Below are 57,671 nucleotides of genomic sequence, written 5' to 3'. Positions count from 1 at the left end.
ACTATCTCAACCCCGAAGTCCGGGAGGCGGTCATCCGGACCATTCTCGACGTGGCCCGACGCTTTCCCGTCATCCGCTTCGACGCGGCCATGACCCTGGCCAAACGGCATCTCCAGAGGCTCTGGTACCCGGAGCCGGGCGCCGGCGGGGCCATCCCCTCCCGCTCCGAGCACGGCCTGAGCCGGGAGGATTTCGACGCGGCGATCCCGCAGGAATTCTGGCGCGAGGTCGTGGACCGGGTCGCGGCCGAAGCACCCGACACGCTTCTCCTGGCCGAAGCCTTCTGGCTGATGGAGGGCTATTTCGTCCGGACCCTGGGCATGCACCGCGTCTATAACAGCGCCTTTATGCACATGCTGCGGGACGAGGACAACGCCAAGTACCGGCGGGTCATTAAGAACACCCTGGAGTTCGACCCCGAGGTTCTCAAGCGCTACGTCAATTTCATGAACAACCCGGACGAGCGGACGGCCATCGAGCAGTTCGGCGACGGCGACAAGTACTACGGCGTCTGCACCCTGCTGGCGACGCTGCCCGGCCTGCCCATGGTCGGGCACGGCCAGATCGAGGGCTTCGCCGAGAAGTACGGCATGGAATACCGCCGCGCCTATCAGGACGAGACCCCCAAGCCGTGGCTTCGGGAAGGCCATGCCCGCCGCATCTTCCCGCTGTTTCACAAGCGGTATCTGTTCGCCGAGGCGGCGAGCTTCCTGCTCTACGATTTCTACCAGCCCGAGGGCGGCGTGGACGAAAACGTCTTCGCTTACTCCAACCGGGCCGGCGGCGAGCGGGCCCTGGTCGTTTACCACAACAAGTACGCCGAGACGCGGGGTTGGATCCGCTCGGCCGCGGCCTTCGCGGCCAAAGTCGGAGGCAGCGACAGCAAAGTCCTCGTCCACAAGTCGCTTCGGGACGGACTGGACCTCCCCGACGACCCCGCGACCTGGATCGTCTGCAAAGATCAGGTCTCCGGACTCGAGTTTATCCGCAACGGCCGGGAGCTCGGTGAAAAGGGCTTATACCTCGAGCTGCACGCTTATGAATGCCGGGTCTTCCTCGACTTCCGTAAGGTCAGGGACGACGGACGCGGGCTCTATGCCCGGCTGGCGGAAGAGCTGGGAGGCGGCGGTGTGGCGAGCATCGAGCAGGCGCTTCGAGAGCTTCGGATGCGGCCGCTTTGGGACTCCCTCCGCGAGCTTCTGGCTCCCGGGTTTTTGGATTGGCTGGTCGGTAGCCGAAGCGTCGGCGAAGGGGGGCCGCTCTCGGAAGAAGCAGACCGTCAGATCGAAGCCAAAGCCCGATCGTTCGCCCGCGGCGTCAACGAAGAGATCTTTCCCGATTCGATCAGCGAGCCCGCCTTCGCCGAAGCGATCCGGCGCCGTTATGGAGCGGTTTTGCGTTTGATGGATGCCGGGAGGACCGATCTCGACGCCGGCTTCGCGGGGACGGCTCCGGAATCCTCGCCGATCGGAGCCCGGTTGGCCCGGTATTCGATGTTCGCCTGGTCCGTTCTCGCCTCCATCGGCCCGGCTCGCGCGGAGGCCTGGGGGTTGGACGCCGTATTAGCCGATCTTCTGGGCGATGCGGCCGGGGATGAATTCCAAGCCCGGCTGGCCGTCCACGCCATCCGGGCGTTGGCCAAGGCAGACGGCTGGTTCGAACGCCAACGAACGCCGGACGCCAACGCCCGAAGCTTGGCCCGGCTGATCGGGAAGGATCCCGATTTCCGGGCGGCCCTGCTGGTCAACGACTATCAAGGCGTCGAGTACTTCCACAAGGAATCCTTCGAGCGGCTGATGTGGTGGCTCCTGGCAACTTCCCTGGCCGGTGTTTCCGAAGAAGGCGCGCCCCAGACCTCGGGACCGCTTGGAGCGATCGCCCTCCTGCGCGCCGCCGGCGAAATCTCGGGCTTCCGGCTGGATCGGCTCTGACGGCGAAATCCGTCCCGGATGGACGGGTCAGTTCACGAACCAGACGCGGACCAGATCGAACGTCCCGTCGCCGCTTGAAACCGTCCAGTTGTAATAGCGGAGCGGGTCGTTATCCACGGTGTGGATGTACTCGGCGGCGACAGAGCCGGCTGCGTTCGAACGGAAGACGACTTCGATCCGTCCCGCCTCGTCCTCGCGGCTTTCGAACGGGATGTTCGTCAACCGAATGGTCTCCTTCTGGCTTTCGCCCGGATAGGCGTTCGTCCGCACCGTGATCAGGCTGACCAGGGCGCTGCCGTCCTCCGAAATTTCCCCCGTAATCGATACTGTTTCGGTCGCGATCGGGTTGGCCTGGGAAGCCGTGGGCGGCCTCATCTCGCTGATCGAATAGGAGACCGAGAAGCGGCGGCCCTGCCATTTCAAGGGATGCTCGTAGCGCAGCTTCTGGCGGGTGAAGAAGTCGTAGTTGCCGCCGTGGAACTCATTATACGATTGGGCGAGCGGAGTCCCCTGGGCGTTGAATTTTCCGTAGACCGTGGCTTGTACGCCGACGCATTTACCCAAAAGCTCGGCGAGCGGGCTGCCTTTTCCCTCGGATTTCGTATCGGTCGGCGCCTTGGGAGGCGCGGCCGGCGGCAACGGAAGGGCCAGCTCGAACGGCTCGGACTTCACCAGGATGCCGCCCATGTCGATCCCGACGACGGCGCTTACAGCCGGCGGCGCCTCGGCGCGGGCTCGTTCCTTGAGCAAGTCCGCCGTCAGGGACGAGAGATCCAGGCTCAGCCCCGATTCCGTCCCCTGCTCGATCCGGACAAGCGCAGTCCGCCGCGCACCGCCGATGATCAAAATAACGACAGCCTCGGGGCTTGACCAGAGATTGGCCTCCGAACCGGTCGAGGGGATGAGTCCCGACGCGTCGGTTGCAAGGCGCAGGGTCCGGAACGACAATCGGTTCGAATCCGTGTCGAACCCGTCGATCGTCACTCGGAGACGAGGCATGAACAGATCGATCATCTTAACGGCCGACTCGACCGCGGCGGGGATGAGGGCCAGGGCTTGCCCGGTCACGGTCGGCGAACCGACGGTATGGTTGCCCTTCGCGTCCCGGCCGGCGGCGGCGAAGAGGCGATTGGGCGTCTGGTAAAAGCCCCAGCCGCCTTTGGAGGGCTCGAACTCATAGAATTCGAGCTTGGGCGCGGGATAGGCAGGTTGGCCGTTGGCCGGAGCCACGAGGCCGCCGGTCGCCCCGTCGCGGCCGGAAATCGTGTCCTTGGAGAAGAAATGACGGTTGGTGAACAGGGCCAGGGTGTGGATGAGAACGCCGGGGTCCTCGACCCCCTCCAGAGCCGCCCGAACCGCATCGGGCGCCGGCCCCGCGGCGCAGCGCGAGACGACGTCAGCGTCGACGTAATCCTCGTACGGATCGCCGGCCAGCGTCTTCTTGATCCAGGCGCCCGGATGGGCGTCGTTGCGGACGTGGGCAGGGACCGTCATGTCGGCCAGGAGATGCAGCGTTTCGCCCAGGGACCTCCAGACCGCGCCGAACTCCTTGCCCCGATCGGCGTCCGCGAAGTCCATGGCGGCAATGTACTCGAGCCCGTCCCGGCCGCGGAGGAAGGAATAGGGGGAATCGGAGACCGCCCAGGTCTTGGCGTCCATGCGGGGGTTGTGTCCCATCAGGAGAGGCGACATCCAGGCGTCTAGCGCGTCGGTCAGATAAGCCGCTTTCTTGCCGGTTTCAGCATCCGTGCCGCGGGCCAACGGATCGTAGAAATGGCGCATGGCCATATACGACTCCGGCTCGTCGGCCGTGAAGCCGCCCTCCTCGACCCACCAGGCGAAGGGCGAGAGAACGTCGCCTTCTTCGATGAAAGACGCGGTGACACCCGGCCAGAGCGTCTCACCGCGGTGCCAAGACCCCGCTTTTATCACCGTCTTCGACTTGACTTGGAACAGCCGGCTCGACGCAGGCAGCCCGTAGCGTTCGATCGTAGGCCGGAAATCGTAGAGTTTCAGGATCGGGTCTTCGGCGGCCAGGCGGAGGAAGCGGCTCAAGGCCAGGGCGTTGATGCGCCGGTGCGGCCCGCCGCCCGGGCCGTCGTTGGCATAGCCGAGGGCCGGCGCGGGTATAACCGCCAGGAATGCAAGGAGGGCCGCCCAAATCGGGAGCCGCCGCTTTCTCTCGTTCATGGTTGGAATTATTCACCGCCCGGCGGCGATGTCAAGGACGCTTATTGGCTTCACTTCAGAAGGGCGATCGAGATGGCCACCCCGGCCACGACCATGATGTTGCGGAAGAGCGGTTCATATGTCGTCATGGCGGATTTGGTCTCGCCTATTTTTTCCGCGTCCGTCCAGCCAATCAGGACGTTCGTCGGAAAGCAGGGACCGATCTCCCCGCCCTTCCATCTTTGGATGTTATTGAGCTCGAGGATGCAGGTCATGCTTAGGCAGTAGTTGTCCCCGGGATTGCTGTTCAAATCACCGATTCCGTACGCTCCATAGTCGATCAGATAGTCGGCCGGCAGAATGCCGTCCGGATTTTTCCCCACCGCGATCATCCGGATATCGGCCATGCGGGCCCGATAGACGGCCGGGTTGTTCTGGTCGAGGGCGGTCAGGGCCTCGTCCAGCTTAGCCTTGATCACCCGAAGCATTTCCTTGGCCGATACGAGATTGAGATTGCATCCCGCCAGCCGGCCCAAATACTGCAGGCCTCCCGCGGCGGCCGCGGCAGAGGACCCGACGGACCCCAGTTGCTGGGCCCATTCGCGGGCCTTGATCATGGACTCGAACAGGCCGATCGTCTCGCTGAAAATGCTGTTGGCCAAGGTCAGCCCCATGGCCTTCAAGGCCCCGTTCAGCCCCTTGGAGACGTAGATTCCGACCCGTTCTTCGATCGTTCCTTTGAGCTCGGAGTCCCCCGGGCCGCCGAATATGCCCAAGGCCTTGGCCCCATAATCGACCACGATGGACAAGGCGGCGTTCAAGCTGGCCTCAAACGTGTACACGCTGCTCATGAAATGAATGACCGAATCGGCATAGTCGAAGAACGACGTCGTGCCCTTGAGCGGATAGATCAAGGCCGCGCTGAGGGCTTCGCTTTTATAGTCCTTCCAACCGGAGGGGAAGACCCAGACGAACGTCTCCTCGATCGCCTGGTTCGGATGGCTGATCCGAACCGTGAATTTCGTCGGATTCGTGATCTTGGATGCCGGGTACTCGAAACCGAATTCGGTCTTGGGAATGTAGGGCGCGGTCGCAATCCCCTCGCCCCGGCCATATTGGCGCCCCTCGATGCTGCCGTTTCGGTAAATCTCGATCTGATCGGCCTTGTCGAGCGAGGTAAAATAGAAAGAAGCCGCCCCGGGCTCCAAGATGAAGACGTTGGCGCCGGCTTCGATCATTTTCCAGGAGCGCTGAGCCCCGCCGAACAGGACGCCGCGGGGATAATCGCCGGCCGCGGGAGTGAACTTGCCCATCACGGAATTGAGCGGCGCCTTATTCCAGTCCAGCCAGACGTCCGGTTCGAAAAGCCACTCCATTTTATTGGCTTGATTGCGGATCTTGACCGATTTCACACGCCAGTCCGGTCTGTTGCCGGAGTTGTCATGACGGATCGTGATGAACTCGATCTTGTCCAGACTGGATGAATCGGGCAGCCCAGGAGCCGTTCCCTGGTGCGATTTGAAGACGTCGGTCCGGCCGTTTTCGAAAGGATCCGACTTGGTTTCAGAGATGGCGTCATAAAGGGCGAATTCCGTCGTCCCGACCCTTTCGCCGTCGGCATTCAAGGACCCATAGAGGGAGACATAGACCCAAGCGTTCGTCCCGGCCCCCTCTTCGGTCCCCGTCGTCACCTCGATCTCGTAGCCGGCGGTCCTGGCCGATCCCACGGAGACCGGGCCGCTTCGCTTGGCGCCTCCGTAATCGATGGTCTTGGGGACATTGACGATCCGGGTGATCTTTCCCGTCTCCCCTTTGTCGTCCGTAACCGTAAGCATCACCTCGTGCGCGCCTCCCCCCGCAAACTCATGGCTGATGGTCGGCGAGCCGGTTAGGAGAGAGGCTGCCGAACGATCGAAATTCCAGGCATAGGAGACTACGCGGCCGTCGGGGTCGCTGGAACTTCCGGCGTCCAAGAGGACGGGGACGTCCCACAAGGCGTTCTCGGCCCGGGGCGGGACCGTGAATTTGGCCACCGGCGGCTGGTTGACCGGCCGGGCCTGGATCGGGACCTCGAACATCTGCGAGAATCCGCCCAGCGTCAAGGTGAACCAGGTCGTGTCCCGGTGGGAAGGCGACCGCCATTTCAGCCCGTCCAGACGGCCGGTATTCGCGGTGACCGTCGCGCCGGCCGGCGTGTAGGAGATCGCCTCGTCGGCGTCGGTGAAGACAGGTTCCGGCGAGATGCCGAAGGTGGCGTTCAGCCAGCCATTGACCTGATCCCGGGGAATGGGAAGGATGAGCGATCGGTTCTGCGTCAGGTCGGCGCTCATGAACGGCAGGAAAAGATGCGTCTCGTTGGAGACATGCCGGATCCTGTCCCGGGCGAAGCTCATCAGCTTCCAGGTCGAATCGTCGAACGGATAGTACGCCATCAAGCCGGCGGTCTGCGGGTTCAAAGCGGCGACGACGGTCCGCCAGAGCTTGGCCCGAGCCGGGGCTTTCACGCCGGGCGGGTAAATCCGCTCCTGGTCCCAAAAATAAAGCTTCCCGTCGATGAAGCCCGGCGGCGAGTTCACTTGGGCGTTGTAAGCGCTCTCAAGCTCCGTCCGGGCCAGCGAGGGCAGGGCGAAAGACACGATCAGGTCTTCGGACCGCGGCTGATGGCGATTGATGAAGGCCAGCAGCTTTCCGGCCGGGTCCAGCCCCGTCCAGGCGAGACGGTCGGTTTTCGGATCAATGCTCGCCTGGGCCAGCTTGGCCCCGGCCGGATCGAACACCGCGATGACGGTCTTTTCGCCGTCCACGCGACCGAGGTGCCGGGTGTTGATCCCCGCGACCAGGCGGCGGCCGTTGGGCGAGTCCCAGATGTACGAGAAATCGACCGTCGCATAAGGCTTGAGCTCGGACAAATCGAAGAAGGCCCGATCCAGAAAGACCGCCTGGCCGTCCTCTTTGAGCAGCATAAACTTGAAGACCGGGCCGAAGAGGCTTTGGACTTCTTCGGCCAGAAGGGCTGGGAATCCCTGGTAGACATGCTCCGTCGCTCGATAGAATCGATTCTCCAGAAACTCGATCATCTCCGCGGATAGCGCTCGACCGGCCCAGAGGTCTGTTTTCGAGATCGGATCATAGAGGATGGGCCGGCGATCGTTCCAATTCGGCGCCTGCGAAACCATGAGCAGAAACTTATCACCGATCGTAGCCAAGAAACGGGCCTGCCGGACGTTCGAGACAGGACCGAAGACGACGGAACCATCGGCCATGTCCAGAATGGAATCCCCCGAAATCGCCAGGAAGCGGCCGGCGTGACCGAGGATCATACTCCGGTTGTAGGAGATCCTCTGCCCGCTCCGGAGATCGTAAATATGTAGGCCGACCGAATTCGCGGTAGGCTCGGTCTCGGCGGCCGAAAAGGCGACTCGGAATCCGTCGATGACGATCGGTTCCCCTACCGATACGAACGTCTTCTCCCAATGAACGATAAGCTGGCCTTCCTCCCAGCTTTCGACAACCTCCCGGCCTTGGCCCACGACCCGATGAAGGACCAAGAAACTTCTGCTCGCGGTCATGTTCTGCAGTCGTCCCTCCAGGGGACGGCCGTCGTACTGCGAGAACGGATCCGAGACCGTCTGGGAGAAAACGGGGACGGCAAGGCCGGGGAAGAGGGCCAGGCAGGCCAGCCAAAGACAGGGCTTCCGCTTCCTCTCATCCATGCCCGAATTATCCACCCCCCGGCCGGGAAGTCAAGGAATCTAAGCGGACTTCATCCGAAGAGAAGGCCGGCTAAAGCGGCTTCCCAATGTTCGGGCCTTACCCCCGGCGACTGGATTCGCAGCCTATCATAAACCGCCTTTACAGCTTGGCGGATATCGGCTGCGTTCCGGTTGGGTCCAAGCAAAACGGTTTCCAATTCGGCGACCGCGGCCCGGGGCAACAGCGTGAAATCTCCGGAAATCGAAAGATCGACGATTTCGCCCCGCAAAACCGTGGCCGTCAGCCGGATCAACCCTCCGGGAGCCTTGAAGACGGACTCCACAACCTGGACGTCCTCGTGGATCTTGATTCCCGGCCGCCGGGGAACCCGCCGGGGCTCCAACCATTCCGTCGTCAAAAACGTCTTGTCGAGGATGCGGGCCCGCTGCTCCTCCGCTTCGGTCCAGGAACCGGGCACGATCTCCCGCCCGAGGGCTCCGGCGCAGGATCGCAAATAGGCTTCGACCATGGTCCCGCGGTCCGGACGGAAGCCCAACTGTTCATGCAAGGTCGTCATATACTGTTCGAGGTTTTGGATGATTTTATCCCGCATCTTCTCTGAGGAGACCTTCAGAACCCGAGCCATCGCGGCCTTGTCGAAGTCGAACATCAGGCTTCCGACCACGACCTCGACCCGGCCGATGGCCGCCGCTCCCGTGCCGCCGATCTTCTTGCCCGCGACATGGATGTCGTTGACCGGGCGGAATTCGGCCGCGACGCCCAAAGCACGGTAGGCTTCAACGATCGGATCGACGAAAAGACGGAAACGATCCTCAACGGACGCCGGCAGAGATCCGGGCCGGAAGACCCATTGGATGAAAACTTGACCGGCATCCAAATAGACCGCTCCCCCGCCGACCTCGCGGCGCAGGACCGGCCAGCCCCGGCTCCGGCAGTATTCTCGATCGACCTCCCGGTCCACATCCTGATGGAAGCCGACGCAGACATAGGGTGAAGCCGGACTGACCAGGATGATGGTATCCGGTCCTCCCTCCGTCAGGACTTCGGCGGCGGCGTGATAGCAGGTTTGCGACCGGACGGCGGGAACCGTCCCCAGATCCAACAGCCGGATAACGCTCATTGCTCTCGCTCCCGCCTTTCAGCCATAAAATCCCCACCCGGCCAAGACGGCGGCCGCGTGCTCGATGAGCGCCGGCATGGCCGCCGCGACTTCGGGGCTCAACTCCAGGCCGATGGATAGGTCCGCCGGCTGAACTCCGACGAGGTGCAGACGCTCGGGCAACCGGTTTCGCATGGCCGCTAATTGCAGCACTTCTTGGAATGTCACCTGGTGCCAAGACAGCTTGGCCCGGCCGAAAAGGGGGATATCGGCCCCGGTCAGCTCGATCAGGGTTCCGGGCGGTTTGCGGGCGTCAACAGCGTCCAGGATGAGAAGCGCACGGGCGCATTCGACGAGCGGCAGCAGGTCCAGGCCCAAAACCCCGCCGTCCAGGATCTCGATCCCGGCGACGGAGCCGAGCCGATTCCGTAAGGGCTCGAGGCATTGAACGCCCAGGCCCTCGTCCCGGTTTAATAAATTGCCTAATCCAAGGACAATGGCACGATCGGGCCCGCTCATCCTATGTTCCGTCCGTCCCAGCCGATCGTCTTCGGCGCCTTAATCCGGGCAGACGACATTGAAGCCCGTCCCGACCTCGCCCGCGGATCGGCCCTCGGCATCGATCATATGGATGGCGCAGGCCATGCATGGGTCGAAGGAGTGGATCGTCCGCAGGATCTCCAGCGGCTGATCCGGCACGGCCAAGTGCGTGCCGACCAGCGAGGCTTCGTAGGCGCCGGGCTGGTCCTTATGATCGCGGGGGGACGCGTTCCACGTCGTCGGGACAACCATCTGGTAGTTCTTGATCTTGCCGCCTTCGATCACGACCCAGTGCCCCAAGGCACCCCGAGGCGCTTCCATGAAGCCGAAGCCCTGGGCTCGGCGCGGCCAAGTCGAGGGATCCCATTTTTCGCCGTTGAATGTTTCCGTGCGGCCGCCCTTGATCTCCTCCATCAGCTCGTCAAAAAAGCCGGTCAGGAGGTCCGAAAAGACCTTGGTTTCGATGCCCCGCGCCGCCGTTCGGCCCAGGGTCGAAAAAAGGGCCGAGGCCGGCGCCTTCAGCTTGTCCAGAACCACATTGACCAGCCCGACGGTCGGCTTGTGGCCGACGGCATACATGGCCAGGACGCGGGCCAGGGGGCCGACCTCCACGGGCGTTTCATTCCAGCGGGGCGCCTTGAGCCAGGAGTATTTGCCCGCGACGTCAAGCTGTTGGAACGGAGGCTTCGGCCCCGTGAAGTTGAAGACCGTCTCGCCCTCCCAGGGGGCCAGCCCCGCTTGATCGCCTTTTTGGTAGGTGTACCAGGAGTGGGCGATGAACTCCTTCATCCTCTCGAAGTCCCGCGGATCGGGCACCACGACGTTTTTCAGGTCGCGGTTCAGGATCAGCACGCGGGGCACCACGTATTTCGAGAGGTCGGCGATATCTTCGCCGGGGAATTCGCCCCAGGTCAGGAAATTGCCCAAGCCCTCCCCCAGCGCCGCATAGTCCAGGTAATAGGGCGCGATGGCCAGCAGGTCGGGAATGTAGACCTGGTCGACGAACTGGTTGATTTTCGCGATGGAATCGGCGATGACGGACAGCTTCGCGGCGTTCAGCGACTGATCCCCGTTCATGTCGATCGGCAGCGGCACGCCGCCGACGACGAAGTTGGGGTGAGGATTCTTGCCGCCGAAAATGGTGTGGATCTTGGTGACGTGCGACTGCCAGTCCAACGCCTCCAGGTAATGGGCCACGGCCAGCAAGTTCACCTCGGGCGGCAGCTTGTAGGCCGGATGCCCCCAGTAGGCGTTGCTGAAGAGCGACAGCTGCCCGCTGTCGACGATCGCCTGCACCTTTTTGCGGACGTCCGCGAAGTAGGCGGGCGAGGACATCGGCCAGGAGGACAAGCTCTGCTGGATGTCGGATGTCTTCTTCGGATCGGCGGCCAGGGCGGAGACGACGTCCACGAAGTCCAGGGCATGCAGGTGATAGAAGTGCATGACGTGATCGTGGACGTATTGCTGGGCGATGATCATGTTGCGGATGATGTTGGCCGCCTTGGGGATCCGGATGCCCAAGGCGTCCTCGACCGCGCGGATCGAGGCGATGGCGTGGACCGTCGTGCAAACGCCGCAGGCCCGCTGGGCGAAAGCCCAGGCCTCCCGGGGATCGCGCCCTTGGAGAATGATCTCGATGCCCCGGACCATGGTCCCGGATGAATAGGCCTTGGTGATTGTCCGGGCTTCGTCCAGTTCGACTTCCAGGCGCAGATGGCCCTCGATGCGGGTGATGGGATCGATGACGATGCGTTGGGTCATTGCTCGTTTCTCCTCTTGTGTCCCGGCTTCCCCGGTCAGACCAAAGCCTTGGCCACCATCTCGGTCAAACCGCGGACCTTGACCTCGAACCCGAAATGGGCGACGCCTTCGGTGAACTGGAGCCGGCAATTGCTGCAGACCATGCAGACGGACTGGGCTCCGTTGGCTTTCATCTGGTCGATCTTCATGCCGAAGACGGCGAATCGCAGCGGATCGGCTTCCTGGATGGAGATCACTCCGCCGCCGCCGCAGCAGCACATGGATTGCTCGCGGCAGGGATCCATCTCCCGGAAGGAATCCCCGGCCAGGATTTTCAAAATCTCACGCGGCTCTTTGATATGGCCGCCTCGTCGTTGAATCTTGCAGGAATCATGGAAGGTGATGGGGGCGTCGGCATAGGCGCCCGCCTTCAGCTTGATCCGACCCGCTTTCCACAAGTCGTAGATCACCCGGACAATATGAGTGACCGTGAGCCCCGGCGGAACATCCATGATGTTGGGGGCCGTCCAGCGGAAAGCCTCGTAGGCATGCCCGCACTCGGAGATCATGATCCGCTTGACGCCGAGGGCTTTGGCCGCGTCGAAGACCCGGCCCAGGAACAGCTTGGTCCGCCGCTCGTTCGACTCGAAATAGCCGAAGTTGACGACTTCCCGGCCTGGGCTGGAGACCGTCCAGCTTTCCCCGGCCTTGTTCAGAATGGTCGCGACCGCGGCCAGGTTTTCCGGGAACTTCATCAGCTCGATCGAGGTGAACACGGCCAGGGTGTCCGCCCCCGGCTTGTCGACCGGGATCTCGACCTCCCATTCCTCGGCGATCCAGTCCAAACGCTCGCGCCAGGCCGTCTCGGTCACTCCGAGAGGGCTGCCGACCTCCTCCTGCTTGCGGGCGGCGGCCAGCAGATCGGCCGGCACGACGCCCGCCGCGGACATGGCCGTGCGGACTTCGTGGATCAGCGGACCGATCTGGATGCCCATCGGGCAGACCATGGCGCACTTGTTGCAGACGGTGCAGGCCTCGTAGACCAACGTGCTCCAATGAGCCAGATCGGCGTCGCTGACCGACTTCTCCCAGTGAAGGGCCCGTTTGAGACGCCCAATCACCGTGAAGCGCTGCGCATAAGCCTTCCGCAACGGTTCCAGCTTCCAGACCGGAGCATACTCGGGATTGCCGAGGGCCTGGTAGAAGTGACAGGCTTCCGCGCACAGTCCGCAGCGGGTGCAGGCTTCCAATTGGCCGGCTACCCAGCCGCCCGTTTCCTTGACGAACGCAGCCATGGCCGCCGTCGTCTTCGCCGTCGTTGTTGCGGTCATGGCGTCACCCCCCGTTTCCCGGCTTGGGCGCCGTGGATGGTTTTGGCGAAGAAATAAAAAAGGAAATGGGAGATCCGACTGAACGGGATCCAGATCAGCAGAATATCGACGGCGATCATATGCAGGCTGAACAGAGCCTCATAGGGAAGGAAGAAACGATGGGCCATCGCGTACCCCGTGATCATCGGCAGAAAAACAAAGGTCCAGTTCAGCCAAACCGGCAAGCCGCTGATCAGCTTGAGCACGGGGTGGACGAAGCGGTTGATGAGGAGCATGACCATGGCCGCGATCCCGGCCGCGGCCAGTCCGTCGACGATCGGGTTGGGCAGGGTTGGCCAGCCGATTCCGGTCAAGCTCTTCCAGACGAGCATATGGGGAGCGGCCAGAAAGATGACCGCAAACAGCGACAGGTGGAAGAGCCCGCCGGCCAGGTAGGTCAGGGCGTTCTTGGGAAAAGTCCGTTTCACCCAAGGGATGAAAGGCCATACCAGCAAGGCCTTGAGGTATGCTTTAAGAACCCCGCCGGCTTTGCTGCCGGCGCTTTTCACCCGATCCTGCGGCCAGCCCAGCAGCAGGACGCGGACCAGCCGGTAGGCCATCCCGCCGATGAAGACGAGCAGGGCGGCATGGAAAAACGGCCCCCGGAAAAACCTAAGTATTTCCGACCATCCCATGATAGCCTCCTAGTCCGCTTTCGGCGGAGCGGCCGTCTTTTTCCCGGCGGCGCGCTTCCCGACCCGATTGGCCCCGGCTAAAGCCGCTCCAAGCACCACGCCCGCTCCAGCCGCCAAACCGGTGGCGCCGCTGCCCGGCTTGGCCAGGGGAGCCGACTGCCCTTGATAGAATCCCCCGCCGTCCCAGAAATGCGGTTCCGAGCATCCCAGGCAGGGGTGGCCGGATTGGACGGGGAACGACAAGCCCCTTTCCCACTTGAGGGAAGAGCAGGCGTTATACGTCGTCGGACCCTTACAGCCGAGCTCATAAAGACACCAGCCTTCCCGGGCCCCCTGGCCGCCGAAATCCTCGGCAAATTCCCCCGCCTCGTAGAAGGGGCGACGGAGGCAGTGGTCGTGGATGGTATGGCCGTAAAACGCCAGCGGCCGCTTCAAGGCGTCGGTCTTGGGCAAGGCGCCCATGACCAGGAAATGGGCGATGACGCCGGTCGTGACATCGGGGATGGCCGGACAGCCGGGGATGTTGACGATCGGCTTGTCTGTGATGATGTCCATCACCCCGCGGGCCTCGGTTGGGTTGGGGCGTGCCCCGGGTAGGCCTCCGAAGGCGGCGCAGTTCCCGGTGGCGATGATCGCCGCCGCGCCGGCGGCCGCCTCCCGAAGGATGTCCAGATTGCTCCGGCCTCCGATCGTGCAATAGGCACCGTCCAGCCCGAGGCAGGGGCTGCCTTCAACGACCAAAACGTATTGGCCCCGATATTTTTCCATCGTCCGCCGTTTGGCTTCCTCGGCCTGGACGCCGGCCGCAGCCATCAGCGTCTCCTGGTAATCAACCGCGATCCGGTTCAGGACAAGGTTGGACAGACTCGGCGAGAGCGAGCGCGACAAGGCCTCCGTGCAGCCGGCGCAATCTTGAAGCTCCAGCCAGATGATCGGCAGACGGGTCTTGGACTTGAGCGCTTCGGCGACGACACCGGCAGCATCCCGCCGGGCCGCGGCGCCGAGGGCTTTTCCAGTGGCGGTGAACTCGAGCCCGATCATGCCTGACAGGAGCCCGCAGAACTTCACGAAATCGCGGCGGGACAGTCCATCCTCTCGAAGCTGCTGGTAAATCGTCTTTTCCGACATGGCTTTATCTTTATTGGAGCCGGGCTCAGCCGCAGGAAATGTTGTCGGCTTCCAGCTTGGCCAGGTAGGCGGCCAGGCCCGCCGACCCCGTCAACAGGCCGGCCTTTTCGGCCTCCCACTGGCTGGCTTGAATCTCGGCGATCCAGCCTTCGCCGTAGGGGTCGCGGATGACCAGGTTCGGATCGGCCGCCAACTGAACGTTGGCCCGGACCAGAATTCCGGACACCGGGGCCGGGACGGGGCCGACATACTTGGAGCTTTCGACCGTGGCCACGCTCTTGCCCTTGGCGATCTCTCCGCCGATGGCCTTGGACTTGACGGTCACGGCATTCAGCTTGCCGCCGGAAAGCTTTCCGGCCACGGCATTCATGCCGATCCGCACGATGCCGCCGTCCATCGGCTTGGCCCAAATGTGCTTCTCGACGTAGTAATAGAGGTCCTCGGGAAGATTGCATCCGCGCAAGTTGGCCATTCCAGCCCTCCTTTTTAGAACGATAGAACCGTTTTGCAGTCTTCGGCGATCTGCCAGAGGGACGCCCCCCCCAGCATCTTGACGCCCTCGATCAAGTCGCCCGGCACAAGGTCGTGAAGCTCGGTCGAGGCCGAGCAGGCCATCATTTTCACTCCGGCCTCCAGGGCCTCGCGCAAGAACTCGCCGACCGATTTGCCCCCGGCTTTAGGGAAGACGCCGTCGGCCAACCCCTTTTTCAGGAGCAAGGTGCCGTCGACGGTGAAGAACATGGTGACGTCGTATTCCATGGCCGCCGCCAGGGTGGCCATGAAGAAGGGCGTGGCGCAGCGGCGGGGTGTATCCGGGCCGCTGGTCATGACGATCAAGACTCGGTCGTCGCTCATCGGGTCCTCCTTTTTCGAAGCCGGCCGCGGCCCCGCGGCCGCCGGCCGGCGCGTCCTTGCCTCAGAACGTCAGGGTGACGGCGTTGTGACTGGCGAACTCCAGAAAGGTCGCCGCCCCGCCGTACTCCAGACCATCGATGAGGTCTTCCTTCTTGATGCCCATGACGTCCATCGTCATCTGGCAGGCGATCAGGCGGACGTTCATCTCCTTGGCCGTGGCCAGAAGCTCGCTCAGCTTGGCGACGTGGGCTTTCTTCATCCACTTGTTCATCATCATCGTGGCCATGGAGGTCATCCCGGGCAGCATGCCGATGATGTTGGGCATGGGCACCGGCATGGCCGGATTGGCGATCGAAGCCACCTTGAGCTTATCGACCTTTCCTTTTTTAAGGATCTCCAAGCCATAGAATGTGAAAAAGATAGCCACTTCCATATCCAGGGCCGCCGCCGCCGTGGCCAGGATGAAGGGCGGATAAGCAAGATCCATCGTCCCGTGCAGGGCGATGATGGCTAGTCGTCGGCTTGTTTCTTCAGGCATGTCGGCGTCTCCTTTGGGATGGAAAATTATTTTACTTTGCGGATGTAAAAAACATATTTGCCGCCGGTTTCCTCGTGGCCGATCAATTCCTGCCCGGTTTTGGCGGCCCAGGCTTGGATGTCGCTGACGGACCCCGGATCGGTCGAGATCATCTTCAGGACTTCGCCGACGGCCATGCCGTCAATGGCTTTCTTGGTCTTGATGATGGGCATCGGACAGGCCAGGCCGCTGAAATCGGCCGTTTGATGAGCGACGACATCGATCATGATTGATCCTCCGGATAGATTTGGATAAGGCGCGACGATCGCCGCGCCAAGGGATAACATCGGGACGCAGGGCGGAGCACCGCGGGGATGAACCAAGAATGGCGATGTCCGAGTCTGACCAATCCGGTCTCGGCTTTCCGGCCGCAACGGCCGCCGCAGTTAATTCCCAGCGCACTTATATATCATATCGAATTCCTTGGTCAAGTGCCCAAGCGCCTCCGTTCTCAACGCCGTCGAGTTTTTTTTTCCGCCAGGGCGAATCACCCCGATGCCTTCAATTTACGCCGCTCGCCCCCTCTCGTCAATCCGGGGGCCGCCGCAAGAGCGGCCGGATTCGAGGTCATCACCTCGGACACCTCGATGCGAGTGGATAATATCTACGTGGCCCGCCTGAAGAAGAATTGACTCGGGGCGGCGATCGGCGCTAGCGTTTCTTCAGCACGACGCCGGTCCCGGCAGCAGCGACACCAGGGATGGTCACCGTGAGCTTCCCGCTCACGTCGGTCTCGCCAAAGAGGGCCTTGGCCGCCGCCGCCTGCATCTGGAGCTGGTTGCGGTAGAGACAAAGATAGGCGTCGATGGCCGGAAATTCGCGCAATAGGTAGGGGCTGCCGAAAGAAGCCGCGACCACGGGTTTGCCGCTCTCCTTGATCCGTTTGATCAGGGCTGTGTGACGGGGATCGAGCCCGACGCTCCCCTTCCAGGCGCTCAGGCTGGAGAACAAGGCGAAGACAACGACATCTGATTCAGCCGCCTTAGCCGCCGTTTCATCCAGGGATTCCTGGCCGGTATCGCCGTCGGCGTAGAAGATCTGGGTTTCGGGGTTGTGGTTCTTGACTGCGTTGGCAAAGACACGGCCCGCGAAATAATCGCCCTTATCGCTGCTCAGGGAAACGACGACGATTTTCTTTCCCGTCGCAGGCAGAGGCAGGATGTCGCCATCGTTCTTGACCAAGGTCACGGCCGCTTCGAATGTTTTAGCGGCTTGGGCCAGGAAGGGCTTGGTTCCAAGTCGGGCAGGCAGGGCCGCAAGATCGACAAACCGCTCGCGATGCAGTCCCAGTCGGGCCTTGGCCTCCAAGATGCGCCGCACGGACGCATTCACCCGTTCACGGGGTAGAATTCCCGTGCGCACGGCGTCCTTCAGCGACTCGACCACCGTCTCGGGCTCGAGCGGCAGGAGCACGATATCGATGCCGGCCTGGATCGCTTTGAGTGCTGCTTCCGCCGGCGCGTAGGCGTTTGTGACGCCGCCCATCTCCATGGCGTCGGTCACGATCAAGCCGCGAAAGCCCATCTCCCCGCGCAGAAGGCCCGTCAGGATGGCGGGCGAGAGGGTGGCCGGCAAGCCGGGCGTCGGATCGAGAGCGGGGACCATCAGGTGGGAGACCATGATGGCGCCCACGCCGGCTTCGATCAGCTTGCGATAGGGCGCCAGCTCGATTTTATTCAAGCGCTCCCGATCGCCCTTGATGACGGGGAGAAGGATGTGCGAATCCTGGTCGGTATCGCCGTGACCGGGGAAATGCTTGGCCGTGGCGATCATGCCGTTGTCCTGGCAGCCGCGGGCGAAGGCGACCGCGATGCGGGCGACCTGGGCGGGGTTCTCGCCGACAGACCGGGTATTGATGATGGGATTGTCGGGATTGATGTTGACGTCGACGACCGGCGCATAAGTCATGTGGAGGCCCAGCGCCCGCCCTTCCAGCGCGGTCGTCCGACCCATGCCGTAGGCCAGCTCCTCGGAATCGGAGGCACCCACACCCATGATCGTCGGGAACAGGGTCGCCCCCGTGATTTGATTCCCGGCCCCACGTTCCAGGTCCGAGCCCATGAGAAGGGGCACGTCGGCCAGTGCCTGCAGGGTATTGTTGAGAGCGGCGGTCTCATAGGCGTCGCCGAGAAAGATGGCCAGGCTGCCGATCTTGTGCTTGGCGACCAGGCGCTTGAGGAAGGCGAGCTGATCGCTGTCGGCCGGAAGGAATTCGCCCGAATATCGGCAGCCGATCATCTGGGCCACTTTGTCCTCGAGTGTCATCGTCCGCATCGTCCGCTCGACCCAGCGGGCGCCATCGGATTCGAGGCTCAAACCCACCTTGGGCGCGGGCGGCGCGCAGGAGGCGGCCAGGAAAGCGGCCAAGAGGAGAATAAGGATTCGATGGGGATTTATCGGATGTTTCATCTGGTTCTCCTCATATATCGAATCCGATCTTATCATGGAGGTCGCCACGCCCTCGCCTTCGGCGAGGGCTCGCGACGACAATGAAATGCCCATTAATCGTCGAAGCCGGATCAGAAAAAGTAGCGCGCGATAAACAGCACGGAAAAGATATAGACGAGAGGATGAACAGACCGGCCCTTGCCCGTAGTCAGCTTCAGCAGCGAGTAGGAGATAAAGCCGAAGGCGATGCCCTCAGCGATGCTCTGGGTCAACGGCGTAAGGACGATGGCCAGAAAGGCGGGAACGGCCTCCGTCAGATCGTCCCAGTCGATGTATCGGACCGAGCGCATCATCAGGTAGCCGACCAGGATGAGGGCCGGGGCGATGGCCGGGCGCAGGACGACATCGCCTAGCTTGACCTCGCCGGCGATCATCTCGGCCAAGGGGCTGAAGAAGAGCGCCGCCAGGAAAAGCCCGGCCGTGACCACGTTGGCCAAGCCGGTGCGGGCGCCGGCCGCGATCCCGGTCGTGCTTTCGATGTAGCTCGAGACGGTGGAGGTGCCGAGGAGCGTGCCCTCGACCGTACCGATCGCATCCGCCAGGATGGCCTTACCCACCCGCGGCAGCTGGCCGGCCTTCATGAAGCCGGCCGGCTGGCTGACCCCAATGAGCGTGCCGACACAGTCGAACATGTCCAGGAAAAAAAAGACAAAAAGGACCGAGAAGATCCCCATGTGCAAGGCGCCGGGGATATCCAGCTTGAGGAAAGTCGGGGCCAGGCTGGGAGGAGCGGCCAGGACGCCCTGGTACTTGATGACACCCAGGACCACACCGGCGGCGGAAGTGCCCAGCATGCCGAGCAGGATGGCCCCTTTAACTCGCCTAGCCATCAGCACGGCGCTTAGCGCCGTCCCGGCCAGCGCCAGCAGGACGGGCTTGGCGGTCAGGTTGCCGAGACCGATGTAAGTGCCCGGGCTGGAGGCGACGACGCCGCCGTATTCGAGTCCGATCAAGGCGATGAGCAGGCCGATCCCGACGGCGATGGCATGCTTGAGGCTTTCGGGCACGGCGGCCACGAGCTTGTCATAGAATCCGGCGATCGACAGGATGATCTGGGCCAGGCCGGCGATGAATATGGCGCCCAGCGCCGCTTGCCAGGAATAGCCCATGATCCCGCAGACGACGACGGCGAAAAAAACGTTGTGGCCCATGGCCGGGGCCTGGGCGATCGGATAGTTCGCCAGCAGGCCCATGAGCAGCGTGGCGACGGCCGAGGCCAGGCAGGTGGCCGTCAACACCGCACCCCGATCCATGCCGGTCGATGAGAGAATGGCCGGTTGGACGAAGATGATGTAGGACATGGTCATGAACGTGGTCGCCCCACCCAGGATCTCGGTCCGGACGTTGGTGCCGTTCTCAGTCAGCTTGAAAAACCGGTCGAGCCTCGCGCCCATCGCATGCTCCTTGTCCGGGGGGCACGTCGGCGCTCCCCCGGGCCGGGTCACTTCTTGTACTTGATCAAGCTGAAGACGGCGACGTCGGGATGGGCTTGGCGGATGGCTTTGAGCCCGTTCAGGAACTGAAGTTCGATGGCGGCGCCGAACCCGACCACCACACCCTTGAGGATCTTGACCAGATTGATGGCCGCGATCGAGGAGGACCCGGTAGCGATGAGGTCATCGATGACCAGGACCCGTTGGCCGGGCTGGATGGCGTCCTCGTGCATCTCGAAATACTCGACGGCATATTCGTTGGGCGCCTGGACGCAGACGGTCTTGCGGGGCAGCTTGCCCTTCTTGCGGATGACGGCCAGGCCGCGCTTGAGATCGCGGGCCACCGGCGCGGCGAAGAGGTACCCGCGCGACTCGATGCCGACGATGAGGTCGGGCTTCTTGAAGCGGGCCCAGGCCGAGAGGGCGTCGATGACTTCTTTATAAGCCTTAGCGTCGGCCACAAGCGGGGTGATGTCCTTGAACCCGACGCCGGGCTTCGGGTAGTCCTTCACTTCGTAGATCTTCTTCTTGAGCGGTGCGGTGTTCATAGGGGCACTCCTTGTCAGGCGGGCTTAATTTAGCCTAAAACGCCGGGAGCGTCTAGGGGCGCAAGGCGCGTTTATCGGCCCGGATGGTCCGTGTTTCGTCGGGCTCGACTTTAATAGAAACGCGGATCGCGGGCATCGGAAAATCGATCTTCTCGGCCCACTCGACCAGGATGACCCCGTCCCCGACATAATCCTCGAACCCGAGGTCCCGGATCTCGGGCGCCGACCCGAGGCGATAGAGGTCGAGATGGTAGATGGGAAAGCGGGCCTGATAGACGTTCATCAGGGTGAAGGTCGGGCTGCAAACCTCGCCGATATCTTCGAGCCCAAGCCCGGCGGCCACGCCTTTGGCGAACACCGTCTTGCCGGCGCCCAGCTCGCCGACCAGGAAAACGACTTCGTTCCCCTTGAACGTTCCGGCCAGGCGGGCGGCGAATTCCCTGGTCTCTTTCTCGCTCTTGGAACGGAAGACATTCGCAGCGGCTTGTTTTTTCCGACGGGCCGATTGGGCCGGGGCGGATTTCGCCCGTGGCGTTCGCGCGGGCGGCTTCTTCATCGTCGTCATTTCGCCGCGTCTTCCAGGAATTTGACGGCCGCCGGCAGGAAGCGGATGAGGTCGCCGGCGATGAGGGCCCGCTCGCCCAACTTGGCCGCCGCCAGGTCGCCGCTCAAGCCATGGACATAGACGGCCGCCCTCGTCGCGGCCAGGATATCCTTCGATTGAACGATGAGCGAGCCGATCAGGCCGCTCAACACATCGCCGGATCCTCCGGTCGCCATACCCGGGTTTCCGGTTGGGTTGACGAAGACCCGGCCGTCGGGCGCCGCGACCAGGGTGCGATGGCCTTTGAGCACGAGGATGACGTTGTATTCGCGGGCGAAGGCCGGAGCGAGCTCGAGCCGCTTCTCCAGGACCTCGGCTACGGTTTTCCCGATCAGACGGGCGAACTCCCCCGGGTGGGGCGTGAGCACAACCGGCTGGGTCAATTTCTTGAGAATATCGATCCTGCCGGCCAGGATGTTGAGTCCATCCGCGTCTATAACAGCCGGAACCTTAAGCCGGGGGATGAGCGAAAGGATAAGGGCGGAAGTCGAAGGGTCGGTCGAGAGGCCCGGCCCGATGACGACGGCGTTCTTGCCTCTGAGAATCTTCTCGACCGCGGGCAGCGCCTCGGCTGCGATCGTACCGGCCGCCGTTTCCGACAGGGGCTCGGTCATCAGCTCCAGCATTCCCCGAGCGACAGTGGCAACCGCTCGTCCCGCGGTGGCGATGGTGACTAGCCCGGCGCCCATCCGCAAGGCAGCCTTCCCGGTCAGCACCGCGGCGCCCGTCTTGCCTACCGAACCAGCCAGGACCAGCAGATGGCCATAAGATCCCTTATGGCCGTCCCGGCGGCGCGGAGCAAAAAGCGGCAGAATGTCCTTCCGCTCGGTCACGGCCAATTTCAGATCCGCCGGATCCAGCAGGAACTTGGGGATCCCGATGTCGGCGATCACCAACTGACCGCACAGATCGGCGGCCGGGGGAAAGATATGGCTGATTTTCGGCGCGGCCAGGGCGACCGTCAGATTGGCTCGGACGGCCGGCCCGATGAGTGCGAACGTGTCCGAGGACAAGCCCGAGGGGATGTCGACGGCGACCTTGAAGCCGCGGGCTTTGTTGATATCCTCGATGGCGTTCGCATAAATCCCGGCCGCGGGCTTGTCCAGGCCCGTGCCGAAGATCGCGTCCACGACGATCGAAGCGTGGAGCAGCGTCATCCTCTGCTTTTTCCAACACAGCTCGGTCGAGGCGTCGACGACTTCGACGCCGGACTTCTCCGCCGCCGCCAGGTTAAGGGCGGCGTCACCCTTCAGATCGTCTTTAGCGGCCAGTAGAAGCACGACCGGCTTGCCCCCCCGCAGGCTTAGATGACGGGCCACAACCAGGCCGTCTCCTCCGTTGTTGCCCTTGCCGGCCACGACGACGATGCGCTCCCGGGCCGGATCGGGATAGCGTTTAATTATCTCCTCAACTACCCGCAGGCCGGCGTTTTCCATAAGCACCGGGCCGGGGATGCCGATCTCTTCGATGGCCGTATGATCGATTGCCCGCATCTGTTGCGAAGTCAGTATTTTTTGCATGGCGCTCGATGGGATTTTATCACATTCGGAGAGACCCGGAGAAAAGCCCTTTGGCTTCCGTACGGATGAGTTCGAATCGCACCTCGGCGCGGGAGGAACCGATCCGCCGCTTCGGTACCCTCACGGGATCGCGACGAGGATCGTGTAGAATAGGGATGGAAAGCAGGATCATCCCCATTCGAAACAAAGGCTGCCAATACTCCGACCGCATCTCCACGGAGGACGAAGGCCTGCTAATTTTGGCGTTTTATGTACGGCATTATCCGCACTCGACGGAGGAAACCTGGCGCGAGCATATCCGAATCGGGCGAATCTCCCGCAACGGGAAGCCGGCCTCACCCGACGAAATCCTGATCCGCGGCGACTTTCTCGTCTATTCGCGCCCGGCCTGGGAAGAGCCCGATGCCCCCGTCGATTTCGGCGTTCTCTATGAAGACGATGACATTTTAGTCCTGGATAAGCCTTCCGGCCTGCCCGTCCTGCCCGGCGGCGGATTCCTGGAGAACACCCTGCTTCACTTGGCCCGCAAGCGCTTTGGGCCGGAATGCTCCCCTCTTCACCGCCTCGGACGCGGGACTTCCGGAGCGATCCTGTTCACCCGGAACGAGCAAGCCGCTCGATTTCTGACCAAGGCCATGGTCGAGCGGCAGATTCTCAAAGTCTATCTGGCCAAGGCTTCAGGCCTTGTTTCGCCGGATGCGTTCACAGTCGATGTTCCGATCGGCCCGGTCCCTAACGGCAAAGGGGCAACAGTCAACGCTTATTCTCCCCGCGGCCGCGCGGCTATTAGCCATGTCCGCGTTATTCGCCATCTAACCGACGAGAACGCTTCGATTCTCGAGGTGACGATCCCTACCGGCCGCCCCCATCAGATCCGCATCCATCTGGCTTATGCCGGATATCCTCTCGTCGGTGATCCCCTCTACGGCCCCGGTGGACTCCCCTGGGTCATCGCCGCCGACGGCGAATCCACCGCCCGCCCGGGCGATTGCGGTTATCTTCTACATTCTTGGAAAATCCGATTCCCTAGGCCCGATGGCCGCGGCGAACGAGAAGTGATCGCCCCTCCCCCGCCGGCACTCGCCCCTGAGCCGTGAAAGGAGCTCTTGTTATGCTCGGACATCGTTTTCGAAAAAGAATAATCCTAGTCAAGATCGTTATTGTTGTGATCGTCCTGGCCGGTGTTTCCGGGTGCACGATGATCAAAATGGGCTCTCTCTTTCTGGCCGGCCGTCTCGACCAGAAAGGATACTATTCCGAGGTGGATATCCTTTACCGTCGAGGCTTGATCCTGGTTCCCGTCCAAATCAACAACAGTCCAGAAACATACCATTTCCTCTTCGACACAAGCGCCACATTCAGCGTTATATCTCCGGCCTTGGCACTCTCGCTTGCCGTTGCACCCAAGGTCTCCGATACGATCGTGGATTCCAATCAAAAGAAGGGAACGACTGACTTCGTCACCCTTAACCGGATCACTATCGGCGGAATCCCTTTCGATGGAACCGGCGCGGGCATATTTGACCTGAATCGGATCCCTTCCCTCCCTTCCCTCGGCTGTTACGCCGCCGACGGCGTGATCGGCATGAATCTCATGCGGCTGGCGCCCTATTGGCATCTTGATTATGCCCGGCGGAAATTGATCCTTACCGATCAGGAGGATCGCCTGCCGCATCTTTCTCCCGTCCTGATCCTCCCCTTCAAACAGACCATCCAGCGCATCCCGGAAATCGCTCTGGAGTGGAACGGTTTGCGACTGCCCTTTAAAGTGGATCTGGGGTCGACCTCCGGTTTCAGGGCGCCCTTGGAATATTGGCAGGAAATACGAGGCCGCCGCAAGGACACACCCTCCGTTGCGGTCTACGGCGAATTGCTGGGCGGGGCGATGGGCGTCAAGGCCTCTCGGGGCCGGACGGCCGTCCTTCAGACCGTTAAAAGCGGAGATTATCGTGCGCCGGCCCTGCTGCTTGCATTTTACCCCGAGGCCTTGGCCAGCGTAGGCAATGATTTTTTCGGCCGCTTCGCCGTCACCTTCGACTGGGGAAAAAACGAGATCCGACTGACTCCCCAGGTTCCGGAGTCCCCCCCTTTGCTGGAGACCTTCGGTTTCGGGTTTTCCTTCAATGCCGAGGAGCGAAAATTGTATGTCAGCTATCTCTACGAAGGATCGCCGGCCGAAAAGGCCGGCGTCCAGATCGGAGACCGCATCCTGCGGATCAATGACCTGAAATTCGATTCCGTCACCGTTGATGACTATTGCCGCTTTTACCTGGACCCCGACTTGCTTTTCGGACCAGGAAAAACGCTTTCTCTGCAAGTCGAAGGCGGAGGAAAACAAAAGACCTGCACCTTGAGCAAAACCGTTATTCTTCAATAATATTTCTGGCTTTTCAAGTCATGCGGTAGCCGCTGAAGGCCTCTTAGCGGGAAAGGCGTCAGAAAGGTCCTCCTCAAAGGGAGTTCCCTCTCTTTACGAGAGCCCCGATTCGTGGTATTTTACTCGGTACTTTTCGGCATCCCCCGAATATCCTTAGGAGGTTTCATATGTCCATCAAGATCGGCATCAACGGGTTCGGCCGGATCGGCCGCAACATGCTTCGGGCCGCCGCCGGCGATCCGTCCCTGGAGTTTGTGGCCGTCAACGATATCACCGACGCCGCAACCCTGGCCCACCTGCTCAAGTACGACTCAATCCTCGGCCGCTTCAAGGGCGAGGTTTCGGCGACCGCCGACGCGATCATCGTCAATGGCAAGACGGTCAAGGTTTTGGCCGTCAAGGACCCCGGCGAGCTGCCCTGGAAGGACCTCGGCGTCGATGTCGTCATCGAGTCCACCGGCAAGTTCACCAAGCGCCCCGACGTCATGAAGCACGTCGAAAAGGGCGGCGCCCGCAAGGTCATCGTCTCGGCCCCGGCCACCGACCCCGACATCACCATCGTCATGGGCGTCAACGAAAAGGCCTATGACCCGGCCAAACATCATATGCTGTCGAACGCCTCCTGCACGACCAACTGCCTGGCCCCCGTGGCCAAGGTCCTGCACGAGTCCTTCGGGATCGAAAAGGCCTTCATGACCACGATCCACTCCTACACCAACGACCAGAAGATCCTCGACGCGCCCCATAAAGATCTGCGCCGGGCCCGGGCCGCGGCCGTATCCCAGATCCCGACCACGACCGGCGCCGCCAAGGCGGTGGGCCTCGTCCTGCCCGAGCTCAAGGGCAAGATCGACGGCATCGCCATCCGGGTTCCGACCCCCAACGTCTCGATCGTCGATCTCGTCGCTCTGCTCAAGAAGCCCGCAACCGACAAGGACGTCAACGCCGCCTTCCAGGCCGCCGCGGCCGGTTCGCTCAAGGGCATCCTCGGCTACACCGACGAGCCCCTCGTTTCGGTCGACTTCATGTCCGACCCACACTCGGGGGTCGTCGACGGCCTGTCCACCAAGGTCCTCGGCGACAACTTCCTCAAGGTCATGGCTTGGTACGACAACGAGTGGGGCTACTCCTGCCGCCTTGTCGACCTCGTCCGCTACATCGGCAAGTGACGAGCATGCGGTTCATCGAGGACCTGGACGTCAAAGGCAAGACCGTCTTCCTGCGGGTGGACTTCAACGTCCCCCTGAACGAAGACGGGACGATCCGTAACGATAAGCGCATCAAGGCCTCTCTGCCGACCATCACCTACCTTTTAAGCAAAGGCGCCAAGCTCATTCTGGCCTCCCACCTGGGCCGGCCCAAGGGCAAGCCCGATCCGAAGATGAGCCTCAAGCCGGTGGCCGCCCGCTTGTCCGAACTCATCGGCCGGGACGTCATCATGGCGCCCGACCTCATCGGGCCCGAAGTGGACGCCCTCAAGGCTTCGCTCAAGGAAGGCCAGGCCCTGCTGCTCGAAAACGTTCGCTTCCACCCCGGCGAAACCAAGAACGACCCGGCTCTCTCCAAGGCCCTGGCCGAGGGCGTCGATATCTTCATCAACGACGCCTTCGGCTCCAGCCACCGGGCCCATGCCTCGGTCGTCGGGATCGTCGATTTCGTCCCCGTCGCCGCGGCCGGCTACCTGATGAAGAAGGAAGTCGACAACCTGCGCAAGGCCATCGTCAACCCGGCCAAGCCTTACGTGGCCATCCTGGGCGGGGCCAAGACCGAGGACAAGATCCCGGTCATCGAAACGCTCCTGGACAAGGCCGACACCATCCTCATCGGCGGTGCCATGGCTTACACTTTCTTCCTGGCCCAAGGCCGCCAGGTCGGCACCTCGCTCGTCGAGCCCGACAAGGTCGATGTCGCCAAGGACATTCTGAAGAAAGCCGCGCAGGAAGGGATTCAATTCCTGCTCCCGGTCGACAATTTAATGACCAAATCCATCGAGTCGGGCGTCGTGGAGAAGGTGCAGGAAACGTTCCCCTACCCGGCCGAGCTCATGGGCGTCGATATCGGCCCCAAGACCATCGCCCTTTATGCCGGCATCATCGCCAAGGCCAAGACCATCTTCTGGAACGGCCCGCTGGGCGTGTTCGAAGTGCCGGCTTTTGCCCAGGGCACCATCAAGGTCGCCGAGGCGGTCGCTGCCTCGGGCGCCGTCTCGATCATCGGCGGCGGGGATTCCATCGCCGCGGTCGACAAGGCCGGCGTCAGCTCCAAAATCACTCATATCTCCACGGGCGGCGGGGCCAGCCTCGAGTTCGTGGCCAACCGGACCCTGCCGGGGATCGAAGCCCTGGAAAAGAAAGCCTGACATGCGCCGCCGCACGGCCCCGTTCATCGCCGGCAATTGGAAGATGTACAAAACCCTTCCGGAAGCCGCTGTTTTGGCCGGCGCGGTCCGCGACGCGGCGCCCGGCCTCAAGCCTGCCGAGATCGTCATTCTTCCGCCCTACACCGCGCTCGCCGGTCTGGCCCGGCTCCTGGCCGGAACCGCCGTCGGATTAGGCGCCCAAAATCTCCACTGGGAGGATCAAGGCGCGTTCACGGGCGAGGTTTCGGCCCCGATGCTCGCTGATGCCGGATGCCGTTATGTCGTCGTCGGCCATTCCGAACGGCGGCAGCTCTTCGGCGAGACCGACGAGGCCGTCAATCGCAAGATGCGGGCTGCGCTGAAAGGCAGCCTACGGCCGATTTTCTGCTTCGGGGAGACCCTCGAGGAGCGGGAAGCGGGCCGGACGTTTGAAGTCGTCGGCCGCCAGCTCGCAGCCGGCCTGGAAGGCATCGGAGCGGATCAGTTTGACCGGATCGTCCTGGCCTACGAGCCCGTCTGGGCTATCGGCACGGGGCGGACGGCGACCCCGGAACAGGCCGAAGAAGTCCATGCCTTCGTCCGAAGCCGTCTGTCAGAAAGGGCTGGAAATGGGCCGGCCGATTATGCTATTATCCTCTACGGCGGGTCGGTAAAGCCCGCCAATGCTTATTCCCTGTTCAAAGAATGGGACATCGACGGGTTCCTCGTCGGTGGGGCATCCCTCGAAGCGGAGAGCTTTATCCGCATCGCGGAAGAGGCCGTAAAGGCGTACAAGGAAGTCCAGTGACCGCGTTATTGACAGCCATCCACGTGATCATTTGCATCGTCCTGATCCTGGCCGTTCTGCTCCAATCCGGAAAGGCGGCCGACCTCGCCGGCGCCTTCGGCGGCGGCGGCAGCGCCACCGCGTTCGGGCCCCGGGGCCAGGCTTCGTTGATGTCCAAAGTGACGACGATCAGCGCCGTCCTATTCATGGTCACATCGCTCGGCCTTTGGATCCTGTCGGGCCACGAGGGCAAATCCGCCGTCAGCGGCGTTCAGGCCCCGGCCCAGAAGACCAACGAAGCGCCCATGACGCCCGCGGCCAAGCCTCCGGCCGTCAAAACGGACGCCAACGCGGCCGGCGCCAAGACGCCCGCCGACAAACCGGCCGACAAGGCCGCGGTAAAGCCCCCGGCCGCCAAAGCCCCGGCGGCTCCCGTGACGACCACGCCCTCCTCGGGTCAGCCTGCTCCCCAGCCGGCGCCCAAGAAATAAACGCCTGGCGGCAAATGCCGAAGTGGTGGAATTGGCAGACACGCTAGCTTGAGGGGCTAGTGAGCCTTACCCGCTCGTAGGGGTTCGAGTCCCCTCTTCGGCATTCCCCTTCCTCCCCGGTCCAAGCGACCGGAGAGGTGCGCTTGTGATCGCCTGATTTCAGCGGCCCGGGCCGCGCGGGGCGGCCGGCTTGATCGTGTACTCCTTGGGCGGTTCCGCGCCCAGCAGGTTCTTGACGAAGTAATCCCAGCGCCGGCGCACCATGTAGGCTTCGCCGCCGAAGCCGTGGCTGCGGTTGGGGAACAGGATCAGGTCGAAGTCCTTGTTGGCCTTGATCAGGGCGTCGACGACCAGCAGGGTGTTGTAGGGCGGCACGTTGCCGTCCGTCGTGCCGTGGGCCAACAGGAGCTTGCCCTTAAGCTTGGCGGCATGGTTCTGGTTGGCCTGATCGTCGTAGCTCGTCGTCCCGTCGGCGTTCTTGGTCAGCAGGCCCTGCCACTTTTCACCCCAGTCGTCCTCGTATTCGCGCTGATCGTGGTTACCGGCTTGAGACACCCCGACCTTGAAGAAGTCGGGGTAGCGGAACATGGCGTCGCACGTGGCATACCCGCCGCCCGAATGGCCGTAGATCCCGACCCGGTCGATGTCGATCCAGGGATACTGCGCGGCCAATTGCTTGATCGCCGCCACCTGGTCGGGCAGAGTGTTGTCGCCCATGTTGGCGTAGTAGGCGTCGTGGAAGGCCTTGGACCGGCCGGGCGTGCCCATGCCGTCGATCTGGACGACGATGAACCCGAGCTCGGCCAGCGACTGGGTGTCGCCCCGGACGGGCGCGAACGAACGGCCGCCGATCGAGCCGGACTGCGGGCCGGGGTAGATGCTGACCACGATGGGGTATTTCTTATTGGCGTCGAAATCCGTCGGCCGGAACATCAGACCGTAGATGTCGGTCATAACGTCGCGCGCCTTGACGGTGAACGGGGTGCAGGGCTTCCAGCCCGAGGCCAGGAGCGGCGCGATGTCGGCCTTCTCCAGAGTCAGGAGGAGCTTGCCGTCGGCGTCGCGCAGGGTGGTCGTCGGCGCGACGTCTGGCTTCGAGGCGGCATCCACCAGATATTTACCGGACGGCGCGAGGGTGACCTCGTGATCGGCGTCATCCGGCGTGAGGAGCGTCAGGCCTTTCCCGTCCAGCCCGACCCGGTAGAGATGCCGGAAGTAGGGATCCCGGCCCTTCTCCCGGCCCTGGGCCAGGAAGAAGATCCGCCGGGCTTTTTCATCGATTCGCACGATCAGGGTGACGAGCCCTTCGCCGGACGTGACGGCGTTCTTCAGCTTGCCCGTGGCGGCGTCATAGAGATACATCTGCCCCCAGCCGCTGCGCTCCGAGAACCACAGAATCTCGTTGGACGCGCCCAGCAAGCGCCAGAGGGACCCGCTGTGCCCGGACTCGAAGTAAGTGGCCGCGGTCTCCTCGAAGAGCTCCTTGACCGCGCCTGTTTCGGGATCGGCCGAACGGACCCAGGCCTTCTTGTGATCGCGTGACGAAGAGACGAAGATCAGCCGCTTGCTGTCGGGCGTCCACTCCGCGTCGCCCAAGGCGCCGCCGCGTCCCTTGATGTCGTCGCTGAAAGTGGAGCGATGCTGATCGGGGGGAATCTGGAGCCGGACGACCTTGGGGCCGTCGATGGCGATGATGACCCGCTGGATCGTCGTGACGACGGGGTCGCCGGGCAGGGGGTATTTCCAGGCTTGCAGGACGGGATGCCCGACCTTGGTCTCGACCAGGTACATCTCCCCCACTCCGCGCTGATCCTGCTGGAAAGTGGCGATCTTCTTCGAGTCGGGCGACCACAGCAGAACCGGGCGATCGCTGCGGGTCCAGCCGGCGTTGTCGGTGGCGTACCCGAAATCCTTGACGCCATCGTTCGTCAGCGGACGCTCGGTCCCGGTGGCCGTCTCCTTCAGCCACAGGTTGTCGTTGCGGATGAAAGCCGACAATTTGCCGTCGGGCGAGGTCGTGGCCGAACCGCCAAATCCGGCTCCCGGGCCGGGAGCGGCGGCGGCAGGCGCGGCGCCTGTCTCCTCTTTTAACGCCTCCGGCTTCGCGGTGAACGCCCAGCGCTTGCCCTCAGCCGTGAATGTGACCTTCCCCCCGTCGGGCGAAAGCTCGATGGACGTGAACGGCAAACGAGCCGAGTCGTAGTTCTTGCCCGTTGCCTTGGACAGGGCAACGGCGAGCTTGACCGCGTCGAAAGCCGGCCCCTTGCGCTTCTTGGCCGGATCAACCAGGACGAACGAGGAGGCGTCGGCGGCGACGGCGACGCGGTACCAGAATCGATCGCCGGCCAGCCAAGCCGGCCGCACGCCCATCCGCAGGACAAGAGGAGCCAGGTTCGCGGCCGTCATCTTTTCGGCCTTGGCGTAGTCGGCGGCGGTCAAAGCGGCCGGGCGCCAGGGCGTTTGGGCCGAAGCCGTCGCGACGGCCAGAAGCGCCAGAACGATGAGGATTGGGCATAGGTTACGGATCGAGCGCTTGTCCATGAGCAGCCTCCTAAAAATTGTCACCGCTCCCCAAATACGATTGGATTCCGGGGCGCGGATAGGACGGAAGCATATTCACCCCGATGGGGATGTGTCAAGAACCGGCGGGAACGCGGATCGCTACTCTTTTGAGGCGACCCAGAGGGAAAAATCCGTCTCGTTCATGGCCCCGGTCGTCCGGCCCCGTTCGAACCCGTTCTTCAGGACGATAAAGGTGGGAACGGCTTTGATCTTAAAGGCCGCGGCCAGCTCCCGGTTGGCGTCGGTCTCGACCTTGACGACCACCAGGTTTCCGGCCCGCCGCAGCGCCAGGCCCTCCACGACGGGTTGCATCATATGGCACGGCATGCAGGTCGGCGAGGAAAAATCGATCAGCAGGGGCATTTTGGCGTTCTGGATCAAGGTGACGACTTGCTCGGGTTCCAGCTCCAGAACGCGGCCGGGCTGGGGCAAAGGAGTCTTGCATCGGCCGCAGACGACTTTGCGGGCGGAGTCGCCGGTCGGATAGGCGTTCGTGGCGCCGCACTTGAGACAGGAGACATTGATTTTGTCGGCCATGACGGATTTGCCTCTCTCGTTTCGAACAGTCTTCATTATACGAGATGACCGGCCGGGGTTAAAGGCTCTTCTCCTATCTCCGAGTCTGCGGCTTGGGGTAAGATCCAAGCTAAAGTCAGGGCTTCGGCATTTTTGCCCGGCGGTCGAATCCGCGCCATGCGGCGCCGTACAACGCGCCAGGGTAGCGGCGTGCCTCGGGCTTCCCGATGGAGTCGAGCCAACGAGACTCGAACTCGTCCGCTTCGGAGAAGGAGCGTTGCGTCAGGGCTTCCCGCCCGGCCGGAATGCAAGCCAGCGCTTCCCGAATGAATCGCCCCTCGATCTCGACTCGTTCGGCTCGGCCGATCGGAGCGCGAGTCGGATAATCCCGCAGGATGGCCCGATGGAGGGATTCGTGCCTCCAGAAGAGGGTCGCCGCGTTATAAGTCCCTTCCGGAACCGGCTCGACGGGCATCCAACGGCCGCCCAGCCAAACCGGCTTGAACAAGCTTGTGCACGGCGCGGCGGTCCCCGTCAAGAAATGTGTCTGGGCGCCGGGAAGAAGATGCGACACCATCGAGCCCGTAGTCCCCGTGGACCGGATCGGGCCGAACCCGGCATGGGCGCAAACCGTAAAGCCGGCCAGGCCGCGCGAGGGAGACCAGCCCGAACCTGCGCCGGCCCCATGATCGCGCAGGACGTTCATCATCGCCGCGACGTCGATCCGGCCTCGCGCGCCCCGCAGCAGCTCCTCTGTCCGGCAGCGTCGTTCGCGGCAGCGGCTGAAACGGGTAAAGACGGCGTCGGAATAGTCGCGGGCGAAATCGAAGGCCCGGCCGCGCTTAGTCCAACCGCGCTTCGCCGCGGTCTCGACCAGGCCGGGCGAGGCCAGATCGTACTCGCTCCCGATCGTCAACCCATTGGAGATCGAACGGATGTCCCGCACCTTCACAGCCGCCCACTCGCGGCCCGCTGTCTCCAGCACCCAGGCCTCTTTCGGGTCGGCAAGGAGAAAGCTGTTATGGTAGTAGGTTTTGTGACGGAATCCGCAGTTGCCTCCCTGCCCGTGGCGGGCCAGCAGCGCCGTGATTACATCGCGGGCCTCGGCCGCCGTCCGGCTCCTCTCCAGAGCCAGGCGCAGGAAGTCCATCCCGATCAGGCCGGGGGTCTTATCGTAAGGAACTCTGGTGAACACGGCTTCATTGCCGATCACGACGCCGTGCTCGTTGGCGCCCATCTCCCCACCCCAGATCCAGAACGGCTTGGCCAGCAGGATCTCGAACGTCTCCTCGACCTGGGGGACATCGATGTAAGTGCAATGAACCCGCTCGCCCGAGGCATGGCGGGCGGCCGGAACGCGCAGAATGACATGGGCCTCGTTGGGCTCGCGGTCGGAGTTCTTGGCAAACAGCGTCGCCCCGTCCGAGGTCGTCTCGCCCAGAGCGACGATGGTGTCACACATGGGACTTAGTCGCGGCCAGAAGCGCTTTGCGCTCGGCCTCCGGAAAGCGTTCGATGGCGTAGCGGAGGGTGGTCCGGGGGATGGCCGGGCCGTTGGCCAGAAGAAACTTTTTGAGTCGAGGCGCGTCGGCTTTCCCGGCTTCCCGCAACATCCATCCCGTGGCCTTCTGCAGGAGATCGTCGTCGGTTCCCAGCATCGCCGCGGCCACGACATAGGCCTGATCCAGGAATCGGCCGCGCCGGGTCAGCCCGATGAAAGCGACAATCGACCCCCGCCTGACCCAGCGGTTGCCATGGCTGGTCCATTGAAGGATCTCGTCCGCCAGGGCGGGATGCGTCCCGATCAGTCCGCCCAGGCCTTCCGGACAAAGGCTGTCCACGGAAGCCCAGTTGTTGCAGTAGTCCTTGGCCAGCCAGGCTTTAATCTTCCGGAATTCGGCCGGCCCAAAGTCCTTCTTGAACTTGAGAAGGATGAGAATGCCGACCGCCTTGGCTTCGAATTTCTGTCGGGGCAGCAGGATTTCGGCCAGGGCTAGGGCATCGGCTAGTGACCACGAGGAGCGCACCTCGGCGTAGATCTCCGCCACCAGGGCGCGCATGCGGGGCGTCGTCCAGCCGTAGAACTCCACCTGCTCGCGGAAATAGCGATGAGCCCCCGCCGCGTGGACTGGGTCTCCCCCACTCGCGAGACGGGCGACGATATCGGCAGCCATTTTCTTCGGAGACGGTCCGGATCGGTGCACGGCATTTTCCTTATTCGCGGCCTTCGGCCGGTCGACGGTCATTATAGCCCGGGCGGGTTCGGAATTCGAGTTGCGGCAGGATGATCTTCAGGCTGAGTCGTCTGTCCTCCCGTTCCCACAGGCCTGGTAGGCATTGAGGTCGAGAAAGCCGTGGCCGGAAAGATTGAAGAGGATCGTTCGCTCCCGTCCTTCGCGCTTGGCTTCCAATGCCTCGTCGATCACGGCCGCCACCGCGTGCGCGGACTCGGGCGCCGGCAGGACGCCCTCGCTGCGGAAGAAGAGATTCGCCGCATCGAAAACCCTGTCCTGTCCGTAAGCTTTGGGCTCGACAATCCCCTGCTCGACCAGATGGCTGACCAAGGGGGCCATGCCGTGGTAACGGAGGCCGCCGGCGTGGATGGAGGCGGGCATGAAGTCCTTGCCGAGGGTATACATCCGGAGAAGCGGCGTCAGGCCCGCGGAGTCGCCATGATCATAGCGCAGCTCCCCGCAAGTCAAGGACGGGCAGGCCTCCGGTTCAGCCGCAACGAAACGGATATCGGCCCCTTCGGTTATCCGGCGGCGGACGAACGGGAAGGCCAGGCCGCCGAAATTGGACCCGCCGCCCGCACATCCGATGATCACGTCGGGACGGGCGCCGATGGCCGCCGTTTGGGCTTCCGCCTCGAGTCCGATGACGGTCTGGTGCAGGAGGACGGCGTCCAACACCGAGCCCAAGGCATATCGGCTGTTCCGCCCTTTGAACGCCGTTTCCAAGGCTTCGGAGATGGCGATACCTAGACTGCCGGGATTATCGGGGTCCTTCAAAAAAAGCGCCCGGCCGAATTCGGTCAGGGGGCTGGGGCTCTCGGCCACGTCCGCTCCGAACATTTCCATCAAGACCCGGCGACCTGGCTTCTGTCGGTAGCTGACCCGAACCATGAAGACTCGGACCTTAACGCCGAACAGGGCCCCGGCGTGGGCCAGGGCGCTCCCCCATTGGCCCGCCCCGGTCTCGGTGACCAACGTCTCGATTCCCTCTCGGGCCGCCAGCCAGGCTTGCATCAGGGCCGTGTTGCTTTTGTGGCTTCCCATCGGCCCGACCGCCTCGGACTTGTAGAAGATATGGGCCGGAGTATCCAACGCCCGGCGCAGGCCCGATGCGTAGACGAGAGGGGTCGGGCGGAAAGTCGCATAAGCTTCCAGGACGTCGCCGGGGATGGCGAGGAATCGATCCAGGCTCATTTCCTGGGCCACGAACCCCTTGGCAAAGACGGGCTCCCAGTCGGACGCCGATAGAGGAAGACGGGTCCCAGGATGAAGCGCGGGCTGGGGTGCGATGGGCAGATCGGCCTTGAGATTGTAAAAGGCCTCGGGCAGGAAGCGGCTGTCCCGAGGCGCAAAACGTTCGAAAGCGGTCATGTTATTCTCCATTTTTCTGGTCGTGGACGCGCGGAAAATTCGCCTGGGCGAATGGTTTGCGGGAAAAATGGCGCGGGGGGTGGATTTATTGGGCGGAGGAGGCCGCCCACCAGAAAAGGAGGGATAGAGAAAGAGCCCGGCAGGTTGCGTCGGCTCTTGCACTACGTTCCATGCCGAGCATCATAGGCAGATTCCGAAACGGCGTCAAGTGCCGGGCGAGAATAGCGGCCCCAAACGGAGGTTGCGGCTCAAACCGGGAGCGAATATTGCTTCTGCCGGAAAAGCGTCAGGCAGGCGTCCACCGCGGCGGCGTCGAAGAGCAGTCCCTTCTTGGCCTCGATCTCCGCCAATGCGGCCTCGATGCCCAGGGCGGGACGGTAGGGCCGATGGGTCGAAATCGCCTCCACGGCATCGGCCACGGCGAGAATCCTGGATTCCGGGAGGAGGCTTTCGCCGCGCAGGCCTCCCGGATACCCCGAGCCGTCCATCCGTTCGTGGTGCTCCAGTATCATGCGGGCAATGGGCCAGGGGAAATCGATGCCCTTGAGGATGTCGGCTCCCGCCTGGGCGTGCGTTTTGATCAGCTCAAACTCCAGAGCCGTCAATTTCGAGGGCTTGCTCAAGATTTCCGTAGGGATGCGGATCTTGCCGATGTCGTGGATCATGGCCGCCATATGGAGACCCTCGATGCAGTCGGCCGAAAGCCCCCTTTCCGCGCCGAGGGCCAAGGCCAAGTCGGCCACCCGCCGTTGATGGCCCGCCGTGTAGGGGTCCCTCATTTCGGCGACAGCCGCAATGGATTGGACGGTGGACTTCAAGGCCAAGCGGAGCTTTTCGAATCCCCGCAACCGCTCATCCTCCCGCGACTCCATCTCTTTTAACCGAATGGCAGCGAGCTGACTCCGGTGCTCGGCCGTGAGATTCCGGATCCGGGCGTCGAGCTCGCGGATCTGAACAGGCTTCCCAATAAAGGCATCGGCGCCGTGCTCATACCCTTTGAGCTTGGCCTCCAGCCCCGGCTTGGCCGTGATCAGAATGACGGGAATCTGCCGAGTGGCCGAAGTGCCCTTGACCTTCCGCAGAAGCTCATAGCCATCCAGCCGCGGCATCATCAGGTCGGAAACGATCACATCCGGTAAATCTCTTTCGGCCGCTTCCCAAGCCTCGACTCCGTCCGCCACGGCGACGACATCATGTCCGGACCGGATCAGCATAGTCCGGAGAAAGGCCCGCAGATCCGCATTGTCCTCGGCCAAGAGCACCCGATCGACCGGCGGCGGCGCGTCATCGCCGGAGAGAAGCTCGGCATCGAGCGGTGGCGCGATTTGTTCCATCCAAGCCAGATCGCCGATGGAGACCGGGGCCCCTTCGTCCCGGCAGCGGGCCGAAGGCGGCCGTCCTCCGGCCGGGACGGCCCGGGTAGGGGCGCGGCCGGACGGCGCCGACCGGCGTTCGCGGACGGCCTCGGGCGCCAGATCCGCCAGGTTCGCGGGCAGCTCGATCTCAAACCGCGTGCCGCGCCCGAGCTCGCTGGTCACCGAGATCGTGCCCCGCATCAGCTCGACATACTCTTTGACGAGGGTCAAGCCGATCCCCGTGCCCTCGTAGCGGCGGGTGCTGGATCCGTCGACTTGATGGAAGCGCTCGAAGATGGAAGCCAGATGTTCGGGCGCGATGCCGATCCCCGTGTCCTCCACGGCCAGCCGGATCCGCAGGCCCTCCGCCCGCAGAGTCACAAGGATGGATCCATGGTCCGTGAATTTCAGGGCGTTGCGCACCAAGTTCGTCACAACCCGCTCGAATTTGCCGGCGTCGATATCGACCGCCGGGACGTCTCCGCCGGGCCGGAAATCCAGCCGGATCCCCTTGCGTTCGGCGATCGGCCGGAAGATGTCGACGGTCTCCCGCAAGGTTGCGCCCAAGTCCTCCCGGGTCAGTCGAAGCGGCATCTTCCCGGCCTCGATTTTGGAGAAATCGAGCATTTGATTGATCATATCGAGAAGCTTCAGGGAGTTGCGGTACACCGTCTCGATCAGGGCCTGCTGGTCCGCGGCCAAGTCTCCGGCGTCGCCTTGATAGAGGCTTGCGATCGGCCCCAGGATCGAAGTCAGGGGGGTTCGGACTTCGTGGCTGACGTTGGCAAAAAACTGCGACTTCAAGGCGTCCAGCTGCTTCAATTCCTCATTGGCCTTGGCCAGGCTTCGCCTCCCGCGCAGGGCCTCCAGCCGGGTCCGGTTCTTGATCAGGGTCCAGAGAACGGCCAAAGCCATGGTGATCAGGAGAAAATAGTTGTTGGAGACGATCGCGGCCGTTTGAGAAGCGTCGAACGATCCGGAAAGCAGGGGAAGCATGAAAAAGGCATAGACGACCGCGCAGGCCAGCAGGGCGCGCCGGGCGTCCAGGATCATGACGAAGATCACCACCAGAATCGTCAGGTTGATGCCGGCATAATAGACGCTCGTCGGCCCCCCGGTCAGCCAGCACATGGCCACGATATTGAGGCAGCTGGCGATCATCAGAAACATGCCGGCGTCGGCGGGATGGGAGCGGACCCACTTGGATTTGGCGAGGGCATAAAGGACGGCGCAGACGACGACTTCGATCAGCCGCAGGGCCCAGAAGACGGGATAAAGCCGGGGAAAGACGATGACGTCGAGCGTTCCGAAGAGCGGGAAGAGGAACATCCCGATCAGACAGGTCAGGGAGAGCATCTCCCGGCTGAGGGACCTGGTCTCCCGCTCAAACTGCTCCTTGAGGCCGGGATCCGCGACCGGTTCACCCAGAAACAGCTTGAGCATTTTAAGAGCCACGGCGAGATTTCTCCGGACAATCGAGAGGACCGGTCAGGAACGGACTTTAGGCAGGAGGCGAACGCCGCTCGCATCGGAAGGCATTTCCGCCCACCGGTTGATGCTGCAAGCATACGACCGAGAGCGGGGGGAGTCAATGGCCGCCGGAGCTTGCGGGTGCTCCCCCGGCCTGCGGGCGCAGCAAGATGAACACGAACACGCCCGCGACGAGAGACAGCAGGAACGAGAGCACGGTTCCTCGGATCAAGCCGAACACCGGATACAGGAGGCGCACGCCGATCCCGTAGATGCCGATGGTGATCATGCCGGTGAGCAGCATCGGCCGGACGATGGCCCGGGCGAAATCCAGCCCGTGCTCGCGGAAGCCGATGACCAGGGTGGAGACGAAGACGGCCGGAAAGCCGGCGAAGACGCCGCCGAAGACCGGTCCCCCGATCCGGCTTAGAAGCACGGCCACGACGATGATCAGGCCGCCGAAGACGGCCCGGGCCGCCACCTGAAGCGGCGAATGCCGGCCGCCGCCGTGTTGGGCCTTAGGCAGGCGGAGCACCGATCCGGTGAGCCCGATTGACGCAGCCAGAACAACGGCATAGACCGCCAGCGACCAGCCGAAGCGATTCGGCTTGAGGATGAGGATGAGCGCCGAAAGCACGACCCACAGCACGAGGGCGGCCGAGAATCCGGCGGCGAAGCTGCCGCGGGAGAGAACGGCGAAGGCGAGCAAGAAAAGCCCGGTGACGGCGAAGGCCATCGGGAAGACGGTCGTCGCCTGGGCGGCCGCCTCCGTCCCCTGGCCGAGGCCGATGAAGAAGAAGGTCACGACCACGGTGGACGGCAGGCCGCTCAAAAAGCCGCCGATCCGGCTGCCCAGCCGGTCGGCCGCCAGCGTCGCGGCGGCGATCCAGCCGCCGCCGACGAGAAACGACAGGAGCAGCCGCCAGAGAAACGCGGAGTCGATCATGGGGCGCAATTTACCATGACCGACCCGGCCCTGTCGACCGCCGCGAAGCCGCCGTTTGACAAGCCCGGCGCAGCTGACCGACAATGGGCTCCCGATCGGCCCCGGTCGGACGATCCGATCGCGGCGGCGACGCCGCAATCCCGCCTCCCTTTTTAAGGCATCTTCGTCAGATCGCGGATGATATAAACCTCGTAATCGCCGATCGTCTCGAATCCCGCCTTGCGATACAGATTAACGGCCGGGCCATTGGACTTGTGGACTTCGAGCTTAACCTGGATTCCTTCCGCCCGGACATGACGGAGCGAGGCTTCCAGAAGGATCTTCGCCAACCCTCGCCCCCGCCACTCGGCCGCGACGGCGAAATGATGGAGATGGATGCGCCGGCCGTCGCAAGTCATCCATGACGTGCCCGCCAGCCGGCCCGATTCGCCGTCTTCGAGCACGAACAGGCGCGCCCCCTCGTGGCGCAGGGTCCGGTCGACAACTTCGGCCGAATCGCCGCGCTTAGGCGTTGCCATCCCGGCTTCCCGCCAGACCGCCTCCACCTGGGGAAAGTCCCCGGGCCCGTAGTCGCGGACCCGAAAACGGACTCGATCTTCCGGCGTCGGCTTGGTCATATCCTCTCGCTTCCCGCGGGCCGGCTGACCCCATGGCCCCGCGAAATCCGCCGCTTAGCGGCGCACGCCGCCGCCCGTCCCTCCGGTCGCCGCCGCGGCCGCCTTAGCCCCGGACTGCTCCTTCTCGCGATTGAGCTCCCACATATCGACCGACTGGGAGAAGTCGCCGAGCAACCACTTGCAGAAGTAATCGGCCCGGATCCAGGACCAGTAATCCCCCATATCCCCATAGCCGTGGCGCTGGCCAGGGAAAAGGAAAAAGTCGAACCGCTTGTTGGCCCGGACCAGGGCGTTGGCCAGCCGGAAAGTATTGCCGGGGTGGACGTTGTTGTCGATGTCCCCCGTCGTCAACAGCAGGTGGCCCTTGAGGTTTTTGGCCAGCTCGGAGTTCTTCTCGATGGCATATTCGAACTTGACGACGCCCTTGTCGTCCGTCACTTCCTTGACGCCGTGGTGCTTCTCGCTCCACCAGCGGTTGTAGATGTTGTTCTCGTGGTTGCCCGAGGAGGATACGCCGACTTTGAAGAAGTCGGGATAGACAAGCAGCGCCGCCGCCGTCATGAATCCGCCGCCGCTATGGCCGAAGATGCCGACCCGGTCGCCGTCGACGAAGGAGTGCTTCTGGGCCAGCAGCTCGACGCAGCGCTTCTTGTCGGCCAGGCCATAGTCGCGCAGGTTGCCGTAGCCGAAGTTGTGGTACCACTTGGAGCGCTGGGGATTGCCGCCCCGGTTTCCGATCTCGACCACGATGAACCCGAACTGGGCCAATTGCATGCTGGCGCTCCGCGGGACGAAGGTCTTGGAGACGCTCTCCGTCTGGGGGCCCGGATAGACGTAGAGGATGATGGGATACTTTTTCTGGGGGTCGAAATCGAACGGCTTGTACATGACCCCGTACAAATCGGTGACGCCGTCGTCAGCCTTAACGCTGAAAGACTCGGGATATTTGAATCCGGCCGCAACGAGGGCCGAGACATCCGTCGACTCGAGGGGCAGGATCAGATTGCCCAGCGCATCGCGAAGCTCCGACTTGGGCGCCTGGTCGACCCGGCTAAAATTGTCCACAAACCAGCGGCCGGCCTCGTTCATCGCACCGGCATGATTGGCGTCGCCCGGGTTGAGCAGCTTGAGCCCGCTGCCGTCCAAGCCGACCCGGTAAAGATGCGCAAAGTAAGGGTCCTCGCCCGGCTCGCGGCCCCAGGCGTTGAAATACAGGACGCGGCCCTTCTCGTCCAGGCGCTGGATGCCGGCGCAGACGAACTCGCCCGAGGTGATCGGCCCCTTGAGCTTGCCCGCCCCGTCGTACAAATAATAGTGGCCCCAGCCGTCCCGTTCGGACCACCAGACGATCTCCTTGCCGCCGTCGACCAGCTTAGGCGGCTGGACGTCGACATAGGTGTTGAGGACTTCCTCGAACAGAACTTTGACTTCGCCCTTCTCGACGTCGACGGTGCTGACGTCGTAGCGGTGCAGATTGCGGCTCTGGCGGCCCAGGTAGAGCAGGTCGGAGCGGTCGCCCAGCCAGGTGGCCGGCGGCGGGTAGTCCTTCTCAAGGTCGGACGCTTTCCGCTCCGCCGCGTAGACATCGATCGTCTGGTCCTTGTACTTGTCCGTCTTGACCTTGATCTTGCCTTTGGAGGCGAGGTCGAAGATCCACAGCTCGAACTGCGGCTGGGCTTCCTCGCCGGGCATGGCGTATTTGTAGGTTTCCAGGGTCGGCCGCGGATTGGACAGAGAGTTGATAACCCACAGGGCACCGACCTTGCGCGAATCGTCGCGCTCGATCGAGAACTTTTTGGAGTCCTTGGACCAGATCACCCCGGCCGCCGGGACCCGGTAGTCCTTGCGGTCCTTTTCGTCCTTCTGGTAGGTCTTCTTCTCCTCGTCGGTGAGGTCACGAGTGTAGCTGTAGTATTCCTCGCCGTCAGTCGTCAATTGGACTTCCTTGACGTCCTTATCATCGGCCTTCTTCCAGGCCTTTTTAAAGCTCTCGGCATCCATCATGTAGAGATTGAAACCGCGGCCGAAAATGATCGTCTTCTCGTCGGGCGAAACCGAGGCCCAGCGCGGCCGGGTCTCGGGGGCCTTGTAATCCTCCAGGAGAGTCAGCTTGCCGGAGGCCAGTTCGTATTCGAAGTACAGGGCCTTGGTCTTGCTCTCGGGCTCCTTGAGCTTGTCCGCGTCCTTCTTATCCTGATCCTTCTTATCCTGATCCTTTTTGTCCTGATCCTTCTTCTGGGTGTCCTGGAGCTTTTCCTTCTCCTTCTCCTTATCCTCGAACTCCTTGCCTACGTCGACGACCTTTTTCAAGACGTCGCCGACCCGGACATCGGCGTCTTTGGGATACTCGATATCGAACCGGATCGTCGTGTCCTTCTTGATGAACTTGATCGTCCGGATCGGCAGGTGTTGGGCCTCATAGGGGAAGAGGGTGATCTTGGTCAGCAGGGCCGCCATCTTGGCGTTGTCGAAGAGCGGCCTGCGTGACTTAAGGGCCGGATCGACGATGAACCACTTCCGGCCCTGGCTCGTCTCATAGGCGTACCAGAACCGGTCGCCCGATTCGAGCCAGCGGGGCTGGACCTGGCCGTCGAAGACGAGCTTGCCGACCTTGGCCGCCGTCCAGCGCGAGGCCAGCTCGTAATTGGCTTTCTGGGCCGCCGGGGCTTGGGCACCGACGAGAGTCAGGCAGCCCAGGACGAGAATAAGAGCGAGGGCGATTGCCGCCGGTAAACGCTTCATGAGGCCTCCAGGAAGTTAAGGGAATGAGTTGTCGGCCGTCCGGAGACGGCCGGAGGGGCGAAAGAGGGCAGGGCGGGAATGGGACGTAGGCCGAGATAAAGAGCCATGAAAACAGACTTTTATATCAGCCCGGCAAAAAAATCAATCAGGCTGAGCTTCAGAAATACAGCATGAGGTACAGCTTCTGCTCGCTGTTGCTCTTTTTGATATCGGGCAAATGCAGGTAATAGCCTTCCTTGTAATAATACAGAAACTCAAATCCCAAGTTGATGTTGTCGACCAGCTTGATGGCCAGCCTGGGCTTGAAGACCATAATGTTGTTGTGCCCGGCCGGGCCGACGAAATTATAAAGCCGGTAAAAATAGAAGATCGCCGTCAGCTGGCCGAACGTCGTGAGGTTCAGGGTGCTCTCGATCTTGGCCTCGGCTCCGCCCGCATAATTGTAGTTGCGGACATGTTCCCCGGCTTCCATCAAATCGATATAGGGCGAATCGCTGGCCCCGAGGGGAATGAGCCCGAGATGGAAGGCGGCTTGGAGATTCGATTCCTCGGACAGCCGCCACTTGGCAATCAGCCCCCCGCCGAAAGCCAAGGTGCTGATCTGAAAGATCTTGCTGTCCCAGTAGTTATAGTGCTGGAAGACCCCCATCAGCAAATCCATGCTCCCCGAGTGAACGGTTTTGCCGAAGAGCAGGCCGTAACCGATGAAATTGTCCAGATATCGCTTGCCCATGTTTTTCCCGTAGCTGAGGTCCGTCCGGATCTTGAAGAAATCAAATGGCTTCCGGGGCCGGATTTCAAATGGATCGCCATAATCCAAATGGATGTTTAAGTTGGCGCTCAGGCTGCCGGTGCCGAAGCGGCTGCCTTGATTGAACCAATGCGCTCCCGCGCTCGCGGAAATGTTTATCGGCTCTTTCTGATAGATCTCCTTCGTCGTGACCCGGGTCAACTTACCCTGCAGGAGCCGGCTGAACGCTCGCCCCGGGCTAAGAAGCAGGGCCCCGAATTCCCTGAAGAACCGCTCCACCCCGGTCGCCCGGTCGTCCAGGAGCGATGAGCTCAACCGATAAAAAATTTCCCCGAATAAGGAACCGCTGAGCGTCGTGTTGATCAGATCGTTGTAAGCCGGCCGGCCCGTTTCTCCGAAGTACTCCCACATCAGACTGCCCATCAAGGCGAAGGGGACGGAGCTGAAATACCCGTACCCGTTGGACCGGGCGGAATTGAAAAAAGCGCCGCCGGAATAGGGATGGAAGAAAAAATTCGTGTTGAAAGGGTCGATATCCCACTGCCAACCCTTCAGGAAATTGTTTTTCCAGCTCGTCAACCCGACCCGGGCCCAGGGATAGCCCATGATGAACCGATCCATCGCCCAGGTCAGGACATTCGAGGAAAACACCCGGAAGGCAACCCCCCCGGGCAACGATTTTTTGATGAACGCCGGGTCGTCATCCCGGAGCCGGACGTCGGGTTCGACGAAGGGCTGTTGTTGCAAAGAGAACGGGAGGAGGCCGAAGCCCCCTCCCTCATTGCTGTCGAAGCCGGCTTGGTAGGATGAGAGATGGAAAGTCGGAGGAATGCCGCGCCCGGGCAGCCGTCCCGCATAGACGGCGGAACCGCCGCCCAGGAGAGCTATGAAGCCAGCCAAGGCCGGCAGCGCCTTAATCCAATTCAAGCCCGTCGGGCGGCCGGTCTCTCCTCGGCTCATATCCTCACCGATCTTCCGATCCCCGCGGGCTGTTAATCGATCCTTTTCTTTTTATCCGGCGGGGCGGCCTTCCTGTCCGGCGGAGCGGACTTGGCCTGAACGGCGTTCCTGCCCTGAGCGACCTTCTTGACCTGCTCGGTGTCGTTCTTGTGCCGGACCGTGATCTGCTCGGTCTCGACCACGTGGTTCTTCTTCAAATCGGTGATCTTGACCTCGTATTCTTTCGTCACCTTGGCTCTGGCCGAGGCGTTGTTGACCCGCTTGGCCTCCTGGTCGCGCTTCAGCTGCAGGCTTTGAATCTCCTGCGCCTGGGTCGCCTCTAAGATCCTCTTTTCATCGGCCTGGCGTTTCTGAACGGCCGCGGCCTCGGTCGAGGCGGTCTGCCGGCCGCGAGGGTCGAAGACTTTGGCCGGGGCCAGCTCTTGCCGGGCCTGGTTCGTGTTCAAAAATACTTTTGGTTTAGCGGCCTTATTGGCCCGGATGGTCGGACGGTAGATCTGGACAGCTTGGCCGGCGACCCTCATGCGTCCGGGCTGCTGGACGTCCTGCAGGCTGTAAGTGGGGACGGCCCGCCCGGTGATGCGACGGACCTCATCGAGCCCGAAGCCCTCGTTTACGATCCGGTCGTTGCGCGTGTACAGGTTGTTGCGGAGAGTCGTGTAATTGACGATCGTCTGGTTGCGTTCATACGGCAGCAGATAGCCGTTGAGGTTCGAATCCTGGAAATGCGATCCTTGGATAAAGACCCAGAAATTGAGGGGGATGCGGATGGCAAGAGAGACGGATCTCATGCCCACCCGGAATTCGAAGCCGGGCGGGAGAGGCGCCCAGCCCATGTATTGATCGTTGGATCTCCAGGTCACCCAGGCCGGCCCCCAGACCGTGTCGGGCACCCAGAACCAGCCGATCTCCTCATCCCAACCCCAGCGTCCGTAATGGAAAGGGATATCCCCCCATTCCTCGTCGGCGAGCCAAGTCCAGCCGTAATCGGACCAGACCCAACGGCCGTAGCTGTAGGGCCGCCAACGATAGCCCATGTGCCGGGGAATCCAAACATAGCCGTACGGGTTGAGATCGATCCAATCTCCGTAGGCGGACAGGCGATCATAGAAATAGGAATTGTCTTCATACCGGCCGTATTCTTGCGGACGGTTGGAATACTGCGCCCCACCGGGGGCGATGGCGCTTCCCCCGTTCGGAAGAGGGCCGCCGGCCGGCGAGACGAGATAGGCGGCGGAACTCGCCGCCATGACGAGAACCGCGGAAATGATCCAAAAAGATTTTTTCATAGTTGTTCTCCTCCTAGCAACGCTAAATGCAATATGCGTGCCATATCGCTTGCGGCCTTTCTTTTTCGCGGCCATGATCCGGGACCGGCAATGCTCCCCGGAAATCGCAGTCCATCAGGGCAAAACGGGCTCGGGACCGGTGTCTTCTCTGGCCTCGGCCGGAGACTCCAGATTCCACTTTTAATAGAAATCATCCTGCCGGACAGGATAAGCGTCCGGATTGAATCCCGCACCTTGCGCCGATTCGACCGGGGAATATATGGGGATAAGGGTATTCGGCTTTCCGTTTCGGGGGCCCGGACTTGGCATGAAAATCGCTTTAGGAGGAATGGATTCTTCCGAATCCCTGGCTCCTGTCCGCTTGCGGAAAGGCGCCTGAGCTCGAAAGCCGGAATAAGGAGTCGTCGCATGACCGCCAGGCCCTCCGACGGAAGACAACATCGAGCCATCCTGCAGAGCTTGGCCCGGCGGGCGATGATCGAGCGGGGCTTGCTCCCCGACTTCTCTCCCGAAGCGCTCGCCGAGCTTGGCCGGATTCAGCCCCTCCCGCCGGCAGCGGACAATGACGCCCGCGACCTCACGGCCCTCCTGTGGGCCTCCATCGACAATGACGACTCCCGCGACCTGGATCAGCTGACCGTCGGCGAAGCCCTGCCGGGCGATGAAGTCAGGGTCCTTGTCGCCGTCGCCGATGTGGACAGCCTGGTCAAAAACGGCTCCCCCATCGACGAGCACGCCCGTCACAATACGACCTCGGTTTACACCGCGGCCCTGATATTCCCCATGCTGCCGGAGAAGCTGTCCAACGATCTCACCTCCCTGAACCCCGATGCCGATCGCCTCGCCCTGGTCGTCGACATGGTCATCGGCCCGGACGGATCCGTGGGGGACTCGCAGGTCTATCGAGCCCGCGTCCGCAACCGGGCCAAGCTGGCCTACCGCCGCCTGGCCGCCTGGCTGGAAGGGACGGCCCCCGCGCCGGATGCCGTGGACGCCGTCGCCGGGCTGGCCGAGAATCTTCGCCTCCAGGACCGGGCCGCGCGGCGGCTAAGAAATCTGCGGCACGTCCACGGGGCGCTCAGCCTGGAAACCATTAAGGCAAAACCGGTCTTTGAAGGCGACCAGCTTCGGACTCTCGAAATCGACGCTAAGAATCGGGCCACGGACCTGATCGAGGACTTCATGATCGCGGCCAACGGTGTCACCGCCCGTTTTCTGGCCTCCAAGCAATTTCCGTCCATCCGGCGCGTCGTTCGCGAGCCGAAGCGTTGGGACCGGATCGTCAAGATCGCCGGCGCCGCCCGATTTCGGCTGCCGGCCGGCCCCGATCCAAAGGCCCTGGATGAGTTTCTCCTTCGGGAAAAAGCCGCCGATCCGCTCCGATTCCCCGACCTCTCCCTGGCGGTGATCAAGCTCTTGGGCGCGGGCGAATACACGGCCGAGCGGCCCGGCGGCGCGTCGGCGGGGCACTTCGGGCTCGCAGTCCAGGACTATACCCATTCGACCGCCCCGAATCGCCGCTATCCCGACTTGATCACGCAGCGGCTGCTGAAAGCCGCCCTGCGGGGCGGCGCCTGGCCCTATCGCTTCGAGGAGCTGGAGGACTTGGCCCGCCGCTGCACTGAGCAGGAGGATGCGGCCGACAAAGTCGAGCGGCAGATCGACAAATCCGCCGCCGCGCTCCTGCTCGCCCCGAGGCTTCACGAACGATTCGAAGCCCTGGTTACGGGAGCCTCCGAAAAAGGCACCTGGGTCCGGCTTCTTCCCCTCCCGGCCGAAGGCAAGCTCATTCAGGGGTTCAGCGGACTGGATGTCGGCGACCGGATTCGGGTCGAACTGATCGCGATCGATGTCGAGCGCGGCTTCATTGATTTCAAGGCCGTCGGTCCGGCCGGACGGTAAACGGGGCGGCCCCGCCCCCCGATCCGCCGGGCCGCGGCCGGATGACCGAAGAAAGGAAAGCCCGATGTTCAATTGCATCCTCCTCCCGCTGGACCGTTCGCCTCTGGCCGAGTGCGTGCTGCCCCACGCCGTCGCCATCGCCCGCGCCTTCGACGGCCGGGTCATGCTTCTGCATGTCTTGGAGAGGCCCCGCGAAGAGCGCCAGCGGCGGGCCATGGACCCGCTCACCTGGCAGGTCCGCCAGGCCGAGGCCAAAACCTATCTGCACGGCCTGGACTTGCGCCTGCAAGCCGCCGGCCTGCAGCCGGAAACCCATCTTCTCGAAGGGTCCGCGGCCGAACAAGTCGTCGGCTTTTCGGACAGCCGCGCGGCCAAGCTGATCATTTTGAGCAGCCACGGCCAGAGCGGCTTGAGCGACTGGGGCATGAGCAGCGGTGGGCAGAAGATCACCCTTCGGGCGCGGACATCGGTGATGATCGTTCGGGCGGCCCAGGAGCCGGTGGGAGAGGTGACCGGTTTGCGCTATCAGCGCCTTCTCGTGCCCTTGGACGGCACCCAACGCGCCGAGTCCATCCTGCCGGCGGCCGCCGCCCTGGCCCAGGCACACGGCGCACACATCCTTTTGGCCCACATCGTCCAAAAGCCCTCTCTTCCCCGAAGGACGCTGCCGAGCCGTGAGGACGTCGAGCTGGTCGAACGGCTCATCGAGCGCAATCGGGTCGAAGCAACCCTCTACCTCGATCAGCTGCGGTCGCGGCTGGCCGGGGAGGTTGCCACACGCGTCCTGGTCAGCGATCACCTCTCGGCGACGCTGCATGAACTGGTCGAACAGGAAGGCGCGGACCTGGTCCTGCTCAGCGCGCATGGCCGGTCCCGGGAAACGCGGGGCCTCTACGGCGACGTCATCAGCCATCTCATCGCCTACGGCACGACTCCGTTGATCATCCTCCAGGATCGTTCGTCCATCCCGGGCGAAGCAGCGGCCGGCGATTCCGGAAAGCCCTAGCCGATGGCTCCGACCGCCTTTCCCCTGCCCCGCTTTCTGCTAGCCCAAGAGGCCCTTTTTCGCCAAGCGACGCGGCAGATGCAATCCCGGACCCAAACCTTATCGCGTTCCGAAGCCGCGGAGTGGCTGCCGGATAATTTTTATCTGATCCAGCAAACCTGCCGCCAAATCCGGGAGGATATGCCGGCCCGCTTCTATCGCCAGCTGCCGCTCCGTTCGGCCGGGCCGCTGCGGGGCTACCCGCGGGTCTATGCGCTGGCCCAAAAATTGATCGTGCGGCAGAAGGCCCGGCTGGACTTGGCGTCCATGACCCGCTTCGTGCGTCTCTATCAGGATCTCGCGGGCCTGGCCATGGGCGAATTGTGGGCCCTGCCGGTGATGCTCCGCCTCGGGCTGGTCGAGTTTTTGGCCCAACGGATCTGTCTCCTCACCGGCCTCCCCCGCGACGCCTCGCTGCCGACGCTGGTCTTGCCTCCGGCGGAGCCCGGCGAAGAAACGGTCTCCGACTGCATCACCAGTCTGCGCCGGCTGGCAACCCTCGACTGGCGAAGCTTCTTTGAGAGCCTCAGCCGCGTCGAACGCGTTCTGCGCGGCGATCCGGCGCAGGTCTATGCCCGGATGGATCGGGAGACGCGGGACCGCTATCGCAAGGTCGTGGAGGAGCTGGCCCGCGCCACCGGCCGGGACGAACCGGAAGTGGCCCGGCAGGCGATCGACCTGGCCCGGACTCCGGCCCCGCCGGCGACCCCGCGCACCGCGCATGTCGGCTATTATCTGATCGACCAAGGTCGGGCTAAGCTCGAATCTCGGCTGGGCTATCGCGGGACTTGGCGGACCCGCCTCCGCCGCCGGATTTTGGATCATCCGACACCCATCTATCTCGGCGGCATCGGATCGATGGCTCTCGTCGCCGGACTCGGCGCTATCCTATATGCCAGCCCGGACGGCCTCCATTTCTGGCCTAGCCTGGCCGTCGGACTTCTCGGGCTCATCCCGGCGCTGACCGTCTCGGTCGGCCTGATGAACTGGATCATCTCCCTGGCCCTGCCGCCGCGCGTCCTGCCCAAAATGGACTTCGAGGACGACATTCCCGCGGGATCCAAAACCTTGGTGGTGATCCCCTCCCTGCTCTCCAGCTCGGCCGAAGTGAAGTCCCTGCTCAAACAGATCGAGCTGCACTATTTGCGCAGCCAGGGCCCGCACTTGTATTTCGCGCTGCTCACCGATCTGCCCGACGCCCCGCTCCCCCCCCCGGCCGGCCGGGAGCCGTTGGCGGCCCAAGCCAGCGACGGCATCACCGCGCTCAACCGGAAGTATCCCCGGGAGTCGTCGCCGCCGTTCTACCTCTTTCATCGCGACTCGCGTTGGAATCCCCAGGAAGAGCGTTGGATGGGCTGGGAGCGCAAGCGCGGCAAGCTGCATCAGCTCAACCGCCTGCTTCGCGGCGGAGCCGATACGGCCTTCAGCCTGAAGACGGGCGACCTGGCCGTCCTGCCCGGGATCAAGTACGTGATCACCCTGGACGCCGATACGCTGATGCCGCGGGAAGCCGCGCATCGATTGGTCGCCGCGCTCGCGCATCCGCTCAATCGGGCCGAATTCGCCCCCGGCGGCAACGTCGTCAGCGCCGGCTATACGCTGCTCCAGCCCGGGATCGAGATCACCTCCACCAGCGTCGACCGCTCGCGCTTCACCCGGATCTTCGCCGGCGACGTCGGCTTCGATCTCTACTCCCGGGCCGCCTCCAACGCCTATCAAGACCTTTTCGGCGAAGGGAGCTACGTCGGCAAGGGCATCTACGAGGTCGACGCCTTCGAACGCAGCCTGGCGGGGCGAATGCCGGAAAACGCCCTGCTCAGCCACGACTTGATCGAGGGCCTCCACGGGCGGGTCGGGCTGGTTACCGACGTCGTCTTATACGAAGACTACCCGCCGCACTACTTCGTCTATCTGCGCCGCTCGCGCCGCTGGATTCGCGGCGACTGGCAGCTTCTGCCTTGGCTCTTGCCTCGGGTGCCCTCGGTCGGTCGGGGCACCATCCCGAACGACCTCTCGCTCATCGGACGCTGGAAGATCCTGGACAATCTGCGCCGCAGCCTCCTGGCCCCGGCCCTGTTGGCGCTGTTTCTGGCCGGCTGGCTGGGACTGCCCGGCTCGCCGCTGGGTTGGACCCTGGCCGGAGGGTTGGCGCTGGCCGTCCCCGTGTTCACGGATTTCCTGCTCGGCTCGATGCGCGCCCTGCGCGGCAGCCCTTGGCCCCGGGTCTTCCGGGCCTTGCGCGTCGGCCTGATGCGCTGGGTCCTGGCCCTGGCCTTCATCCTTTACGAAACCCTGCTTACGCTCGGCGGGGTCGCGACCACTCTCGTCCGCATGTTCGTCACGCGCAAGCACCTTCTGCAATGGACCAGCTATGCGGATATGGCCCGCGCCACCTCGGGCGGCGTGACCGTCTCGCAAGTCCTGACGGCGATCGTCTCCACCGCCGCCGCGGCCGGCGCCATTCTCGGGATCCATCCCGCCGCCCTGGCCCCGGCCTCGCCCGTTTTGCTGGCCTGGCTCCTGTCGCCGCTGATCGCCTGGTTCATCGGCCGCCCGATCGATCACGCTCCCGCCCCGTTGTCGGCCGGCGACACGGCGCGGCTCCGCGCCTTGGCCCGACAGACCTGGTCCTTCTTCGAGCAGTTCGTCGGCCCCGAGGACCATTGGCTGCCTCCGGATCACTTCCAGGAAGCGCCGCTCGGTCGGCTCGCCCACTCGACCTCTCCCACGAACGTGGGGATGCTCCTGCTGTCGACGCTGACCGCCTATGACTTGGGCTACATCGGCTTGAGCGACCTGTCCGCCCGCTTGCAGGCGGCCTTCGACAGCCTGGACCGGCTCGAAAAATACCGCGGCCATTTCCTGAACTGGTACGAGACCCGCACGCTCGAGCCGCTGCCGCCCCGTTATGTGTCCACGGTCGACAGCGGCAACCTGATCGCCTGTCTCCGGACCCTGAAACAGGGCTGTCAAACCCTGCGGCGGCAACCGATCGGCCGGACTCGCAACTGGGACGGGCTGCTCGACACCTTGAGCCTTTTCGACGGGCCCGCCGGGGAAATGACGGAGGAGGCCGGGGCGCCGCTTCGGTCGAAGCTGGCCGGATTCAAGCTCCACATCCGGACCGCACCGAATGATGCCGCGAGCCGCGCGGCGTTGTTGCATCGGTTGTTCGGCGACGGCTGGAACGGGATCAATCAAACCTTGCTGACGCTCATCGCCGCCGACCCGGGATCCTTGAGCGCCGCGACCCTGAACAGGCTCAGTCTAGCGGCTGATCGCACCCATAGCCATTTGTTCAGCCTCCAGCGCGAGGCCGACCAGTTGACGCCTTGGCGGACGGCGATGAGCCGCCCGCCCGCGGCGTGCGCGCGCCCCGATGCGCCGGCCGCGATCCGCGAAGCCTGGCAGGCCTTGGCCGCCGCGTGGCCGCCGGCGCCCGCGCTGGAGGAGATCGAGCCCGCTTGCGCTGCGGGGTTGGCGAACCTGGAGCGCCTGCGCAGCCGGATCGGCAGGGATCCCGAAGCCCTCGCATGGTGCGAGAATCTGGCCCGGAATCTGCCGTCGGCCGGGTCGGCTGCCGCAGCCTTGATCCGCAGCTTCGAAGACTTGGACGAGCGGGCCGGACGGCACATCCGGGACATGGATTTCCGCTTTTTGTTCGACCCCCAGCGGCAATTGTTTCACATCGGCTACAATGTGCCGGCCGAAAAGCTGGACAACAACTATTACGACCTGTTGGCCTCCGAAGCCCGCATCGCCAGTATCGTCACCATTGCCCGAAATGAAGTCCCCCCGAGTCACTGGCTTCACCTGGGCCGGCCCCTGACCCGGATCGGCGGCGCGCGGGCGTTGTTATCCTGGGGGGGCACGATGTTCGAATACCTGATGCCCGCCCTGCTCATCCGCCATTACGAAGGGACTTTCCTGCAACGCAGCTGCCTGGCCGCCGTCGACGGACAGATCGAATACGGCCGCCGCCGGAAAGTCCCCTGGGGCGTCTCCGAATCCGGATACTACGCCTTCGACGCGGATCTGAACTATCAATATCGCACCTTCGGCGTGCCGGGCCTGGGGTTTAAACGGAACCTGGCCGAGGATCTGGTCGTCGCCCCCTACGCCTCCCTGCTCGCGCTGTCATGGCGTCCGCGGAAGGTTATGGAGAACATCGCCCGCCTGGACAAGATGCGGATGCGGGGCGCATACGGATTCTACGAGGCCGTCGATTTTTCGGCCGCCCGACTTCCCTTGGGGGAAACCCGGGCCGTCGTCCGATCCTACATGGCGCACCACCAGGGAATGATCCTGGTGGCCCTTGTCAATCATCTCCACGACAACGTCATGGTCCGGCGCTTTCACGCCGATCCGGTCGTTCGCAGCGTCGAGTTGTTCCTGCAGGAGAGGGTGCCCCGCGACGCGCCCCTGGAGGCCGTGCAGTCCGAAGATCAGCGCGCCGTGCGGCTGGATCCCGTGCGCCGGCAGGTCGAAGCCGCGCCCTGGAGCGTATCCGCCCATTCGCCCGCGCCCCAAGTCCATTGTCTGTCGAACGGGCGCTACGGCGTGTTGATCACCAGCGCCGGCGGCGGTTTTAGCCGTTGGCAGGGCCTGGACCTGACCCGCTGGCGCTCCGACACGACGCGGGAGGACTCCGGCTCCTGGATCTATCTGCGGGACCTGGAGAGCGGCGAGGTCTGGTCGGCCGCCGATCAGCCCACGGCCGTCCCGCCGGAGAGTCAGGCCGTGCAGTTCTTCCCCCATCGGGCGGAGTTTCGCCGCTCCGATCGCGGCCTCGGCTTGACCATGGAGATCGTCGTCGCACCGGACGACGATGTCGAGATCCGCCGCCTGTCCCTCACCAATCACGGCGATCGCGTACGGCACATCGCCTTAACGAGCTACGGCGAAGTCATCCTGGCCCCGCAAGCCGCGGACGCCCGGCATCCGGCCTTCAACAATCTGTTCATCGAGAGCGAATACCGGCCGGACGGGAACATGCTTCTCTTTCGGCGGCGGCCGCGCGCGGCGGATGAAGAACCCGTCTTCCTGGCCCATGCGGCGACGGTCTCGCCGGGGCACCCGGTCACCGGCGCCTACGAGACCGATCGGGCCCGCTTCCTGGGGCGGGGCCGGACCCTGCGCGCGCCGGCGGCCTTAGGCCTTCGGGACGATCTGTCCGGCACGGCGGGCGCGACCCTGGATCCCATCATGGCCCTCAGCCAGATCCTTCACCTGCCGCCTCACGCCTCGGCCCAAGTGAGCTTTCTGACGATCGCCGCGCGTTCCCGCGACGCGGCCTTGGGGTTGGCCGAGCGCTATCAGGACGCCCGAACGATCGAGCGGGCCTTCGAGCAATCGCGGGGGCGGGCCGAAGCGGAGCTGCGGCGGCTCGATCTGACCGCACCGGACCTGGAGCTGATCCAGCAGCTCTTGTCGGCCCTCCTGTATCCGCGGGCCGCTTGGCGCGCCGGCGCCGCCGCCCTGGCCGCCAATCGCCAAGCCCTCTCGGGCTTGTGGCCTTTCAGCGTCTCCGGGGATTATCCCATCCTCCTCGTTAAGATGAACGCGACGGAAGACCTGGGCTTGGTTCGCCTGGCGCTCCAGGCCCACGCTTTCTGGCGCCGGCAAGGCTTCCTCGTCGACCTCGTCATTCTCAACCAACAGGGCATGACTTACGGCCAGGAATTGCGCGGACAGCTTCAGCGGCTTCTGGTCCGTCACGAGGGCGAAGACGGCTTCGGCCGGCGAGGCGGCGTCTTCCCTCTGTATGCCGATCAGCTTCGCGACGAGGATCGGATCCTGCTGGAAACGGCGGCCGGAGTCGTCCTGGACGCCGGGCAGGGCTCGCTGGCCCAGCAATTGCAAGCCCTGAACAAGCCGTCGACCGAGCTGCCCGCCTTCGTCCCCATCCCTGGACCCGCTTCTCTGGAACCCACGCCCCCGCTGGCGCGCCCCGCCGATCTCGTCTTCGACAACGGCTGGGGCGGATTCAGTCCGGATGGGCGCGAATACGTCATCTTCCTCGAACCGGAGCGCTGGACGCCGGCCCCATGGATCAATGTCATCGCCAATCCCGATTTCGGCTTTACGGTTTCCGAAGCCGGTTCCGGCTTCACCTGGTTCGGCAACAGCAGCGAAAACCGGCTGACGCCCTGGTCGAACGACCCGGTTGCGGATCCCCCGGGTGAGGCGATCTTTCTGCGCGACGAGGAAACGGCCGAGGTCTGGTCGCCCACCCCGCTGCCGTGCCGCGCGGCGGCGCCGTATCTCGTCCGCCACGGCGCCGGCTATTCAATTTTCGAACACCACAGCCATGGACTGGCCCAACGGCTGCGGCTGTTCGCGGATGCCGCGGAACCGGTCAAGATCGTGCATCTGCGCCTGACCAATCTGTGGGCCCGCCCGCGGCGCCTCACGGCGACGTTTTACGCGGAGTGGGTGCTGGGTTCGACGCGCGAGGCCGGGCAGGCCTTCATCGTCTCCACCTACGACAGCGAGCATCAGGCCCTTCTGGCCCGCAATCGGGCCAACCCCGAATTCGGCGAGCGGGTGGCCTTCGTCGCGGCCAGCCGGCCGCTCCACGGACTGACCGCGGATCGCACCGAGTTCCTGGGGCGCAAGGGGGATCTGCGGCCGCCCGCGGCCCTGCGCCGCATCGGCCTGGCCAGCGTCGTCGAGCCCGGGCTCGATCCCTGCGCCGCCCTCCAGCTTCATATCGATCTGCCGCCAGGCGAATCGCAGGAAGTCTTTTTCCTGCTCGGGCAAGGCAAGGATCGGGCCGACGCCCTGCGGCTCATCGAACGCTTTCAAAGCGAGGACCGGATCGCCGAGGCCTGGCGGCAGGGACAGGCCCTCTGGGAGGAGCGGCTCGATGCGGTGCAAGTGAAGACCCCGGATCCGGCCATGGATCTCCTGCTCAACCGCTGGCTCATCTATCAGACGCTGGCCTGCCGGGTCTGGGCGCGCTCGGCGTTCTATCAATCGTCCGGCGCATTCGGGTTCCGGGATCAGTTGCAGGACGTCATGGCCCTGGTCCACACCGCACCTGGCCTGGAGCGGGAACAGATCCTGCGCGCCGCACAGCATCAGTTCGAGGCCGGCGACGTGCTCCATTGGTGGCATCCGCCTTCGGGACGGGGCGTCCGCACCCGCTTCTCGGATGATCTGTTGTGGCTGCCGTACGTCGTCGCCCACTATGTGGCCTCGACCGGCGATGCGGCCGTCCTGGAGGAGCGCATCCCCTTCCGCCAAGGCGCGCCCCTGGAGCCGGGCGAGACGGAGCGATACGGGCAGTACGCCCCCGGCGTCGAGCCATTCACCCTCTACGAGCATTGCCGGCGAGCCCTGGAGAAGGCCGTCCCAACCGGGACCCATGGCCTGCCGTTGATGGGCGGCGGCGATTGGAATGACGGCATGAATCGGGTCGGCATCGAGGGACGCGGGGAGAGCGTCTGGTTGGGCTGGTTCCTGATCGCGACCCTGACCCGCTTCGCCGGACTCTGCGACCTGCGCGGCGAAAGCGGGCCGGCGGCGGCGTACCGCCGGAGGGCCGAGGAGCTGGGCCGCGCTCTGGAGGCGAACGCCTGGGACGGCGCATGGTACCGGCGCGCCTATTACGACGACGGCACACCTTTGGGATCGGCGGCGAACGAGGATTGCCAGATCGACGCGATGGCCCAATCATGGGCCGTTCTCTCGGGCGCGGGCGACCCGGAGCGCGCGACCCGGGCGATGGCTTCGGTCACCGAACGGCTCGTCCGCCCGGACGATCAGCTCCTGCTCCTCTTGGCGCCGCCCTTCGACCGGACCCCTCGCGATCCGGGCTATATCAAGGGCTATCCGCCCGGCATTCGGGAGAACGGGGCTCAATACACGCACGCGGCGCTATGGGTAGTCTGGGCCTTTGCCGAGCTCGGCCAAGGCGATCGCGCGGCGGCGCTGTTCCGGATGCTCAACCCGATCTCCCACAGCGATACGCCGGACAAGGCGGCGCGGTACGCGGTGGAACCCTATGTCGTCGCGGCCGACGTGTACAGCGCGCCGTCGCGCGTCGGACGGGGCGGCTGGACATGGTACACCGGCTCGAGCAGCTTGATGTATCGCTTGGGGTTGGAGGCGATCCTGGGCCTCCGACGAGCCGGGCGGACGCTGGCGATCGAACCCTGCATCCCGAAAGCATGGGCCCGCTATCAGATCACCTATCGGGTCGGCCCGACGACTTTTCAGATTGAGGTGGAAAATCCCGAGGGCGTCAATCGCGGCGTCCGGCAGATCGAACTGGACGGGGAGATCTGCGCCGGCGCTTCGATTCTTTTGCCGCAGGACGGCAACCGGCACCGTATCCAGGTGAAGCTGGGCGGCGCGGGCCGTTAGGCCCGCACCGCGCGGCATCAGTGCGGGGTCCGAACGATCTTCTGGAGAACTTGGCCGAGATCGACGAAATCGTCCTGGTGCCGGCTCATAAAGCGCGGCAATAAATGATGGGCGAGCTCGATGGTTTCCCGCTTCCGATCGGGAATGACAAGGACGACGAAGACCTCGGACAAAAGGTCTCCGAGCCCCTGCATCCGGCGCAGCTCATCCAGGTTCGTCGCCGAAATGACGGCGATCGAATCCGGATCGACGGGCTTGCGAAGCCTCTCCCGAAAGCTTTCCAAGCCGGTGAAGCACTCGATGGCCTGGGCAGGGATCGCCTCCCGGATGGCGGTGGCAAGCCTCGCCTCGCTTGGATGATCTCCTTGGGCGTAATAGAATGTTTGCATGGGACTCAATGGCTTCTTCGTCAAATGCCCGCCGGGCCGGGATCTGACTCCTAACTTCAGCGCAAAAGGTACAGCGACAACCCCACGCTGACATAGCTGCGGGACCGGTCGTTGAGGGCGATGCCGACCTCGGCCAGAAGATCGAGGTCGGCGCTGAGGCGGTACTCGATCCCCGGCACGATATGGGCCAGGGTGTAGTTGAAATCGCTGTTCTTGAGGGAATCAAAGGCGAACTTGAGCCCTCCGTAGATCTCCAGATTCTCCACAGGCCTGGTGCTGGCCATTAGGGTCGTGTCGAGGCCGGAGCTGTCCCCCGCCCCCGACACATCCGTCATATGCCCGCCCAGCGCCGCCGATACGTTGAAGTTCCGGCCATGGACGAACCAGTATTCAATGTCGGCTCCGAAGTACCGGAGGCCTTTGAAAAAAGCGGCTTTGGCCTCGATATCGAGGCTTGTCGTAAGCCCATACCCGAACCGCCCGGCCATGCCCCAGAGGGAGTCCTGGCCGTTTTTGCCGAGCAGCATGGTCGGGAACAAGGCCAGCTTAAGGTTGCCCTGGTTGATGGTCTCCGCCGAGTTCATCAACACGTCCTGGGCCGAAGCCAAGGGCGCAGCAATGGCGATCAGAATCGACGCGGCTAGAATCAAGACGATTTTTTTCATCATAGAATACTCCTGCTCTCGTGTCGTGAGAGCCAAACCTTGTTCTGTCAGTGGCTGTAAGATCAAGAAACATGCCAAACTCGCGGCTGGGGAGGATTATCTCGTTCTAGGGGGAAACAAGCGCCCGGAGCGGCCTTGGCTCTGAAGCGGCCGCGGTCCATGCCTTTTTAACAGGACTAATTC

40 protein-coding genes and 1 tRNA gene (1 of these 41 running past the window's edge) are annotated in these 57,671 nt (G+C 63.4%); 11 read left to right on the top strand and 30 right to left on the bottom strand.

All coding sequences use genetic code 11. From position 1 onward, the window contains the following. Window positions 1-1,931, top strand: the 3' portion of a protein-coding gene (locus tag NTZ26_06960; GenBank protein MCX6560240.1) for an alpha-amylase family glycosyl hydrolase. The gene continues 1,498 nt to the left of window position 1, outside the view; 1,931 of the gene's 3,429 nt are visible here — the last part of the coding sequence; its start codon lies beyond the left edge, outside the window; its stop codon occupies window positions 1,929-1,931. A 27-nt stretch (window positions 1,932-1,958) separates the two neighbouring features. Here the strand turns inward: NTZ26_06960 and NTZ26_06955 are convergent, their stop codons facing one another. The 17 genes from NTZ26_06955 to NTZ26_06875 all read right to left on the bottom strand — a co-directional run bounded on the left by NTZ26_06955 (window position 1,959) and on the right by NTZ26_06875 (window position 22,311). Then, window positions 1,959-4,121, bottom strand: a complete 2,163-nt coding sequence (locus NTZ26_06955) for a hypothetical protein (GenBank protein MCX6560239.1) — start codon at window positions 4,119-4,121, stop codon at window positions 1,959-1,961. Window positions 4,122-4,171: 50 nt separating this feature from the next. Continuing rightward, complete coding sequence (locus tag NTZ26_06950; GenBank protein MCX6560238.1) at window positions 4,172-7,813, bottom strand: PKD domain-containing protein; 3,642 nt, start codon at window positions 7,811-7,813, stop codon at window positions 4,172-4,174. 50 nt (window positions 7,814-7,863) lie between these two features. Further along, a complete protein-coding gene (locus tag NTZ26_06945; GenBank protein MCX6560237.1) occupies window positions 7,864-8,934 on the bottom strand; it encodes a lipoate--protein ligase family protein in 1,071 nt (356 codons plus the stop codon). Window positions 8,935-8,952: 18 nt separating this feature from the next. Continuing rightward, a complete protein-coding gene (locus tag NTZ26_06940) occupies window positions 8,953-9,432 on the bottom strand; it encodes a HyaD/HybD family hydrogenase maturation endopeptidase (GenBank protein MCX6560236.1) in 480 nt (159 codons plus the stop codon). A 39-nt stretch (window positions 9,433-9,471) separates the two neighbouring features. Continuing rightward, entirely contained in the window at window positions 9,472-11,214 is a 1,743-nt protein-coding gene (locus tag NTZ26_06935; protein MCX6560235.1) for a nickel-dependent hydrogenase large subunit, read from the bottom strand. A 35-nt stretch (window positions 11,215-11,249) separates the two neighbouring features. Next, window positions 11,250-12,524: a (Fe-S)-binding protein gene (locus NTZ26_06930; GenBank protein ID MCX6560234.1), complete on the bottom strand. Its 1,275-nt coding sequence runs from the start codon at window positions 12,522-12,524 to the stop codon at window positions 11,250-11,252. Further along, complete coding sequence (locus NTZ26_06925; GenBank protein MCX6560233.1) at window positions 12,521-13,198, bottom strand: hypothetical protein; 678 nt, start codon at window positions 13,196-13,198, stop codon at window positions 12,521-12,523. Before NTZ26_06925 ends, NTZ26_06930 begins: the two co-directional genes overlap by 4 nt. 9 nt (window positions 13,199-13,207) lie before the next feature. Then, window positions 13,208-14,326, bottom strand: a complete 1,119-nt coding sequence (locus tag NTZ26_06920) for a hydrogenase small subunit (protein MCX6560232.1) — start codon at window positions 14,324-14,326, stop codon at window positions 13,208-13,210. 25 nt (window positions 14,327-14,351) lie between these two features. Further along, the gene (locus NTZ26_06915; GenBank protein ID MCX6560231.1) at window positions 14,352-14,798 is read right to left on the bottom strand and encodes a glycine cleavage system protein H; all 447 of its coding nucleotides are present in this window, start codon (window positions 14,796-14,798) and stop codon (window positions 14,352-14,354) included. Window positions 14,799-14,812: 14 nt separating this feature from the next. After that, entirely contained in the window at window positions 14,813-15,181 is a 369-nt protein-coding gene (locus tag NTZ26_06910; GenBank protein ID MCX6560230.1) for a DsrE family protein, read from the bottom strand. A gap of 61 nt (window positions 15,182-15,242) precedes the next feature. Further along, on the bottom strand, window positions 15,243-15,719 hold the full coding sequence (locus NTZ26_06905) for a DsrE/DsrF/DrsH-like family protein (GenBank protein MCX6560229.1): 477 nt from the start codon (window positions 15,717-15,719) through the stop codon (window positions 15,243-15,245). Between the two features lie 26 nt (window positions 15,720-15,745). Continuing rightward, window positions 15,746-15,985: a sulfurtransferase TusA family protein gene (locus NTZ26_06900; protein ID MCX6560228.1), complete on the bottom strand. Its 240-nt coding sequence runs from the start codon at window positions 15,983-15,985 to the stop codon at window positions 15,746-15,748. A gap of 424 nt (window positions 15,986-16,409) precedes the next feature. Continuing rightward, window positions 16,410-18,167 (bottom strand): glycoside hydrolase family 3 protein, encoded by a 1,758-nt coding sequence (locus NTZ26_06895; protein ID MCX6560227.1) that lies wholly within the window; start codon window positions 18,165-18,167, stop codon window positions 16,410-16,412. 110 nt (window positions 18,168-18,277) lie between these two features. Further along, window positions 18,278-19,600: an NCS2 family permease gene (locus NTZ26_06890; protein MCX6560226.1), complete on the bottom strand. Its 1,323-nt coding sequence runs from the start codon at window positions 19,598-19,600 to the stop codon at window positions 18,278-18,280. Window positions 19,601-19,647: 47 nt separating this feature from the next. Then, the gene (locus NTZ26_06885) at window positions 19,648-20,187 is read right to left on the bottom strand and encodes an adenine phosphoribosyltransferase (protein ID MCX6560225.1); all 540 of its coding nucleotides are present in this window, start codon (window positions 20,185-20,187) and stop codon (window positions 19,648-19,650) included. A gap of 52 nt (window positions 20,188-20,239) precedes the next feature. Continuing rightward, complete coding sequence (gene tsaE, locus NTZ26_06880) at window positions 20,240-20,752, bottom strand: tRNA (adenosine(37)-N6)-threonylcarbamoyltransferase complex ATPase subunit type 1 TsaE (GenBank protein MCX6560224.1); 513 nt, start codon at window positions 20,750-20,752, stop codon at window positions 20,240-20,242. Then, window positions 20,749-22,311 carry an NAD(P)H-hydrate dehydratase gene (locus NTZ26_06875; GenBank protein MCX6560223.1) on the bottom strand — a complete coding sequence of 521 codons (1,563 nt, stop codon included), beginning with the start codon at window positions 22,309-22,311 and terminating at the stop codon, window positions 20,749-20,751. Before NTZ26_06875 ends, tsaE begins: the two co-directional genes overlap by 4 nt. A 155-nt stretch (window positions 22,312-22,466) precedes the next feature. Here NTZ26_06875 and NTZ26_06870 point away from each other — a divergent pair, with 155 nt between their 5' ends. The 7 genes from NTZ26_06870 (at window position 22,467) to NTZ26_06840 (ending at window position 28,407) form a co-directional block, all read left to right on the top strand. Then, a complete protein-coding gene (locus tag NTZ26_06870) occupies window positions 22,467-23,408 on the top strand; it encodes an RluA family pseudouridine synthase (protein ID MCX6560222.1) in 942 nt (313 codons plus the stop codon). Between the two features lie 14 nt (window positions 23,409-23,422). Next, window positions 23,423-24,688: an aspartyl protease family protein gene (locus tag NTZ26_06865; protein MCX6560221.1), complete on the top strand. Its 1,266-nt coding sequence runs from the start codon at window positions 23,423-23,425 to the stop codon at window positions 24,686-24,688. Between the two features lie 167 nt (window positions 24,689-24,855). Further along, window positions 24,856-25,857, top strand: coding sequence for a type I glyceraldehyde-3-phosphate dehydrogenase (gap, locus tag NTZ26_06860; protein ID MCX6560220.1), 1,002 nt, complete (start codon window positions 24,856-24,858; stop codon window positions 25,855-25,857). A 5-nt stretch (window positions 25,858-25,862) separates the two neighbouring features. Beyond that, entirely contained in the window at window positions 25,863-27,047 is a 1,185-nt protein-coding gene (locus NTZ26_06855; protein ID MCX6560219.1) for a phosphoglycerate kinase, read from the top strand. A gap of 1 nt (window position 27,048) precedes the next feature. Next, on the top strand, window positions 27,049-27,834 hold the full coding sequence (gene tpiA / locus NTZ26_06850) for a triose-phosphate isomerase (protein ID MCX6560218.1): 786 nt from the start codon (window positions 27,049-27,051) through the stop codon (window positions 27,832-27,834). Next, entirely contained in the window at window positions 27,831-28,304 is a 474-nt protein-coding gene (gene secG / locus NTZ26_06845; protein MCX6560217.1) for a preprotein translocase subunit SecG, read from the top strand. Before tpiA ends, secG begins: the two co-directional genes overlap by 4 nt. 16 nt (window positions 28,305-28,320) lie before the next feature. Continuing rightward, window positions 28,321-28,407 (top strand) — tRNA-Leu (locus NTZ26_06840). Window positions 28,408-28,463: 56 nt separating this feature from the next. Here NTZ26_06840 and NTZ26_06835 read toward each other — a convergent pair. The 11 genes from NTZ26_06835 to NTZ26_06785 all read right to left on the bottom strand — a co-directional run bounded on the left by NTZ26_06835 (window position 28,464) and on the right by NTZ26_06785 (window position 45,117). After that, window positions 28,464-30,845: a DPP IV N-terminal domain-containing protein gene (locus NTZ26_06835; GenBank protein ID MCX6560216.1), complete on the bottom strand. Its 2,382-nt coding sequence runs from the start codon at window positions 30,843-30,845 to the stop codon at window positions 28,464-28,466. A 120-nt stretch (window positions 30,846-30,965) separates the two neighbouring features. After that, window positions 30,966-31,403 carry a thioredoxin domain-containing protein gene (locus tag NTZ26_06830; GenBank protein MCX6560215.1) on the bottom strand — a complete coding sequence of 146 codons (438 nt, stop codon included), beginning with the start codon at window positions 31,401-31,403 and terminating at the stop codon, window positions 30,966-30,968. Between the two features lie 115 nt (window positions 31,404-31,518). Beyond that, entirely contained in the window at window positions 31,519-32,844 is a 1,326-nt protein-coding gene (locus tag NTZ26_06825; protein ID MCX6560214.1) for a C69 family dipeptidase, read from the bottom strand. Next, on the bottom strand, window positions 32,837-33,556 hold the full coding sequence (locus tag NTZ26_06820; GenBank protein MCX6560213.1) for a DNA alkylation repair protein: 720 nt from the start codon (window positions 33,554-33,556) through the stop codon (window positions 32,837-32,839). Before NTZ26_06820 ends, NTZ26_06825 begins: the two co-directional genes overlap by 8 nt. 117 nt (window positions 33,557-33,673) lie before the next feature. Beyond that, on the bottom strand, window positions 33,674-34,987 hold the full coding sequence (locus NTZ26_06815; protein ID MCX6560212.1) for a TrpB-like pyridoxal phosphate-dependent enzyme: 1,314 nt from the start codon (window positions 34,985-34,987) through the stop codon (window positions 33,674-33,676). Window positions 34,988-35,235: 248 nt separating this feature from the next. Continuing rightward, window positions 35,236-37,797, bottom strand: coding sequence for an ATP-binding protein (locus NTZ26_06810; protein MCX6560211.1), 2,562 nt, complete (start codon window positions 37,795-37,797; stop codon window positions 35,236-35,238). A 133-nt stretch (window positions 37,798-37,930) separates the two neighbouring features. After that, entirely contained in the window at window positions 37,931-38,758 is an 828-nt protein-coding gene (locus tag NTZ26_06805) for a DUF3147 family protein (protein ID MCX6560210.1), read from the bottom strand. Window positions 38,759-38,910: 152 nt separating this feature from the next. Continuing rightward, window positions 38,911-39,375, bottom strand: coding sequence for a GNAT family N-acetyltransferase (locus NTZ26_06800; protein MCX6560209.1), 465 nt, complete (start codon window positions 39,373-39,375; stop codon window positions 38,911-38,913). A gap of 54 nt (window positions 39,376-39,429) precedes the next feature. After that, entirely contained in the window at window positions 39,430-42,117 is a 2,688-nt protein-coding gene (locus tag NTZ26_06795) for a DPP IV N-terminal domain-containing protein (protein ID MCX6560208.1), read from the bottom strand. A gap of 157 nt (window positions 42,118-42,274) precedes the next feature. Next, window positions 42,275-43,828: a DUF3943 domain-containing protein gene (locus NTZ26_06790; GenBank protein ID MCX6560207.1), complete on the bottom strand. Its 1,554-nt coding sequence runs from the start codon at window positions 43,826-43,828 to the stop codon at window positions 42,275-42,277. A 32-nt stretch (window positions 43,829-43,860) separates the two neighbouring features. Then, window positions 43,861-45,117, bottom strand: coding sequence for a hypothetical protein (locus tag NTZ26_06785; protein MCX6560206.1), 1,257 nt, complete (start codon window positions 45,115-45,117; stop codon window positions 43,861-43,863). A gap of 408 nt (window positions 45,118-45,525) precedes the next feature. Here NTZ26_06785 and NTZ26_06780 point away from each other — a divergent pair, with 408 nt between their 5' ends. The 3 genes from NTZ26_06780 (at window position 45,526) to NTZ26_06770 (ending at window position 56,434) form a co-directional block, all read left to right on the top strand. Then, window positions 45,526-47,019, top strand: coding sequence for an RNB domain-containing ribonuclease (locus NTZ26_06780; protein MCX6560205.1), 1,494 nt, complete (start codon window positions 45,526-45,528; stop codon window positions 47,017-47,019). Between the two features lie 64 nt (window positions 47,020-47,083). Further along, window positions 47,084-48,025: a universal stress protein gene (locus NTZ26_06775; protein ID MCX6560204.1), complete on the top strand. Its 942-nt coding sequence runs from the start codon at window positions 47,084-47,086 to the stop codon at window positions 48,023-48,025. Between the two features lie 3 nt (window positions 48,026-48,028). Next, window positions 48,029-56,434 (top strand): hypothetical protein, encoded by an 8,406-nt coding sequence (locus tag NTZ26_06770; GenBank protein MCX6560203.1) that lies wholly within the window; start codon window positions 48,029-48,031, stop codon window positions 56,432-56,434. A gap of 17 nt (window positions 56,435-56,451) precedes the next feature. On the opposite strand, the gene NTZ26_06765 is transcribed toward NTZ26_06770, so the two are convergent. Continuing rightward, window positions 56,452-56,823 (bottom strand): hypothetical protein, encoded by a 372-nt coding sequence (locus NTZ26_06765; protein MCX6560202.1) that lies wholly within the window; start codon window positions 56,821-56,823, stop codon window positions 56,452-56,454. Between the two features lie 56 nt (window positions 56,824-56,879). Beyond that, window positions 56,880-57,491: a hypothetical protein gene (locus tag NTZ26_06760; protein MCX6560201.1), complete on the bottom strand. Its 612-nt coding sequence runs from the start codon at window positions 57,489-57,491 to the stop codon at window positions 56,880-56,882. Window positions 57,492-57,671: the final 180 nt, after the last annotated feature.

It is taken from the genome of Candidatus Aminicenantes bacterium, assembly GCA_026393855.1.
In the GTDB taxonomy this organism is placed as follows: domain Bacteria; phylum Acidobacteriota; class Aminicenantia; order Aminicenantales; family UBA4085; genus UBA4085.
The sequence above is the reverse complement of the archived record's forward strand: the minus strand, read 5'-3'. Positions and strand labels throughout refer to the sequence as shown.

Coding starts and splice junctions, on each gene's coding strand:
- NTZ26_06955 (MCX6560239.1), bottom strand. CDS start 4,121: ATGAACGAGAGAAAGCGGCGGCTCCCGATTTGGGCGGCCCTCCTTGCA.
- NTZ26_06950 (MCX6560238.1), bottom strand. CDS start 7,813: ATGGATGAGAGGAAGCGGAAGCCCTGTCTTTGGCTGGCCTGCCTGGCC.
- NTZ26_06945 (MCX6560237.1), bottom strand. CDS start 8,934: ATGAGCGTTATCCGGCTGTTGGATCTGGGGACGGTTCCCGCCGTCCGG.
- NTZ26_06940 (MCX6560236.1), bottom strand. CDS start 9,432: ATGAGCGGGCCCGATCGTGCCATTGTCCTTGGATTAGGCAATTTATTA.
- NTZ26_06935 (MCX6560235.1), bottom strand. CDS start 11,214: ATGACCCAACGCATCGTCATCGATCCCATCACCCGCATCGAGGGCCAT.
- NTZ26_06930 (MCX6560234.1), bottom strand. CDS start 12,524: ATGACCGCAACAACGACGGCGAAGACGACGGCGGCCATGGCTGCGTTC.
- NTZ26_06925 (MCX6560233.1), bottom strand. CDS start 13,198: ATGGGATGGTCGGAAATACTTAGGTTTTTCCGGGGGCCGTTTTTCCAT.
- NTZ26_06920 (MCX6560232.1), bottom strand. CDS start 14,326: ATGTCGGAAAAGACGATTTACCAGCAGCTTCGAGAGGATGGACTGTCC.
- NTZ26_06915 (MCX6560231.1), bottom strand. CDS start 14,798: ATGGCCAACTTGCGCGGATGCAATCTTCCCGAGGACCTCTATTACTAC.
- NTZ26_06910 (MCX6560230.1), bottom strand. CDS start 15,181: ATGAGCGACGACCGAGTCTTGATCGTCATGACCAGCGGCCCGGATACA.
- NTZ26_06905 (MCX6560229.1), bottom strand. CDS start 15,719: ATGCCTGAAGAAACAAGCCGACGACTAGCCATCATCGCCCTGCACGGG.
- NTZ26_06900 (MCX6560228.1), bottom strand. CDS start 15,985: ATGATCGATGTCGTCGCTCATCAAACGGCCGATTTCAGCGGCCTGGCC.
- NTZ26_06895 (MCX6560227.1), bottom strand. CDS start 18,167: ATGAAACATCCGATAAATCCCCATCGAATCCTTATTCTCCTCTTGGCC.
- NTZ26_06890 (MCX6560226.1), bottom strand. CDS start 19,600: ATGGGCGCGAGGCTCGACCGGTTTTTCAAGCTGACTGAGAACGGCACC.
- NTZ26_06885 (MCX6560225.1), bottom strand. CDS start 20,187: ATGAACACCGCACCGCTCAAGAAGAAGATCTACGAAGTGAAGGACTAC.
- tsaE (MCX6560224.1), bottom strand. CDS start 20,752: ATGACGACGATGAAGAAGCCGCCCGCGCGAACGCCACGGGCGAAATCC.
- NTZ26_06875 (MCX6560223.1), bottom strand. CDS start 22,311: ATGCAAAAAATACTGACTTCGCAACAGATGCGGGCAATCGATCATACG.
- NTZ26_06870 (MCX6560222.1), top strand. CDS start 22,467: ATGGAAAGCAGGATCATCCCCATTCGAAACAAAGGCTGCCAATACTCC.
- NTZ26_06865 (MCX6560221.1), top strand. CDS start 23,423: ATGCTCGGACATCGTTTTCGAAAAAGAATAATCCTAGTCAAGATCGTT.
- gap (MCX6560220.1), top strand. CDS start 24,856: ATGTCCATCAAGATCGGCATCAACGGGTTCGGCCGGATCGGCCGCAAC.
- NTZ26_06855 (MCX6560219.1), top strand. CDS start 25,863: ATGCGGTTCATCGAGGACCTGGACGTCAAAGGCAAGACCGTCTTCCTG.
- tpiA (MCX6560218.1), top strand. CDS start 27,049: ATGCGCCGCCGCACGGCCCCGTTCATCGCCGGCAATTGGAAGATGTAC.
- NTZ26_06835 (MCX6560216.1), bottom strand. CDS start 30,845: ATGGACAAGCGCTCGATCCGTAACCTATGCCCAATCCTCATCGTTCTG.
- NTZ26_06830 (MCX6560215.1), bottom strand. CDS start 31,403: ATGGCCGACAAAATCAATGTCTCCTGTCTCAAGTGCGGCGCCACGAAC.
- NTZ26_06825 (MCX6560214.1), bottom strand. CDS start 32,844: ATGTGTGACACCATCGTCGCTCTGGGCGAGACGACCTCGGACGGGGCG.
- NTZ26_06820 (MCX6560213.1), bottom strand. CDS start 33,556: ATGGCTGCCGATATCGTCGCCCGTCTCGCGAGTGGGGGAGACCCAGTC.
- NTZ26_06815 (MCX6560212.1), bottom strand. CDS start 34,987: ATGACCGCTTTCGAACGTTTTGCGCCTCGGGACAGCCGCTTCCTGCCC.
- NTZ26_06805 (MCX6560210.1), bottom strand. CDS start 38,758: ATGATCGACTCCGCGTTTCTCTGGCGGCTGCTCCTGTCGTTTCTCGTC.
- NTZ26_06800 (MCX6560209.1), bottom strand. CDS start 39,375: ATGACCAAGCCGACGCCGGAAGATCGAGTCCGTTTTCGGGTCCGCGAC.
- NTZ26_06795 (MCX6560208.1), bottom strand. CDS start 42,117: ATGAAGCGTTTACCGGCGGCAATCGCCCTCGCTCTTATTCTCGTCCTG.
- NTZ26_06790 (MCX6560207.1), bottom strand. CDS start 43,828: ATGAGCCGAGGAGAGACCGGCCGCCCGACGGGCTTGAATTGGATTAAG.
- NTZ26_06785 (MCX6560206.1), bottom strand. CDS start 45,117: ATGAAAAAATCTTTTTGGATCATTTCCGCGGTTCTCGTCATGGCGGCG.
- NTZ26_06780 (MCX6560205.1), top strand. CDS start 45,526: ATGACCGCCAGGCCCTCCGACGGAAGACAACATCGAGCCATCCTGCAG.
- NTZ26_06775 (MCX6560204.1), top strand. CDS start 47,084: ATGTTCAATTGCATCCTCCTCCCGCTGGACCGTTCGCCTCTGGCCGAG.
- NTZ26_06770 (MCX6560203.1), top strand. CDS start 48,029: ATGGCTCCGACCGCCTTTCCCCTGCCCCGCTTTCTGCTAGCCCAAGAG.
- NTZ26_06765 (MCX6560202.1), bottom strand. CDS start 56,823: ATGCAAACATTCTATTACGCCCAAGGAGATCATCCAAGCGAGGCGAGG.
- NTZ26_06760 (MCX6560201.1), bottom strand. CDS start 57,491: ATGATGAAAAAAATCGTCTTGATTCTAGCCGCGTCGATTCTGATCGCC.